This window comes from Sphaerothrix gracilis Ecp01, assembly GCF_030405905.1.
In the GTDB taxonomy this organism is placed as follows: domain Bacteria; phylum Cyanobacteriota; class Cyanobacteriia; order Phormidesmidales; family Phormidesmidaceae; genus Sphaerothrix; species Sphaerothrix gracilis.
Window position 1 is genome coordinate 99,606 of the sequence record NZ_JASATW010000004.1, and the last position, 56,790, is coordinate 156,395.

Annotated in this window: 53 protein-coding genes (2 of these 53 running past the window's edge); 20 read left to right on the plus strand and 33 right to left on the minus strand. The window is 52.1% G+C overall.

Going from position 1 to position 56,790, the window contains the following annotated elements; all coding sequences use genetic code 11:
- Positions 1-818, minus strand: the 5' portion of a protein-coding gene (locus tag QJQ48_RS05480) for an MOSC domain-containing protein (RefSeq protein WP_346290199.1). The gene continues 61 nt to the left of window position 1, outside the view; 818 of the gene's 879 nt are visible here — the first part of the coding sequence; it begins with the start codon at positions 816-818; its stop codon lies off the left edge, out of view.
- A gap of 47 nt (positions 819-865) precedes the next feature.
- Here QJQ48_RS05480 and tftA point away from each other — a divergent pair, with 47 nt between their 5' ends.
- Entirely contained in the window at positions 866-2,227 is a 1,362-nt protein-coding gene (gene tftA / locus QJQ48_RS05485) for a hormogonium tapered terminus morphoprotein TftA (protein ID WP_346290200.1), read from the plus strand.
- A gap of 276 nt (positions 2,228-2,503) precedes the next feature.
- On the plus strand, positions 2,504-3,658 hold the full coding sequence (locus QJQ48_RS05490) for a SpoIID/LytB domain-containing protein (protein ID WP_346290201.1): 1,155 nt from the start codon (positions 2,504-2,506) through the stop codon (positions 3,656-3,658).
- 2 nt (positions 3,659-3,660) lie between these two features.
- Here the strand turns inward: QJQ48_RS05490 and QJQ48_RS05495 are convergent, their stop codons facing one another.
- Both QJQ48_RS05495 and QJQ48_RS05500 read right to left on the minus strand, forming a co-directional pair.
- Positions 3,661-4,305, minus strand: a complete 645-nt coding sequence (locus QJQ48_RS05495; RefSeq protein ID WP_346290202.1) for a hypothetical protein — start codon at positions 4,303-4,305, stop codon at positions 3,661-3,663.
- A complete protein-coding gene (locus QJQ48_RS05500) occupies positions 4,302-4,958 on the minus strand; it encodes a ParA family protein (RefSeq protein WP_346290203.1) in 657 nt (218 codons plus the stop codon). The genes QJQ48_RS05495 and QJQ48_RS05500 overlap by 4 nt, the downstream gene beginning before the upstream one ends.
- Before the next feature lie 216 nt (positions 4,959-5,174).
- Here QJQ48_RS05500 and QJQ48_RS05505 point away from each other — a divergent pair, with 216 nt between their 5' ends.
- Entirely contained in the window at positions 5,175-6,674 is a 1,500-nt protein-coding gene (locus QJQ48_RS05505) for a slr1306 family protein (RefSeq protein ID WP_346290204.1), read from the plus strand.
- Positions 6,671-8,137 carry a DUF697 domain-containing protein gene (locus tag QJQ48_RS05510; protein ID WP_346290205.1) on the plus strand — a complete coding sequence of 489 codons (1,467 nt, stop codon included), beginning with the start codon at positions 6,671-6,673 and terminating at the stop codon, positions 8,135-8,137. Before QJQ48_RS05505 ends, QJQ48_RS05510 begins: the two co-directional genes overlap by 4 nt.
- A 230-nt stretch (positions 8,138-8,367) precedes the next feature.
- On the opposite strand, the gene QJQ48_RS05515 is transcribed toward QJQ48_RS05510, so the two are convergent.
- From QJQ48_RS05515 to arsS, 5 genes are all read right to left on the minus strand, one after another.
- Positions 8,368-9,216 (minus strand): Npun_R2479 family HD domain-containing metalloprotein, encoded by an 849-nt coding sequence (locus QJQ48_RS05515; protein ID WP_346290206.1) that lies wholly within the window; start codon positions 9,214-9,216, stop codon positions 8,368-8,370.
- A gap of 108 nt (positions 9,217-9,324) precedes the next feature.
- Complete coding sequence (locus tag QJQ48_RS05520) at positions 9,325-10,977, minus strand: mechanosensitive ion channel family protein (protein ID WP_346290207.1); 1,653 nt, start codon at positions 10,975-10,977, stop codon at positions 9,325-9,327.
- Between the two features lie 84 nt (positions 10,978-11,061).
- Positions 11,062-11,736: a TVP38/TMEM64 family protein gene (locus QJQ48_RS05525; RefSeq protein WP_346290208.1), complete on the minus strand. Its 675-nt coding sequence runs from the start codon at positions 11,734-11,736 to the stop codon at positions 11,062-11,064.
- Between the two features lie 23 nt (positions 11,737-11,759).
- Positions 11,760-12,524: a TVP38/TMEM64 family protein gene (locus tag QJQ48_RS05530; RefSeq protein ID WP_428843027.1), complete on the minus strand. Its 765-nt coding sequence runs from the start codon at positions 12,522-12,524 to the stop codon at positions 11,760-11,762.
- A gap of 85 nt (positions 12,525-12,609) precedes the next feature.
- On the minus strand, positions 12,610-13,620 hold the full coding sequence (gene arsS, locus QJQ48_RS05535) for an arsenosugar biosynthesis radical SAM (seleno)protein ArsS (RefSeq protein ID WP_346290209.1): 1,011 nt from the start codon (positions 13,618-13,620) through the stop codon (positions 12,610-12,612).
- Between the two features lie 279 nt (positions 13,621-13,899).
- On the opposite strand from arsS, the gene QJQ48_RS05540 reads away from it, so the two are divergent.
- Positions 13,900-15,345 (plus strand): sensor histidine kinase, encoded by a 1,446-nt coding sequence (locus QJQ48_RS05540; protein ID WP_346290210.1) that lies wholly within the window; start codon positions 13,900-13,902, stop codon positions 15,343-15,345.
- Positions 15,346-15,372: 27 nt separating this feature from the next.
- Here QJQ48_RS05540 and QJQ48_RS05545 read toward each other — a convergent pair whose 3' ends face one another.
- Both QJQ48_RS05545 and QJQ48_RS05550 read right to left on the minus strand, forming a co-directional pair.
- Positions 15,373-15,849 carry a cupin domain-containing protein gene (locus QJQ48_RS05545; protein WP_346290211.1) on the minus strand — a complete coding sequence of 159 codons (477 nt, stop codon included), beginning with the start codon at positions 15,847-15,849 and terminating at the stop codon, positions 15,373-15,375.
- 247 nt (positions 15,850-16,096) lie between these two features.
- On the minus strand, positions 16,097-16,681 hold the full coding sequence (locus QJQ48_RS05550) for a DUF3611 family protein (RefSeq protein WP_346290212.1): 585 nt from the start codon (positions 16,679-16,681) through the stop codon (positions 16,097-16,099).
- 130 nt (positions 16,682-16,811) lie between these two features.
- Between QJQ48_RS05550 and QJQ48_RS05555 the strand changes: the two genes are divergently transcribed.
- Genes QJQ48_RS05555 through QJQ48_RS05565 form a run of 3 tightly spaced genes read left to right on the plus strand, consistent with a single transcriptional unit; the run spans position 16,812 to position 20,137 of the window.
- Positions 16,812-18,215, plus strand: a complete 1,404-nt coding sequence (locus QJQ48_RS05555; RefSeq protein ID WP_346290213.1) for an amidohydrolase — start codon at positions 16,812-16,814, stop codon at positions 18,213-18,215.
- A gap of 4 nt (positions 18,216-18,219) precedes the next feature.
- On the plus strand, positions 18,220-18,975 hold the full coding sequence (locus tag QJQ48_RS05560; RefSeq protein ID WP_346290214.1) for a hypothetical protein: 756 nt from the start codon (positions 18,220-18,222) through the stop codon (positions 18,973-18,975).
- A gap of 25 nt (positions 18,976-19,000) precedes the next feature.
- Positions 19,001-20,137, plus strand: coding sequence for a PP2C family protein-serine/threonine phosphatase (locus tag QJQ48_RS05565; protein WP_346290215.1), 1,137 nt, complete (start codon positions 19,001-19,003; stop codon positions 20,135-20,137).
- Here QJQ48_RS05565 and QJQ48_RS05570 read toward each other — a convergent pair.
- The 6 genes from QJQ48_RS05570 to QJQ48_RS05595 all read right to left on the minus strand — a co-directional run bounded on the left by QJQ48_RS05570 (position 20,124) and on the right by QJQ48_RS05595 (position 26,268).
- Complete coding sequence (locus QJQ48_RS05570) at positions 20,124-20,474, minus strand: STAS domain-containing protein (RefSeq protein ID WP_346290372.1); 351 nt, start codon at positions 20,472-20,474, stop codon at positions 20,124-20,126. The genes QJQ48_RS05565 and QJQ48_RS05570 overlap by 14 nt on opposite strands.
- Before the next feature lie 78 nt (positions 20,475-20,552).
- A complete protein-coding gene (locus QJQ48_RS05575) occupies positions 20,553-21,602 on the minus strand; it encodes a glycerate kinase (RefSeq protein WP_346290216.1) in 1,050 nt (349 codons plus the stop codon).
- Positions 21,603-21,616: 14 nt separating this feature from the next.
- On the minus strand, positions 21,617-23,335 hold the full coding sequence (locus QJQ48_RS05580) for a DUF3352 domain-containing protein (protein ID WP_346290217.1): 1,719 nt from the start codon (positions 23,333-23,335) through the stop codon (positions 21,617-21,619).
- Positions 23,336-23,507: 172 nt separating this feature from the next.
- Positions 23,508-24,122, minus strand: a complete 615-nt coding sequence (gene lexA / locus QJQ48_RS05585) for a transcriptional repressor LexA (protein ID WP_346290218.1) — start codon at positions 24,120-24,122, stop codon at positions 23,508-23,510.
- A gap of 196 nt (positions 24,123-24,318) precedes the next feature.
- A complete protein-coding gene (gene rpoD / locus QJQ48_RS05590; RefSeq protein ID WP_346290219.1) occupies positions 24,319-25,434 on the minus strand; it encodes an RNA polymerase sigma factor RpoD in 1,116 nt (371 codons plus the stop codon).
- A 444-nt stretch (positions 25,435-25,878) separates the two neighbouring features.
- Positions 25,879-26,268: a response regulator gene (locus tag QJQ48_RS05595; RefSeq protein WP_346290220.1), complete on the minus strand. Its 390-nt coding sequence runs from the start codon at positions 26,266-26,268 to the stop codon at positions 25,879-25,881.
- 573 nt (positions 26,269-26,841) lie between these two features.
- Between QJQ48_RS05595 and QJQ48_RS05600 the strand changes: the two genes are divergently transcribed.
- Entirely contained in the window at positions 26,842-27,378 is a 537-nt protein-coding gene (locus QJQ48_RS05600; protein ID WP_346290221.1) for a hypothetical protein, read from the plus strand.
- An 82-nt stretch (positions 27,379-27,460) separates the two neighbouring features.
- Here QJQ48_RS05600 and QJQ48_RS05605 read toward each other — a convergent pair whose 3' ends face one another.
- The 4 genes from QJQ48_RS05605 to QJQ48_RS05620 all read right to left on the minus strand — a co-directional run bounded on the left by QJQ48_RS05605 (position 27,461) and on the right by QJQ48_RS05620 (position 31,533).
- The gene (locus QJQ48_RS05605; protein ID WP_346290373.1) at positions 27,461-29,668 is read right to left on the minus strand and encodes a phosphoketolase family protein; all 2,208 of its coding nucleotides are present in this window, start codon (positions 29,666-29,668) and stop codon (positions 27,461-27,463) included.
- 152 nt (positions 29,669-29,820) lie between these two features.
- Entirely contained in the window at positions 29,821-30,372 is a 552-nt protein-coding gene (locus QJQ48_RS05610) for a GAF domain-containing protein (protein WP_346290222.1), read from the minus strand.
- Positions 30,373-30,374: 2 nt separating this feature from the next.
- Complete coding sequence (locus QJQ48_RS05615; protein ID WP_346290223.1) at positions 30,375-31,100, minus strand: DUF3891 family protein; 726 nt, start codon at positions 31,098-31,100, stop codon at positions 30,375-30,377.
- 10 nt (positions 31,101-31,110) lie between these two features.
- Positions 31,111-31,533: a DoxX family protein gene (locus QJQ48_RS05620; protein WP_346290224.1), complete on the minus strand. Its 423-nt coding sequence runs from the start codon at positions 31,531-31,533 to the stop codon at positions 31,111-31,113.
- Positions 31,534-31,891: 358 nt separating this feature from the next.
- On the opposite strand from QJQ48_RS05620, the gene QJQ48_RS05625 reads away from it, so the two are divergent.
- Positions 31,892-32,653 (plus strand): hypothetical protein, encoded by a 762-nt coding sequence (locus tag QJQ48_RS05625; RefSeq protein WP_346290225.1) that lies wholly within the window; start codon positions 31,892-31,894, stop codon positions 32,651-32,653.
- A gap of 63 nt (positions 32,654-32,716) precedes the next feature.
- Positions 32,717-33,742, plus strand: coding sequence for a sodium:calcium antiporter (locus QJQ48_RS05630; RefSeq protein ID WP_346290226.1), 1,026 nt, complete (start codon positions 32,717-32,719; stop codon positions 33,740-33,742).
- Between the two features lie 5 nt (positions 33,743-33,747).
- Here the strand turns inward: QJQ48_RS05630 and QJQ48_RS05635 are convergent, their stop codons facing one another.
- The 5 genes from QJQ48_RS05635 to QJQ48_RS05655 form a co-directional block, all read right to left on the minus strand.
- On the minus strand, positions 33,748-34,332 hold the full coding sequence (locus QJQ48_RS05635; protein ID WP_346290227.1) for a rhomboid family intramembrane serine protease: 585 nt from the start codon (positions 34,330-34,332) through the stop codon (positions 33,748-33,750).
- 224 nt (positions 34,333-34,556) lie between these two features.
- Positions 34,557-35,297 carry a PEP-CTERM sorting domain-containing protein gene (locus QJQ48_RS05640; protein ID WP_346290228.1) on the minus strand — a complete coding sequence of 247 codons (741 nt, stop codon included), beginning with the start codon at positions 35,295-35,297 and terminating at the stop codon, positions 34,557-34,559.
- 462 nt (positions 35,298-35,759) lie between these two features.
- Positions 35,760-36,818 (minus strand): PstS family phosphate ABC transporter substrate-binding protein, encoded by a 1,059-nt coding sequence (locus QJQ48_RS05645; protein ID WP_346290229.1) that lies wholly within the window; start codon positions 36,816-36,818, stop codon positions 35,760-35,762.
- Between the two features lie 21 nt (positions 36,819-36,839).
- Complete coding sequence (locus tag QJQ48_RS05650; protein ID WP_346290230.1) at positions 36,840-38,252, minus strand: protein kinase domain-containing protein; 1,413 nt, start codon at positions 38,250-38,252, stop codon at positions 36,840-36,842.
- A 27-nt stretch (positions 38,253-38,279) separates the two neighbouring features.
- Positions 38,280-39,341, minus strand: coding sequence for a LysR family transcriptional regulator (locus QJQ48_RS05655; RefSeq protein WP_346290231.1), 1,062 nt, complete (start codon positions 39,339-39,341; stop codon positions 38,280-38,282).
- 584 nt (positions 39,342-39,925) lie between these two features.
- Between QJQ48_RS05655 and hrcA the strand changes: the two genes are divergently transcribed.
- Positions 39,926-41,014, plus strand: a complete 1,089-nt coding sequence (gene hrcA / locus QJQ48_RS05660; RefSeq protein ID WP_346290232.1) for a heat-inducible transcriptional repressor HrcA — start codon at positions 39,926-39,928, stop codon at positions 41,012-41,014.
- A gap of 22 nt (positions 41,015-41,036) precedes the next feature.
- Here the strand turns inward: hrcA and QJQ48_RS05665 are convergent, their stop codons facing one another.
- Positions 41,037-41,285, minus strand: coding sequence for a DUF7219 family protein (locus tag QJQ48_RS05665; protein WP_346290233.1), 249 nt, complete (start codon positions 41,283-41,285; stop codon positions 41,037-41,039).
- A gap of 172 nt (positions 41,286-41,457) precedes the next feature.
- On the opposite strand from QJQ48_RS05665, the gene QJQ48_RS05670 reads away from it, so the two are divergent.
- Positions 41,458-41,877 carry a PH domain-containing protein gene (locus tag QJQ48_RS05670; protein ID WP_346290374.1) on the plus strand — a complete coding sequence of 140 codons (420 nt, stop codon included), beginning with the start codon at positions 41,458-41,460 and terminating at the stop codon, positions 41,875-41,877.
- 492 nt (positions 41,878-42,369) lie between these two features.
- Positions 42,370-44,835 carry an EAL domain-containing protein gene (locus QJQ48_RS05675; protein WP_346290234.1) on the plus strand — a complete coding sequence of 822 codons (2,466 nt, stop codon included), beginning with the start codon at positions 42,370-42,372 and terminating at the stop codon, positions 44,833-44,835.
- A gap of 14 nt (positions 44,836-44,849) precedes the next feature.
- Here QJQ48_RS05675 and QJQ48_RS05680 read toward each other — a convergent pair whose 3' ends face one another.
- Entirely contained in the window at positions 44,850-46,304 is a 1,455-nt protein-coding gene (locus QJQ48_RS05680; RefSeq protein ID WP_346290235.1) for a DASH family cryptochrome, read from the minus strand.
- 340 nt (positions 46,305-46,644) lie between these two features.
- Between QJQ48_RS05680 and QJQ48_RS05685 the strand changes: the two genes are divergently transcribed.
- Together QJQ48_RS05685 and QJQ48_RS05690 are read left to right on the plus strand one after the other, a co-directional pair.
- On the plus strand, positions 46,645-47,268 hold the full coding sequence (locus QJQ48_RS05685) for an esterase/lipase family protein (protein WP_346290236.1): 624 nt from the start codon (positions 46,645-46,647) through the stop codon (positions 47,266-47,268).
- A 143-nt stretch (positions 47,269-47,411) separates the two neighbouring features.
- A complete protein-coding gene (locus QJQ48_RS05690; RefSeq protein ID WP_346290237.1) occupies positions 47,412-47,807 on the plus strand; it encodes an ATP-binding protein in 396 nt (131 codons plus the stop codon).
- A 55-nt stretch (positions 47,808-47,862) separates the two neighbouring features.
- On the opposite strand, the gene QJQ48_RS05695 is transcribed toward QJQ48_RS05690, so the two are convergent.
- Positions 47,863-48,291, minus strand: coding sequence for a VOC family protein (locus QJQ48_RS05695; protein ID WP_346290238.1), 429 nt, complete (start codon positions 48,289-48,291; stop codon positions 47,863-47,865).
- 86 nt (positions 48,292-48,377) lie between these two features.
- Between QJQ48_RS05695 and QJQ48_RS05700 the strand changes: the two genes are divergently transcribed.
- From QJQ48_RS05700 to QJQ48_RS05710, 3 genes are all read left to right on the plus strand, one after another.
- The gene (locus QJQ48_RS05700) at positions 48,378-49,157 is read left to right on the plus strand and encodes a TIGR00297 family protein (RefSeq protein ID WP_346290239.1); all 780 of its coding nucleotides are present in this window, start codon (positions 48,378-48,380) and stop codon (positions 49,155-49,157) included.
- Positions 49,158-49,223: 66 nt separating this feature from the next.
- Complete coding sequence (locus QJQ48_RS05705) at positions 49,224-49,940, plus strand: NnrU family protein (protein ID WP_346290240.1); 717 nt, start codon at positions 49,224-49,226, stop codon at positions 49,938-49,940.
- A 164-nt stretch (positions 49,941-50,104) separates the two neighbouring features.
- A complete protein-coding gene (locus QJQ48_RS05710) occupies positions 50,105-50,500 on the plus strand; it encodes a thioredoxin family protein (protein WP_346290241.1) in 396 nt (131 codons plus the stop codon).
- On the opposite strand, the gene ribD is transcribed toward QJQ48_RS05710, so the two are convergent.
- Both ribD and QJQ48_RS05720 read right to left on the minus strand, forming a co-directional pair.
- Positions 50,497-51,555 carry a bifunctional diaminohydroxyphosphoribosylaminopyrimidine deaminase/5-amino-6-(5-phosphoribosylamino)uracil reductase RibD gene (gene ribD / locus QJQ48_RS05715; protein ID WP_346290375.1) on the minus strand — a complete coding sequence of 353 codons (1,059 nt, stop codon included), beginning with the start codon at positions 51,553-51,555 and terminating at the stop codon, positions 50,497-50,499. The genes QJQ48_RS05710 and ribD overlap by 4 nt on opposite strands.
- A gap of 494 nt (positions 51,556-52,049) precedes the next feature.
- On the minus strand, positions 52,050-52,262 hold the full coding sequence (locus QJQ48_RS05720) for a hypothetical protein (protein WP_346290242.1): 213 nt from the start codon (positions 52,260-52,262) through the stop codon (positions 52,050-52,052).
- 390 nt (positions 52,263-52,652) lie between these two features.
- Here QJQ48_RS05720 and QJQ48_RS05725 point away from each other — a divergent pair, with 390 nt between their 5' ends.
- A complete protein-coding gene (locus tag QJQ48_RS05725; protein WP_346290243.1) occupies positions 52,653-54,455 on the plus strand; it encodes a mechanosensitive ion channel family protein in 1,803 nt (600 codons plus the stop codon).
- Positions 54,456-54,496: 41 nt separating this feature from the next.
- On the opposite strand, the gene QJQ48_RS05730 is transcribed toward QJQ48_RS05725, so the two are convergent.
- The 3 genes from QJQ48_RS05730 to QJQ48_RS05740 form a co-directional block, all read right to left on the minus strand.
- Entirely contained in the window at positions 54,497-55,156 is a 660-nt protein-coding gene (locus QJQ48_RS05730) for a phosphoribosyltransferase (RefSeq protein ID WP_346290376.1), read from the minus strand.
- A 76-nt stretch (positions 55,157-55,232) separates the two neighbouring features.
- Positions 55,233-56,150, minus strand: coding sequence for an alpha/beta fold hydrolase (locus tag QJQ48_RS05735; protein ID WP_346290244.1), 918 nt, complete (start codon positions 56,148-56,150; stop codon positions 55,233-55,235).
- On the minus strand, positions 56,150-56,790 hold the 3' portion of the coding sequence (locus QJQ48_RS05740) for a coiled-coil domain-containing protein (RefSeq protein ID WP_346290245.1). 148 nt of this gene lie beyond the right edge of the window; 641 of the gene's 789 nt are visible here — the last part of the coding sequence; its start codon lies beyond the right edge, outside the window; its stop codon occupies positions 56,150-56,152. Before QJQ48_RS05740 ends, QJQ48_RS05735 begins: the two co-directional genes overlap by 1 nt.

The following is a 56,790-nucleotide window of genomic DNA, read 5'->3' on the forward strand; positions in this document are numbered from 1 at the left end:
GGGGCTAGCCGCGTGTTGATCGCCACCCGGTAAAAATGGTTAAAGCGCGATCGCGCTGCCCAGTTGGGTAAGTTCTGCGATCGCTGGTGGGCAAAGATTTTTTGAAACTGAGGTATGGCTTCGCCGGTCTGAGGATCTCGCGTCGGCACTACGCAGCGCTGGCAGGGATTAATTCCCTCTAACCTGACATTGCCAATCTGAAAGCCAACAGGTACTCCTGACGCGCTAAAAAGCCGATCTTCCCAAAAAGCAGGCACCCCCTCAATTTCTAAATTGGTGCGTAGTCGCTGGCGGATATCGGCTGCAGTTAGGGGCGGATACCAGGCGGCGATCGCGGCTAGAGTAGCGGTGCTGATCACGGTGGGGCCAGGGGAAGCGGTGTCGTCAGGGAAGCCCATGTCTCGGTTTTCCCGTAGATAGACAGGCTGGTCAAAGTATTGGCTAAACCAGTCCTCTAGGGCAGCTTTGCCCTGGGGAAGATGAAAGCTAACCGGCGACTGCTGATTGCTCTGCAGGGTAACGACGGCGAGGTCGGGGGTGAAGTGGGTCCGAATTTGATGGATTTTGGCTGTCCGCTTGCCGTTGATCAAGCGATCTTGAGCATCGAACAGGGCAAAGCGGCGATCGCCCATAATTGCCCCGCTGGGTAAGAGAGAGGTCTGCTGAACTGAGACCCCGTCAAGGGACTTGATCGGGTAGAGATCGATGCGGGCGAGGTGGGGAGTAGACATGAAGCAGCTATATTTGATCGTTTTAATAGCAGACGACCGGGTAGACTGACCGCTGTTGCGGTATCCTTGCCAGTCAGAGTACCGCATCAACTATGCTGGTTGGCGGCGGCAGTATCTGCAGTAGGAAAACTCAGATGGGAAAAATTTTTGTTTCAGCAGGTCATGGTGGTTTAGAAGGAGGCGTTTTTGATCCAGGTATTATCTTGGGGGCAACCAATGAAGCCAAAGAGATGATCCAAATTCGGGACCTGGTGGTGCCAGAACTGAGATCGCGCGGCTTTACCACCCTATCTGTCCCCGATGATCTCAGCGCCGCTCAAAGTATTGCCTGGATCAATGCTCGCTATGCGCCTGAAGATGTAGCCTTAGAGCTGCACGCCAGCAACTCACCCGATGCAGTCGCTCGTGGAGCCACCGTTTTTTATATTGCCAATAACGAAGTCCGGCGTAATCAGGCCGAGCTGCTGCTGCTAGCGCTGCTGCGGCGGGTACCCCAACTGCCTAGCCGGGGGGCTAAACCCGATACGGCTTCCGCATTAGGCGCTTTGGCCTTTTGCCGTCAGGTAGCGGGGCCCTCTCTGCTGATGGAAATTGCCTTCCTCACTAACTCTGAAGACCTCAATCTGTTGCAAAATCGCCGCCGCGAAATTGCTCTGGGCATTGCCGACGGTCTAGCAGCTTGGAGCCGAGCCGTTTCTAATAACGCTCCGCCGGTTGAAGGTCCGACTGTCTATCCGGAAGTTAACATCAGCATTAACGGCGGCCTTTATGGCGAGAAAGGCATCATCATCAACAACAATGCCTATATTCCCATTGATGTGGTCGATCAGCTCGGCGTTGACTTGGCTAGCGACCCCAATGTGCGACGCATCCGCTACGGCAATGTGGTCTATGTCAAAGCGGTTGATTTACGTGACTTCAATATTTCTGTAGGCTGGGATGCGGCGACGCGCACGGTGCTGCTGCGATCGCTGGTCACTTTAAAAATTTGCCCTGGCCTGATTGACAGCATCATGGGGCACGGCAATACCTCCGAAGTCCAGCTCATTGTCTTTCTCAAAGCCAACAATGAAAAAGGGTTGGACAACTTCCCAGATTTGCCCAAGCTTTACCGAGAAGAAGCCACCATTGAAGGGGTCAATTACGACATTGCCTTTTGCCAGATGTGTGTCGAAACCGAGTTTCTGCGATTTACGGGCAATCTAACGGCACTCAACTACAACTTTGGCGGCATTGGGGCCGCAGGGGGGCAGCCCGATGGGGCCAGCTTTATCAGCGCTCGCATCGGTGTCCGAGCCCAGATTCAGCACCTCAAAGCCTACGCCAGCATTGAGCCTCTAGTGCAGGAACGGGTAGATCCGCGTTTTCGCTTCGTGCCGAGAGGCATTGCTCCCTTGGTGCAGCAGCTCAGCGGTCGCTGGGACGCCGACCCAAACTATGGGGCTAAAATTTTGGCCCTGTTAAGACGCCTTTATGAAACGGCGGGCTTCTTCTAAAACAAGTTTTGAGGCCGGGTAGATTCGCGCAGCAAAACGCTTCACAGAGCGGCTGCTTTGGGTAGACCTGCTAAATTTTCCTGATAACTGTGATAGACACGCGCTTAAAGTAAGGCGACAATACGCTCAGGTAGTCAACTCAACTTTCAGATTCCGAGAAATTGCGGAACTTTGAAGTTAGCTTGTCCTTCATAATCCATCTAGGGCAGGATGATCCCCTGAGATTACACCCGTTTGTCCTCCAGCAAACCTTGCAGCAAGAGACAGATTGTCCCTATGGCTGATCAGCGCTTATCTAAGTTTTTGACTTTTCAGTTCAAGTCACTCCTGCAAAAAAGTTCTCCCTGGTGGGGAGCTTTCTTTGTGTGGCTTCTGGTTGTTCTGCCCGCCCGGGCCCAGCTAGAGCTGCGCGTTGCTATTCGCAATGGTGCCGATCAGGTGACGCTAGGTAGCTCTACCAATGCCGTTATTCGTGACGCCTCTGGTCAGGCCCTCTGGCAGCTTCCCGGCCAGCAGGCCATGCAGGCCGACTACGCCAACGGTCAGGTTACCTTTGGCGACTGGCAGGGCGATATGTTTTGGGTAGAGCCAGATGAAGGAGGCTATGTCTACATCGGCGATCGCTGGTATCGGGGTCGCGTTTTGGTGATGCCGTCTAGCTCCGGCCTCTTGGCCATCAACTACGTCGATATAGAAGCTTACCTCTACAGCGTTCTCGGCGGGGAGATGCCGACTAACTGGCCGCTGCAGGCATTGCAGGCCCAGGCGGTGGCTGCCCGTTCCTATGCCCTGTATAAGCGTCAAAACGCCAGCAATACCCTCTATGACGTAGGCGGTACTACAACCTGGCAGGTCTACCGGGGCGTTGTGGATGAAACTGCTACGACCCATGCCGCTGTAGATGCCACCACCGGCCAAGTTCTTACCTATGGCGGTCAGATCATTGAGGCAGTCTTTCACTCCTCTTCTGGCGGCTATACCGAAAATGTTGAGGATGTCTGGACGCAGCCGCTGCCCTATCTGCGCGGCGTTAAGGATTTTGACGAGGGTGCGCCAGTCTATCAGTGGGTTGAAAGCTTTAGCGCCGATCAGTTCCGGCAGCGCATCCCCGGCGTGGGTAATCTGATCGCGGCGGTCCCGGAGCGCACTACACCGCGCGGACGGGTTGTCACCATGCGCTTACAGGGGAACCTGGGCACTAGAGTGCTGAGCGGCGATGAACTGCGCCGCGCTTTGGGCTTACGCAGCACCCTGTTCTCCCTCAACATTGTGGAAGGGGGTGGTGTGGAAGTCTACGGGCGCGGGTTTGGTCACGGCATTGGCCTCAGCCAGTGGGGAGCCTATAACTTAGCAGCTCAGGGGGCTGATTATCGTCAGATCCTGGCCCACTACTACCGCGACACCGCTTTGGCCCGGATTCAGGTGCAATAGGCTTAGTCCACCCAGCCGATTTCATCATCGGTAAGCATCTTCGGCTGAGCAGCAGGGGCCACGTAGCGAGGCAGGGCTGCCGGAGGCCGGGGAGTCGAGGTGCGATCGCGGCTGGGAGGGCGAGAGCTAAGCGCTAGCTGCTGACGCTGCTTGGGCGCAGTGGACTGCAGTTCCGGAGCAGCGGCGGGGGTTTCTACCTGGGTGGCAGGGGCTTTGGAAGCTTCGCTGAGGTGCAAGATGGTCTTTTTAGCTTCCTCTAGCTCAGTTGTGACCTGCTCTAGCTGTTGGGCATTTTTTTGGGCGGCGGTCTCGCTCTCCTCTAGCTGTTCTTTGAGCTGGAAAATGAGTTCCTGCTGCTTGCTGAGATCAGCCTTCAGTCCTTCACTGCGCTTGGCTGTTTCTGCTTCGCGCTCCGCTGCTTCTGTCAAAGACGTTTCTAGCTCAGATACGCGCTTTTCCAAATCGGCCTTGGTCGGCCCTCGGCTACGGGTACTACGACTGGCCGCTTTGGGCGACTTACTAGGCTGCGATTCAGACTCTGCTGCCGTCGGTTCAGTTTTTGCCGTCTTAGCCGACTGATCTGCAGCAGCGGCTTCTGGTTTATCTGCTTCTTCGCGCAGCAGGTCAGATAGGCGTTTTTTAGTCATGATTCTCTCCAGTCTTGCTGTATTTCGTTGGCAACGCCGCAGTAGTCAGTTTGGGCAGATCGGGCTTGCCGACCCCGCCACTGGGTAATAGCTCGTCCTTCCAGAGCCGCCCGTTCGTGAGCTTTATAGGCTCTGATAACGGTTTGGCAGGCTGGAATATTCAGCTCCATCAGCGTGTTCTGCGCTTCTTGCGCTTCGCCTAGGCTGCGGGTATCTACCTTAGTGAGCAGTACCCGGTGGCTAATGCCGGTGGGCATCACGGCTTCCTTCACCGTTGTAATTAAAGCGGTGAGATCCATAGGGGCTGGGGGAGTCGGCAAAAGTAAGTAGTCTGCCGTTGGGATAACCGCCTGTAGCGCTTCTGAACTGAGCGCTGGCGGCGTATCAACCACAATTAGCTCATAATCTGGCACCTCTCGAAGCTGAGAGAGCAGCGCCGGACTAATTTCTTGGGTGCAGTCGAATCCTAGCTGTGTTTCGCCCCGCTCAAACCACCAGGTAGCTGACCCCTGCGGATCGGCATCGACTAGCAGCACCGACATGCGTTCTGCAAAAATAGCCGCTAGGTTGACCGCCGTTGTCGTTTTGCCGACTCCGCCTTTGCCATTAATAATCGCCAGCACTTTGGCAGATTTGGGCGAGGATTGCGCCACCGTTGACCTACAGAACTTCAGATTGACTATACCCTGTCATCTTAGCGGGAAGCACTTTTGCATAAAGAAACTCTAAATATTTGTATCTCTAGGTATATAGATCGGCTTGCCCGACTTCAGGATCATACGGTCGCCTCTGTAGAATAGAAGCAGTTACAGGGCTGGAGTAGGCTGTCGCGAGCTGCTATCAGGCTGTTATTTAATAGGGCAACAGGTATGAAAATTAAACGTCCTCTTTTAGTCGGTGGCTTAGGGCTGACAGCCAGTGCCTGGATACTCGACGTGATGCAGCATTCTGTCTTTAATCAGACAACGCTACTAAGCGCTATGGCCCTGGGATCGGGGCTGTGGTGGTGGCAGCGGCAGCAGCAACCTCAACAGCTAGACCTAGCCCCGGCTGAGGTGGATGAGTCGGCAGTCAATGCCGCGATCGCCCAGATTGCGACCGCCATTGATACCCTCGCCAGCGAGATCGAAACAGCTCCTGACGCCAGCGCCTCAGCCACGGCAGCCGCGCAGCTTAACTCTCTGCGATCGCAGCATCAGGCTCTCAGCCAAATGCTCAGCCGCCAAACACTGCGCCTCGGCCTTCTGGGCAGTCAGGGAACTGGCAAAACCGCGATCGCCGACGCTCTAAAAGCCCAGTGGCAGTCTTCACAGACGGTTGAGATTAGCGAAGTGGCTGGACTGATGCCTGAAGCAGGCTGGCCGCTGGCAACCCAAATCCAGCTTCAAGCGCAAGACCTGCTGCTGTTTGTCACCGCCCATGATCTGACGGAATCAGAATTGAAGACGCTTCAGCCGCTAGCTCAGAACCAGCGACTGCTGCTGATTTTCAACAAGCAAGATCAGTATCCGCCGATGGAGCGGGCTGTGGTGCGACAGCGATTGGAAACGCGGCTGCAGGCGATCGCTCCAGCAGCTCAGCTGGCCGCGATCGCCACCCGGCCTCAGCCCATCAAGGTGCGACAACACCAGGCCGACGGTGGGGCTGAGGAACGCTGGGAAGTAGTTGAGCCTGATATCACAGCTCTGACCATCCAGCTCGACGCCTGTTTAACCGAGCAGGGACGGCAGCTCATTTTAGAAACGACTATGCGGCAGGCTCAGGCGCTGCGGCAGTCTGTGCAAACGCTGCTCAATCAAATTCGCCGCGATCGCGCTCAGCCTCTGATTGAACAGATGCAGTGGATTGCAGCGGCAGCAGCCTTTGCAAATCCGTTGCCCACCTTAGATCTGTTAGCCACCGGCGCAATCAACGCTCAGCTTGTGGTTGATCTAGGTGCCCTCTACGGCCAGAAGTTTTCGCTGGAGCAGGGCAAAGCGGCGGCAGGAACGCTGGCAGGAGTGATGGTCAAGCTAGGGCTGGTAGAGCTGTCTACTCAGGCGCTGAGCGCTTTGCTTAAGAGCAGCACCGTCACCTATGTCGCAGGTGGTTTCTTGCAGGGGGTGAGCGCAGCCTATCTGACCCGCCTCGCCGGACTGAGCCTGATTGAATTTTTCGAGGCCCACAGCCTGCAGCCTGGAACGGAAACGCCTGCTTGGGAAAAAATTGGCGATACCCTCAAGGCTGTCTTCCAGCGCACAGGCCAGCCCGCTGTGCTGCGGGGACTGGTGCAGCAGGCGATCGCTCGCCTACAGCCCAACTCAGGCTCTCTGACGACAGACAGCTCGACTGATTCTCTTGCCGCTACCGTTAAGCTTTCGGTCTCTTGAGTACCGCCTCTTCCCGGCCCTCAGCTGTAAAAGCCGACTCGCGCCTTAGCGTGGTCGCCACCAGTCGTTCGGCCCAGCTATTCAAGCAGGCTCGCACCAGCCTGCGCCGCACGGTTGAGCGCTATCAGACCCAGCTCCATTTACCCCTGGGCGGTCAGGCAGATTTGCAGCGTCAGGCCGCAATTAAGACAGGGGTGGATCAGCTCACGGCCCTCACCTACCGGCTAGAGACGGCGGTGCTACGGGTAGCGGTATTTGGCTTAGTCAGCCGGGGCAAATCAGCGGTTCTCAATGCCCTGCTGGGCGAAAAAATTCTGCAGACGGGGCCGCTTAACGGTGTTACCCAGTGGCCGCGCTCTGTTTACTGGAAACCCGCTATTGAAGATATTCATGACAGCAGCCTGCCGCTACAGCTAGAGCTAATTGACACCCCCGGACTTGATGAAGTGGAGGGTCAGGTGCGGGGGGAGATGGCCCAGACGATTGCCCAATCAGCCGATTTGATCTTGTTTGTGGTAGCGGGTGACATTACGCAGACTGAGTATACGGCTCTGGTGGAGCTGCGAAAACTGCAGAAGCCCCTGCTGCTGGTGTTCAACAAAATTGATCTCTATCCCGACTGCGATCGCGATACGCTCTACCGCAGCCTCCAGACTTTTTGGCGGCAGGCCGAGGCAGACGAACCCCTGGAAAAACTGCTGCCGGATGAAATTGTGCGCGTAGCCGCCGATCCAGCACCGCTGCAGGTGAGAGTCGAATGGCCCGATGGCCGCGTGACCCAGGAATGGGAAACGCCACCGCCGCAAATCGAGGCGCTGAAACAAGCGCTGCTGGGGGTGGCTCAGCAGCAGGGGCGATCGCTAATGACCCTCAATGCACTGGCTCAGGCCCGCCAGATTGAGTCAACTTTAGCTCAGACCGTCCTCGATCTCCACACCGAATCTGCCGACCAGCTTATTCTGCGCTTTGCTCAGTACAAAGCGCTCACAGTAGCTCTCAACCCTTTCGCCGTCCTAGATTTGCTGGGCGGCGTGGCGGCTGATTTGCTGATGATTCGTTCTCTGGCTCGCCTGTACAATCTGCCTATGAGTGGTCATGAAGCCAATCGGCTTTGGCGGGCAATTGTGCGCAGTTCTGGCGCCTTGCTGCTGAGCGAATTTGGCAGCGGTCTGTTGCTGGGATTGGGCAAAAGCGCGGCGGCAGCTTTTAGCGTGTTTGACAGTCCTTCTAGCCTCATTGCTTATACGGGGGCGATGACGGCCCAGGCTGGGGCTGCGGGCTACGGCACTTACGCGGTCGGTCAGGCCACTAAGCGCTACCTGGCCCAGGGCTGTAGCTGGGGGCCGCAAGGCATTAATACGGTGATGCAGGAGATTTTGCAGCAGCTAGAAACCGAAACCCACTGGTCGCTGCTGCAAACCGAGCTGAGCAGTTTTTGGCAAAATAGCGCCGGAAACCGCTAGTTTACGACAAAGTACTGGCGCAGCACAGCTAAATTTGGAGCTTTTGTAGGTGGGCGTTGAGCATTGCGAAACCCAACATTGATGAGGCTTCTGTTGAGTTTTCTGTTGTTGGCCCAGCCTACATTTGAAGGCCGGTCATTCCAGTACAGTAAAGCCCAAAATTTCAATTTAAGGTGAGCTCTCGCCTAGACGATGTGTGCTGAACTGCGTATTCTGGGCGATCGCTGCTGTCAGAGCGGCTGTCGGTGATTTTCATGTTCCACCTCAAACACATGGGCATAGAGATTGGCTAAAATCTGCTTGCCTTCCTGGGTGAGCTGCAGATAGGCGATCGCGTCGATGATGTAAGGATAGACCGTCTTCCAGTAAAAGCGGGGATAGTTAAGCCGCAGATCTTCCGGCGTTTTGTAGCCGAGCTGCTGGTTGACGCCGGTTTCTTCAAACTCGTAGAACAGGGCCGGAATTTTTTGTAGATAGCGCGGATCGGAAAGCTGACCGATTAAATCCGCTGCCCTGACTAAGCCCGGATAGTCCACCGTGTCCTGATGGTCAGAGTCAAGCGGGACAGGAAAGCGGGTCAGCTCGATATTGGCCTGAATCGTGGCTGTTCTAATGAGCTGATGGCCGCCGAAGCGCTCTTGAATGAACAGCTTGCCGCGATCGACGTGATAAGGGGTGAGGCTGGCATCTGTAGATCCGGGCGGCAGCGTAACCGTTTCGTCTCCTTTCCCCGTGGCGTAAATCCGCTTATTGACAAAATCCTGGCGGCATACCCCTTTGACATAGCCAATATCGTGGCAGATTAGAGAAATGAGAAAATGCAGCCAGTCTGAGCAAGAAACGCCCCCCTCGCGAATGTGCTTGCCCCGCAGAATCTCTTGTCCTACCAAGGTGACTAAAACCGTATGCTCTGGGTTGTGATAGAGGGCGTTGCTATTGGCAATATTTTCCACACCCATGTTGCCGACCCAGGCAATAATATCGGCATAGCTGGCGTTTAACCCGCCGTAAGTGGCAGAATAGCCCGCCCTAATTTTTTCAACGAAGGCGTCAATCAGCAGTTGGTTGGGATTCAGCATTGACTATGACTTTAGGGGAGAGCCAGACAGAGAGGACTGACGATACAGCGACATTCCACTTTTCAAGAATATCTGCTGTCGGGCTTGGCAACACTCAGCCTCTTTAATTTAACGACCATTTTTAGAACGTTGGGTGAACTGGGCTAAAAACTGCTGCATTTCTGCCGAGAAGTCAATTGGCAGATTGCCCGTACGCAGGTGCAGATCGCGCTGCGGAAAGGGAATTTCAATCTCCTGCTGGCGCAGCCGCGTCTCGATCGCAAAGTAAAGATCGCTTTTGATCAAAAGCTGTTTACTGGGTTCGGCGATCCAAACCAGCAGCTCAAACTCTAAGGCGCTGTCGCCAAAGCCGGTAAAGAAGACCTGGGGCACTGGCGTAGACAAGACGCTGGCATGTTCACGGCTGGCCTCCAGCAAAACCTGCTTCACCGTTTTGGGATCAGACTTATAGGCTACGCCCACGGGCAAGCGAATCCGAGAAATGGGATTACGGTGGCTCCAGTTGATCACCTCCTGCTCTAGAAAACGGGAGTTAGGCACGATAATCGAAATCTGATCGAGGGTTTTGATCTCCGTGCTGCGAGCGCCAATCCGCTCAACCGTGCCCATAAACTCGCCAAACTCAACAAAGTCTCCTACCTGGATAGGGCGCTCGAAGACCAGCACGAGGCCGCTGCCAAAATCCTTAGCGATGTTTTGCAGACCTAAGCCAATCCCCACACCCAGAGCGCTAGCCAGAATGGCTAGAGAACTTAAATCTAAGCCCCACACCTGAAGAATCACAATCGTGCCGATTGAGATCAGGGTGTATTTAGCTAAGATCGCGACTGCTTCCTGCGCCCCTCGCGTAATGCCGGTGATGCGCAAGATGCGCGATCGCAGAATATTTGTGATTGTGCTGGAGATGATGATTAGCCCCAGCAGCAGCCCTAGCAGGAAGAGTAGATCAAGAATGGAAAACGAGCGCGACCCCAGCACAAAGCTGCGCAGAGTAAAGGTATTGGTGAGGGCATCGACGAAGCGATAGCTCCACTGCCGGGTAAAGGGAAATAGATTAGTGACATAGAGCAGCGTGCCGCCCCAAATGCAGAGGCGCACCAGAAATAAGGAGCCATTCAGCAGCAGATTAGAGGCGGAAGGTGCCCGGTGACTGCTCGATTCAGCCGGATCGCTAAAGGTGAGATTCTGGAGCCATTGGCGGAAGTAGCCGTGCCAAAGTCGGCCCGTTAGCCAGTGGGCGATCGCCGCCATCAGCAAAAAGCCGAGAGAATACAGCCCAGCCTGCTGCAAAAACTCCTGACTGCGTTCTTCCTGAGCCTGAGAAATGGCGGCTCTAATCTGTTTAGTCCAGCCTTTGGCTTGCGCTTCTGGGCTGGAGTAGGTGCTAATTTGCCGGTCGGTATCGGTAATAGTCAGCAGATGCTCACCATTGAGCAAAACGGTGGGCAAGCCGTTGCGCGAGAGCTGCTGCAGTTGGGGCCGCTGGGCCATCTCAGCGGCGGCGGCGAGCTGCTCGCTGATGCGGCTGGCTCGCTCCTGGGCTGAAAACTGCTCTGTGGCCGCCACTTCAAACACCGAGCGGCCATCTAAAACGACGGTGGCAATATTGGGCTCTTCCTGGGCCGCTCCCGGCAGTGCCAGGGTCAGTGCCAGGGCGATCGCTAAACAGAGGGCAGCGAGGCGATATCGAAACTGGTGCCCAAACGGTCGCCAATGCCTTATCTGCAGCCTAACAGCCTGTTTTCGGCGACTTCTCTTCATGCAGTCATACCCCATGCGCCATCACTTGCCTAAAGTCTGAGGTTAATCTAACTCAACTCTAGATATCTGAGGCCAGAAGGAGATCTAAGTTCCAGGCTTGCAGCCAGTTTTCCATCTGACTAGAGCTGGCAGCAGCGATAGCAGCACCAACAAGCTGAGCGCGAAGATAAAGGGCACCTGTTGCTGACCGTCAAGTGCCTGTTTGCCCGTAACGCCTAGCCAGGTATAGGCTAGCGTACCGGGAATGATGCCTAAAAACGTACCTAAAGCGTAGTGTTGCAGGGGCACAGCCGTGAGGCCAAAAAGAAAGTTGATCACGTTAAACGGCGAAATCGGCGCGAAGCGGACGGTAAGCACGCAGCGGAAAGCCCGCTGACGCACAATCTCATTTAGCTTTACCAAAAGCCGCCGCTGCCCAAAGCGTTGCTTAAACCAGTCCTGCAGCAGATACCGGGCTAGGCCAAAAGCCGCGATCGCCCCCAGCGTTGCCCCAATCACTGACCACACCGTACCCCAGAACAAGCCAAAAACGGCTCCCCCAGCAATCACCAAAATTGTCCCCGGTACGCCCACCGCCGTTGCAATTACGTGGGCGGCGATAAAGGCCAGCGATCGCCAGTGCCCGGCGCAGCTCAAAAACTGAACTAAACGCTCCTGATGCAGCAGCAGCGACAACCCGTCCCGGCAGCAAATCGCCGCGATCGCCGCCAAGCCTGCTAGGAGCCAGAAACGCTTATTTTGGAAAATGGCCCGTTTCATTCCTGCTCTCACTCACCCCTCTTCTACCCCTCAACGACGACCTCTTCATTGTTCTCCGGCACTGCGTTCTTCAGCGCTTTGCGAGCGACGCGGGTGACGTAGATGGTGACGGCAACGGTGGCAATGAAGCCGACGATGCGGATTGTCCAAATGATGCCGGGGTTAGAAGGCGCTTCTCCGGTGCCAATCATGGCCAGGTTGCCGGCCAGGGAGCCGAGATAGACGTACATGATGGTACCAGGGATAATGCCTGTGGTGCCCAGCACATAGTCCGGCAGAGAAACTTTAGTCAGTCCTAGGGCATAGTTGAGCAGATTGAACGGGAAGGCGGGGGAAAGGCGAATCAGGAAAATGATTTTGCGGCCTTCGCGGCCAATGGCGTCGTCGATGGCTTGAAAGCGCTCACTATTAGCAATTTTTTTAGAAATCCAGCCCCTCGCTACGTAGCGGCCAATTAAAAAGGCGGCGGTTGCCCCTAGCATGGCCCCAATGAACACGTAGATAGATCCCTGGACAACGCCAAAGACGACGCCAGCGCCTAGCGTAATAATCGAGGCGGGCAAAAAGGCAACGGTCACGACGATATAGAGAGCGATAAAGACCAGGGGAGCCACAATGCCCAGACTGTTAATCCAGTCTAAAACTTCCACCAGCCGCGCCTGGGGCGCAAAGCCGCTAGCGGCTTCCTGGGCGAGGGCCGGGGCCGTTGAAAAGGCGATCGCGGCAGCAGTCATCAGTAAAGTCATGCGTAAAAGCTTCAAAGAGCGAGGCCGAGTCAGATAGTACATGGGTTTAAGTTGATGAAACAGTAAAAATCAAGGCGGTCGAATCACAATCGGACACACAACAGACATCTATCTCTTTTAGGTCACCTCAGGTGAGCGCCCCACCGCAGCTAGAGCCACTACCCGCCGTACAGCCATAGCAATAAGACGCCGTGCGCACCTGCTCAATCAGATCTAGGCTGTTCGCGGCCAGTAACCGAGCGACCGTGATGGGCTGACCGTCAGGCGATCGCGCCGGTAAGCCTTCCATCTGGTTGAAGTCGCAGTCGTAGACATTGCCCAGGTAGTCAATTGACAGCTCATTGCGGCACATAAGGTAGTCAACCGTGCTGGGATTGTAGTGCTGCTCCAAAAACTCCAGGTAAGGCTGATGCAGTTGACGGTGCTGCAGATGAAACTTGGTACGACCAATCGGTAAATTGGTAATGGTCAATAGCTGGTTGAAGACAATGCCGAAGTTCTCCTGGAGAAAGCTTTTGTAGGCTCGTTCTAGATTCTGCTGGTTGGGCGTCAGAGAAAAATCATCTGAAGTAGGAACAGGCGGGTTGTAGACCAGATCTAGGCTTAGGGCCGGATCTTGCCCGTAGCCCAGGGCATTGAGCTGCTGCAGCGCTTTAATCGAAGCCTCAAAAACGCCCTGACCGCGCATCTTATCCACGTTTTCTGCTAGGTAGCAGGGCAGCGAGGCCACAACCCGGAGTCGATGCTGCGCAAAGTAGGCAGGCAAATCCGTATACTCTGGCTCCAAGAAGATAGTCAGGTTAGAGCGCACAATCACCGTTTTGCCCGCTGCGCCAGCAGCTTCTACCAGGGGCCGAAAGCCATAGTTCATTTCGGGGGCACCCCCGGTCAAGTCGATAGCTTCAATTTGCGGAAACTGTTGAATCAGCTCAATCAGCTGCTCACAAACTTCTGGCGACAGTTCCTCTGTTCGATGCGGGCCTGCTTCCACATGGCAGTGGCTACAGCTCAGATTACAGCGACGCCCTAAATTGATTTGCAAAACCCGAATGGGCTGCTTCGTCAAAGGAGCGGCTAGCTTCTGGCTAAAAGGGGTGAGCCGACTTGCTGACGCAGAGGATGAATGTGCTTTAACCATGTTGATAGATAGATTCGTGCAAGAGATGGTTTAGGGTGTTTGGGTAATGTTTCTAGTCAACGTCACGCTTTATTAAAAGCGCTGCGACTGAAATTTCCCTGAGAAACGACTGGTGATTTGATTAGTCAGACTACTAGCCAGCTTAGGAACTTTTCTAAGCTGTTTGGGGTAAAAAAATCAGGTTGCTCTCAGTTTTAGCTGATAGGGTTTTGAGTAAGGCTCAGGAACCTTACAGCAGATTTTGTCAGTTCCGCCTCATCTGTTGTTGGCTTTTCGCCCATGACCTTCTTTTATCGGCTGCTAAAGCCGCTTCACCGAGCCATAAGCAGGATTGATTGCAATTCAATTCAGTTTCGCCTAACGGCTGGGATTCTGCTGGCTTCGGCATTGGGAATCGGCAGTATCACAGCCTGGACGACCTGGCGTATGCAGCAGATTTTGCTGGAGGGTCAGAAGCAATCGGCAATTGAAATCGCTGAGCGATTTGGCGAAGATGTTGCGCTGTATCAGGAAATGATGCCGCTAGAGGCCGCTATACAGCAGGTCATTGACTATCGGACAACGGGAGATTTGGCGATTTGGCTTAAGTCTGCTGATAATCAGGTGTTAGCGCGATCGCAAACCCTAGCCCTGCCTTCCTGGCAGGCTGCAGGGGTCACCGAGCAGCTTTTAGCCCTAGAAAGGAGCAATTTTATCGATGTCTATGCCATTGAAAATCACTACTGGGTTATCTGTGCTGGCCCGCTAGAAATTGCCGATAACCCCGTCGGTATCCTCTATGTAGCCAATGACATTACTCAGGCGCAGCGCAGCTTTTTGACTGTCGTTCGCAGCTTGAGTATAGCGGGCAGCGGCGTATTGCTGGCAATCGCCCTGGTAATTGCCCTTGCAGTACGGCGATCGCTGCGCCCAATTCGGCAGCTCAATCAGCTCGCGGCCAACGTGTCTATCAGCAACTTGAACGATACCCAGCTCCAGCTAGACCAAGCGCCCACGGAAGTGCAGCAGCTCGCTCAAACCTGCAATATGATGCTGTCTCGCCTGTCAGATGCCTGGATGCAGCAGCGCCGCTTTGTTAGCGATGTTTCCCATGAGCTGCGCACGCCCCTGACGCTAATTAACGGCTATTTGCAGAGTACGCTGCGCCGCTGCCAGACCCTAACCGAACCGCAAAGAGAAGGGCTAGAAATTGCCACTGCCGAGACTGAGCGTACCATCCGCCTGCTGCAAGATCTGCTAGATTTGGCCCGCACCGAGAGCGGTAGTCTCCGCTTCGCCCTGGAGGTGTTGGATCTGCAAGAGGTGGTGAGGGAAGTGGTTGAAATGGCCGACTATGGCAATCAGCAGGTGCAAGTCAAAGCTGAAACCCTCTCTTTACTGGCCCGCGTTGATCGCAGTCGGCTCAAGCAGATCTTGATCAACCTTATAGACAATGCGGTCAAGTATTCCAGCCCTGGTGAAATCGTGGTGGTAAAGCTGATTAGAAGCGATAAACAGGCGCAAATTCAGGTAATTGATCGCGGCCGCGGTATTCCCCTCTGCGATCAGACCGCCATTTTTGAGCCTTTCTACCGAGTTGACGAAGATCGATCGCGGGCCACAGGCGGGACGGGGCTAGGGCTTTCCATTGTCAAAAGGCTGGCAGAAGGGATGGGCGGTCAGGTCAAAGTCTACTCTAAGCTGGGTGAAGGCAGTCGGTTTACGGTCTGCTTCCCCATTGCCTAGGGATGGGGGGAATCCTCAGGGCAGCCTCTATGAACACGCGATCAACGCATCCGATCGCTGCAAGACTGCTAAGTCTTCGGCGTCTAGTTCTACAGGCGTACCGCTGCGAATCAGCTCGGCAAAATCTTCGTTTGGCACCATAATGCACAGGGCATAGAGCCGGGTAGAGCCGGTATTTTCAATGATGTGGATGCCGTTAGGCGGCACTAGGATGCTGTCGCCGGTTTGAATCGGAATCGACTTGCCGTCGCAGTAAGCTTGCCCTTCTCCCTTCAGTACAAAAAACATCTCGACCGCAAACTGGTGCCGATTGGGGGGCGTTTTACCGCCAATATCAAAAATTTCCACGCAGCAGGTCAGAGACATGTTGGCGATCGCCGGGTCAAATATGATAGCTAAGCGATTTGTATCTGCGGGGCTGATGCGATAAGCCTGATAGTCGCGCGGTGACTTGAAGACTGGCAAAACGCAGCTTTCAGGACGAGTAGGGCGCTCAGTCATCATTAGGATCGCTCCGTAAGTCCTTTGCAGTTGATTTCGTAAGCAGGTCACATGGCGCTAGCGTAGCGTATCGGCCCCTTGGAAAAGGTACATCAGGCTACGCTCTGGCAGATGGGCGGCGGCCCTAGTGACCTTAGTCCCAGAGTCTAGACTAACGCCTCAGTTTTGCCGCGAGATTTTTCTATTGTCAAAACTTCACAGCTGCGACGCTGCAGCCCCTGAGAGGCCGCTAGAGCTGCCCCCATCCGCTCTAGCGAATCCGGCGAACTAGCCAGATAGCAGCGCCTACCCCCACGGTATGAGCGACGACCAAATTGGTATTGGCAATGACGACTAAAATATCCAGCACGCGAATGACTTTGTCTGGCGTGTAAATAGCTGCTCCTTGAGGCTGAGAAATGGCCTTGGCTAGCAGCACACCCGTACTCACTTCTGAACCAATCGTGGCTAAGCTGAGGCCAACTAAATTGGCTATCAGGAAGACTTCAGTTAGTTTCACCGTCTCAGACTTGCTAGGATGCAGGTCTGCTTCGGGTCGCCGTAGCCGTCGTCCGTAACGTACCTGCCGCAAAGCCAGGAAAATGCTAAAAGCCAGAGCGACAATGCTACAGCCTGCGAAAAAGATACCAACCCCCAAAAAAGCGCTGTTACTTTCTTCGTTGATGTTGCGCCCGAACAGCGCTAGCAGCAGAATGGTAAGGGAAATAACCGCGATCGCCAACTGCAGCCAAAAGCTTGACCAGCCAGTTAGGCGCAGCGTATCGACAGCTTGCTTCACTTCTGGTGGTACGCCTGATTCAGGGGGAATAGCTGGCTGAGGTGAGGAAGAATTCATGAAAGGATAACAGCCCTTTTGGCAAACTGCTTTGATAGCGCCCTTTAATTCTGCTTGAGTTAGATATCCTGTTCCATCCCACAGGAGAATGAGATTGAAGTCCTTAGCCACCTAGCCCTACTCGATTCCTGTGAACTTCACGATTCAAAACGCCCTAGTTCCCACCGCAGATAGCTATCGCACCTGTGATATTCAGGTGGCTAATGGCAAAATTACTGCGATCGCCGAGACTTTAAAGCCTGAGGGAGAAACGGTTGACGCGACAGACAAACTGCTGCTGCCAGGCTTCTTTAACGCCCATACTCACTCCTCAGAGATGTGGCAGCGAGGGGCGATCGCACCATTACCTTTAGAGCTGTGGCTTTCAGAGCTGTATCAGTCTCCCCCCCTCACCCCAGAAAAAATTTACCTCAGCGCCATCGGCACCGCCGTGGAAACGCTGCTGTCTGGTGGTACGAGCGTCATCGACCACCTAGTCCTGGAGCCGGGGCAGGAACTAGACTCAGTTGCGGCAGCCGTTCGGGGCTATCAGGAAGTGGGCATCCGGGCTTTTATCGCTCCCCTCATTCAAGATTTGGCCGAAGACGCAGGTTTACCCAGCGGCGCTGAAAATCAGCCTCCTCATCCGGGACGCCAAAGCGCCGCCGAAGTCCTGGCCTGGTTGGAAACAGCTATTAAGCGGTTTCACCGCCCTGAAGCCGGGATTAATCTCATGGTGGGGCCAACGGGGATTCAGCTCTGCACAGATGAGCTATTTCAGGGCTGCCTAGAACTGAGCGATCGCTATGGTCTGTGCCGCCATACCCACCTGCTAGAAACCAAAGCTCAGAAAATGCTGGCTCAGGAAAAATATGGCTGCAGCGCCGTTGAACATCTCAGCCAGCTTGGTTTTTTGGGGCCGAGGACTTCCTTAGCCCACTGCATCTGGCTAGAGGCCGCCGATATTCCTATCTTGGCGGCAACCGGAGCCAGCGTGGTTCATAACCCCTTGAGCAATCTGCGGTTAGGCAGCGGCATTGCCCCGATTTTGCAATATCTGCAGGCTGGCATCAATGTTACCTTTGGCTGCGATGGCACTGCGAGCAATGACAGTCAGGATATTTTAGAGGCGATCAAGGTAGGGACGCTGCTGCATAACACTACCGAACCGGATTATCACCGCTGGATTAGTCCGGCTCAGGCGATCGCGATGGCAACTCAGGGGGGCGCTAGAGCTGTCAATCAGGCAGATCAGCTTGGCAAACTAGCGGTCGGTCAGCTAGCTGATCTTGTGCTTTACGATCTCACCAGCCTGGCGCTGCTGCCGCCCACCGATCCGATTGGGTTGTTGGTTATGGGCCGTCCGGTCAATGCCGTTGACAGCGCTTGGGTGGGCGGTCGGCGGCTAGTGGCTGCGGGGCAGATAGTGACAACGGATGTAGCCCAGCTTCGTCAACAGCTACTGGCTCAGGGGCAGTGGGGGCGGCGCAGCTTGGCTGCCGCTACGACCCAGCTAGAGCCGCGCTATCGCTCCATTATTGGTCTTTCTGATTAAATTCATGACCAGCCTAGTGCTTTTAAGTAACCTCATTCTGGTTGGTCTGACCGGATTTTATGCCTGGTTTGTCATGCGCTTGCTGCAGCAGATCCAGCAGGAACAGGCTCAAGATCGCACAGCCCTAACCCAGCAGCTTCAGCTCACAACGCTGCCCTATCTGTATGCCGATTTACGTTCTCAAACGGAGCCGCAGTCGCTGGTTATAGACCTCTTTAATATGGGTAATGTCCCAACCTACGATGTTCTAATCAGCGCGATCGCGGCTTACAACGAGGAAACCTTGGATATTCCGACTTTCATGCGCACCTGCATCCAACCGCGCCATCGTAAATATCCGCTACAGGCCGATAAAGTAGGTTACTATGGCATCCGCACTAGCCTACGGCTTTCTTTGCTACCGGCTCAAAAACAGATTGCTTTACCCTTCCAGGTACAGCTTCGCCCAACCGATGTTTATGTTCTGATTCAGTACCGCGAGCTATTAAGTAATAACTATTATCAGCTTTACTGTTTTTCAGACATCGATGAAGCTGGGCGCTATCGCGCTAATCTTTTAGAACCCGGTAGACCGATTGTGCTGCCGCGCATTCATTTCCATGAGTCACAGGCGGTTGACAAGTCAGAGTCATCTATTGAAGCAGAATCCTATTTTCTACAGGATTTCAGTGAACTTTGGAATCACTCCCTCTCAAGTCGTTTAACGCTAACCATAGATGAGCCTGCTAATGCTCAAAATTCCGTGCCGTATGATCTTTGAAATCGATTACCGAGTTATTTAGCTTATGGCTCATATTCTGGTAATTGACGATGACCCAATGACCCAACGCTTGCTCCAGCGGCTCCTGCAGGGGCAGGGATATGCCGTCACGATTGCGCAGAACGGCCGGGAGGGTCTGACCCTAGCTGAGCGCATTAATCCAGCGCTGATTGTCTGCGATTGGGTCCTGCCAGGAGATATTAATGGCCTGGATATTTGCCAACAGGTGAAGCAAAATCCAGATTTAACCACGACTTTTTTCTTGTTGCTGACGGCTCGTGATAGCTCTGCCGATCGCATTAAAGGATTAGACGCGGGAGCCGATGATTTGCTGACCAAGCCAGTAGACATCAACGAGTTGAAGGCCCGCGTTCGCGCCGGACTCCGCTTTCATCAGCTCACCCGCGATCTGAAGACACAGAAACAGCTGCTAGAAGCAGAACTTGCCGAGGCCGCCGACTACGTGCGATCGCTGCTGCCCACGAACCTAGAAGGTAAAGTTCCCATTGAGGCCCGGTTCATTCCGTCTAGTCAGCTAGGGGGCGACTGTTTTGACTATTACTGGCTAGATCCTGACTATCTGGCGATTTATCTGCTGGATGTTTCTGGGCACGGGTTGGGATCGGCCCTGCTCTCAACATCAGTGCTCAATGTTCTGCGATCGCAGTCGTTGCCCAACGTCAATTTTTATCGGCCTGAGAAAGTTCTGCAAGCTTTGAATGAAACTTTTCAGATGGACGACCAGCACGACAAATATTTCACCATCTGGTATGGCGTTTACAACTGCGCCACCCGACAGCTCTCTTACGCTAGTGCTGGACACCCCCCGGCTGTTTTGGTTTCTCAAACCGACAGTGGCAAAGCCGACATAGACTGTCTCAAAACGCCGGGAATGCCCATCGGTATGCTGCCGGATACTCGTTTTATCTGGCAGCGCACTCAGGTGCCACCCCACAGCAATCTTTACGTATTCAGCGACGGCATTTATGAAGTGCAGGAACCGGGAGAGTCAGCTCCTTTAGATCTCTATTCCTTTATTGCGCTGCTAGGAGAGAAGGGCCTAGGGCAAACCATCGACAGCGTGCTTGACTATGTCAGAACCCTACGAGCCGAAGACACGTTTCCTGACGATCTATCTCTGCTTAAAATCAGTCTTCATTAGCGGTGTCAGTTGCCGCAGCGTTTAAGACTTTTTGCTCAAACTCCTGGCGATCGCTGAAAACCTCAAATACTCGATCCATGCTGGTTAGCTCAAACAGCATACGCACCTGTTCGTTGATCGAACAGACATACATGCGACGTTCATGGGCCTTAGCTTTTTTCATCGCTACTACAAGCGCACCTAAGCCAGAACTGTCCACAAATGAAATATCTTTTAAGTTGATCAAAAGAATGTCATTGCCCTCGTCAAGAGCGTGATCAACTTGCTGACGAAACTCTTCTGCCTTGTTGCTGTCTAAAATGCCGGCAGGTTCTAAGATTTTCACCGATGCGCTCATGATGTTCATGCTAGAAAGAGTCAGACAGGGGTTGCGTGAATAGAGTTTGTGGCCTCGCCATCAGCATAGTACCCGTTTCTAAGGCGAGTAGATCGCTGTAGGGGTGTGATCGGCGCGAATTTCGATAACCAGATCGGCCAGCCCAGTTTCTTCAACCAGCGGTTTGATAAACAACTCAGGATGTAGCGCACACCAAAAATATGTCACAAATTGACTAATTTTTTCAGCCGACATGCCGGTTCTTCCTGTCGCCTTCATATCTTGCTCAGCCTGTTGCCGCCATTGCTGGCAGAGGCGATAGTCTTCTGGATACAGCACAATCAGTCGGTCTAGCAAATCCCACAGCGGTAAATAAGCTCTGAGCGCCTGATTCATGTCCTTAGCAAAAGCTTTATCTGCCTCAGAAATAATCGGGGGCGGCGGCGCTAAAAAACAGTCTGGAGAAACTGGCCGCACGCCGACAAACCAGCCTTCAAACAGCACAATGTCAATATCTGAAACCTGCTTAGGAGCTACGCGATCGCCTTCGCCGCCCTGGGCAGATTTGTCAAAACGAGGAATGTCAACTGACTGACCCGGCTGAGCTTGTCGTAGCTGCTGCAGGGTTTGCAGTCCAAGTTCAATGTCATGGGTTCCGGGTGGCCCGCGCCAAACCAACCGTGAATCTTGCTGGCGTAGCTGCTGGCGTTCGTCATAGGTCTTATAGAGATCGTCAATGGAAAGACAGACCGCTCGATAGCCCAACTGCTGCAAAATCAGGCGCAAGATCTCCGTTAGGGTGGTTTTGCCCGTTCCCTGACCGCCTAAGATCCCCTGCATCAGCGGTCGCCCCAGCGCCTTACGGGTCGCAGCCAATCGCAGCCCCAAGGGCAACCACAGAGACCATAAGAGCGGAATCAAATCAGTCCACTGCTGGTAGGGGAGGGGAAACCGGACGTCGGAACTAATTAGCGCCTGCAAAAGCTGCGCTCGCTGGTTGAGCTGCGTTTCCGCGGTGGCAGCGGTGATCCCCCAAGCCTGGGCGCGACCAGGATCAGCCAGTTCATGCGCTATCAGCTGCTGCATCTGGGATGGCTGCGGTAGCCGCTTAGCCGCCCAATCGGCCACGATCATCTCAATTTCTGTCACGCTACTAGCTCCGGTTATTGAGCCTCTACTAGACGGATGAATATACCACCCCGCTTGAAGTTGGCGTCGCTATCGTAGCTACTAATCGTCACAGATTTTAAGTATTTGAGAAAGGGGTCTAGAGCGGTAGATAGCCAGCGCAGCTGTGGGCTGCGCTGAATGATGGCGTCACCGACCTGAGGCCAGTCAAAGTACAGATAGCCGTTGTTGTCAGCATCTAGAGCCGCGATCGCCTGGCGAAAATCAGCAGACTTGAGAATAGAGCGATTCCCTGCCGCCAAAGCCTGCCCCAAACTTTCAGCCGAAGTAGACAAAATAACCTGATCGTTGGCTACAGCCTTAAGTCCAATCACGTCGGCTTTTAGCGCTAAAGCGTCGGGATCGGCTGTTTGCGTCCCGGCTGACAGCCGCGCCCAGGCCGTAACAGGTTGCTCATCAACGGCTAGAGTGCCAACGCTGAGTCCTTGCTGCCGGGCCTGCTCGTCAAGCGTCGCCAGATAGTCAGCCGTTTTAGCATCATTCTGAATCGTAAATAGCCAATCTGAGCGCGGCTGTTCTGCTCTCGGCAGCCAGGCTAGGGCATAGTCTCCTTCGCCGAAGTGGGCTAACACACTGGGTAAATCAATATTCCACTGGTTGCGAAGCTGGTCAAGCAGAGGTTCAACGAGCTGCTGAATGACCGGATAGCCCCTAAAGCCGCTATTAATTTCCTCAACGAGAGGACTCAGGCGATTTCCTGCCGCTACGAAAGGCGCGATCGCTGGCACAGACTGCAGCCCAACCGGGGGCTGAGAAAGCTGGGGCCGCATGGGCTCAAAAGCTTCCCCCGCTGCTGCCGTCAGCAACGTATCGGCTAGAACTCCCTGCCCGGTTAGCTGCAAGTTGACCAGCAGGTTGTCAATCTTTTGCTCGGAGCGATCGACGGCCGCTGCTTCAGGTAACCCCACGAGCCAGCTAGAGAGCTGAGAAAAGTCGCAGTAAATCAGGCCTAGACGACGTTCTGGAAGATTTCGTAACGCCTGACGGTAGTGGGGTGTCTGCTGCAGGTTGAGATTGCTAGCCTGAGCCGCATTAACCGCCTGCCGCAAGACTGTAGGAGAATTGGCCAGCAAAACAAAGCGATCGCCCACAACTGCACTGGCTAGGGGATAGGAACCGGGTAATGATGCCCGCGAATCACGCGGCTGTTCGGCGGTAGCCGCATAAATTAGCTTGACGCCAGCGTACTGCTCAAAAGTTAGGTTTTCGCCCGCGATCGCCCGCTTTTGCCAAAACAACTGCATGAACTGCCGGGCCTGCTCGCCGTCTCGACTGGCTAGCGCCATCAAATAGCCAGGCTGGGCTCCATTTTGCGGATCGCGATCGAGGTCTGGGCTAGTGACAGCAAAGGTAACCTCGTTACCGAGCCAGGGCCGGATATCGCGTTCATAATCTAACCGGGTCTGAGCTAGCAAACCTGCCTGCAGGCGCTGGATATCCTGAGCGGCTTGTCGGCGCTGGCTGGGGGCTGCAAAGACCTGACGCAGTTCCAACAGGCGATCGGGAGAGACCGTTAAAGAAACAACAACAGGCGATCGCTTATCTACAAACAGCGTGGCCTCTGGGACAGCCTCTACGCCTGGTAAAACTGTCAGCGGCGTTCGCGCCATCAGACTCAACCAGCCACCTAGACCTAAAACAAAAAGCACGATGGTTACGGCAACCAGCGCTGAAATGAAGGAACGAAACTTCATCGAATATAGTATTGCTGCTCAAACTGGCTGAACCTAGCCGCCCGAAGCGGCCAAGCCTGCCAGTTCATAGTGTATTACTGCGGTGGCTGTTTCAGGTCAGAGGGCTGCTGATTTGTCCGTAAAACTTTAGGATAGCCGGGTAGATCCAGCTATCCCGACAAGTCTCTTCAGCCTAGCCCACAAGAGAGGTATCGTAACCTCGCCAAACGGCAACCAGACGCCCCTGAACGTAGACATCATCGGCAGATAGATGCATAGGTTCGTAGCGCGAATTGGCAGGTCTCAGCGTTACCGTGTGAGCCTCTCGGTGAAAATACTTGAGGGTTGTCGTGCTTTCAACTCTCGCCGCTACAATAGTGCCGTCTTTAATAGCAGTCGGATCTTCCACGGGGCGCATGATGACAATATCGCCCTCATCGATTAAGGCATCAATCATGCTGTCTCCCCGGACTCGGAGGGCAAAATCCTGTGGTTTCAGCGGCAGCATCGCTAAATCTAGACGTTCTACCGTATCTGTAAAGGTTTCTACCAAAGAACCGGCGGCAATAGCTCCTAAAATGGGAACGCCTTTAGCCTCGTCTACAATTCTGATGGTGCGGGCTTTTCCTTCAGTCCAGTCGATGTAGCCTTTGGTTTTGAGATGGTCGAGGCGGCTTTGAATGGGAGCAGGCGATCGCAGTCCCATCGCTTTCATCATCTGGCGAATTGAAGGGGAATGCTGATTGCGGCGAATGTAGTCTACTAGCCACTCGTAGAGTTCTTGTTGAGCTTCAGTTAGGGCTTCCATATAACTCACCGCCTAAAGTGTAGGGACATTAATAAGAACAAGCGTACCAACAAAATTGATGGATGTCCATGACAAAGCATTAAATTTTCACAGACTTAGCTGGAACCTTTCCCCGGTTTACTCCATCTCTTTTAAAGAATCAGGGCGCAATCTGCTCGATCGCGCCCTGACAAACTCTCAATTTTGGGTCAAACCTCTAGCGGATATACTCCTTCAAAACGCTGTTGCGGTTAGGGTGGCGCAGCTTCCGTAGCGCTTTGGCCTCTATTTGGCGGATGCGCTCGCGGGTGACATTGAAAATTTGACCAATTTCTTCTAAAGTCTTCATGCGGCCATCATCTAGGCCATAGCGTAGCCGCAAAACGTCGCGCTCACGCGGGCTGAGAGTGCCTAGCACGCCCTCTAAATCTTCTCGCAGCAGGCTCTTGGAAACCTGGTCTTCCGGGGTTTCACCATCTGACTCAATAAAGTCGCCTAGACGAGAATCTTCTTCTTTGCCAATGGGCGTTTCTAAAGAGATCGGTAGCTGGGCTGATTTAGCAATAAAGCGCAGCTTCTCGATCGTCATCTCCATCCGCGTCGCAATCTCTTCCTCAGTAGGCTTACGGCCTAACTCTTGAGACAGCAGCTTGGTGGTTTTCTTGATTCGAGAAATCGTTTCGTATAGGTGAACCGGCAGGCGGATGGTGCGAGACTGGTCGGCGATCGCCCGGGTAATGGCCTGACGAATCCACCAGGTAGCATAGGTTGAGAATTTGTAGCCTTTCTCGTGATCGAACTTTTCAGCCGCCCGGATTAGGCCCAGGCTGCCTTCCTGAATCAAATCTTGGAAAGACAGTCCTCGGTTCATGTACTTTTTAGCGATCGAAACCACTAGCCGCAGGTTAGACTGCACCATCTTGTCTTTGGCCCGGCGACCAATATGCAACCGCCGCCGGAAAGCAGGTAGAGGCATCTCAACGGCCTGCGCCCATTCTGAATCGTTGGGTTCACGCTCCAGGGCATCCATCAGTTCGTCTCGAATCCGCTCTAAAGCCAGCAGATCGGCAATTTTACGAGCGAGTTCAATTTCCTCTTCAGCTCGCAGCAGACGGATTCGGCCAATTTCTTGTAAGTACAGGCGAATCGAATCTTCGGTGTAGTGCTTTTTCTTCGCCTGACTGCGACGGCGCGTTGTTTTAGCTTTAGTCGCTTTTGCAGTTGGCTCTGATTCGGCTTGAGGATCAAAACCCTCGTCCCCATCGTTATCAAGCAAGAGTTCAAGTTCGTTCCCAGGCTTGATGGTTCCGAGTACGTTGTTCGCTTGGGTCATGCCGCGTTCCTCATGCTCCTTATCGTTCAAAAGTGCAAAATCAATGCAAAGTCAAGGTGTTGATGCTCACTAACCTAGGCTTCGTCGGCTGACGGCGTCAGGTAGACAAAGAGATTCAGCATCTCTCCGAAGGTAGAAGATCTTCGCTCCAGAGAACTTATATGTCTAACTCAGCTTAGCAAACCCTTCAGAGAACGTCCCACAAATCGCAGCTTGAAAGCGCTGCAGCGGACAAAAAGCCCTGAAAAGAACCAAGATTTTTTTAGTGTAGCGGTTATGACAAAAAATGCATCAGGCTCTTTGGCAATGATGCTTAGCTAAATTGGCGTTTAAGCAGATCGAAGTCAAGGAAGCATAACCTAGGGCAAATATTGGCGCTATGCTACAAACCCAACTCAGCTTAGAGAAATTCTTGCGATGGAGTATCCGCAAAGCTTTTGGAGCTTACCTGCAAGCCTGTTTAGCCCAGGCTGACTGAACTAGCGAGGCTAAAACATCGCCACTTAGGGGCTTGACTAGGAATCCGTCTAAACCAGGATTGTCTTCTCGGTGCAGCCAGCTTGGATCGCTAGAGTCAGTCAAGGCCACAATAGTGACGTCAAAGTGATTGTTGGCTTTTTGGCGTAGCTCATCAATAAGCGCCTGCGACCAAGTCTGCTGATCGCCGCCCAAAATGATCAGGTAGGGCACAGACTGATTAACCTGAGCCAGCGCTTGATCCGCCGTATCTGCTACACAGACTGAACAACTCAGGTCTTCTAACGTCGTCTGAACTAGCTGTAAGTCTGTACAGGGCTGCTCTAAAAGAAGAATATATCCTTGGGTGAACTTCATTTTGGATTTAGATCGTTAAGCACAGCAAGAAGTTGAAGCATCAGGTCGATTCGGATCGGTTAAAAGTCTTTAGCAATTATTTGTTTTCAGAAATTAGCTCAAATGTTTGAAATTAGTGGACATTGGTCTTCTTTAGCTATCGTAAAACTGTAAAACCTTAAGAGCTGTATAACAGCCATGTTTCCCTTAAATTAACAGTGTCTGACGAACAGGCTGAGAATTTAATATTTTCCTCTTCTTTGCCGAAGTTTGAAACGTTATTTTTCGGCCTGAAGTAAAGACAATTAAAATCTCTTAAATCTTTGTTTAACTAAGAGCAACAAGCTAATCTCCGTTTGACGAGATTGAGACTACAGCGACGGCACGCCTTAAAAATTAAGGAATATCTTTCTTGAGGGAGATTTTTACAGATGCCTAAAGATAAGCAGCTAGATTGCCGCAAAAATCAGTAGCAGTTGCCGTGAAGATTTTAATAGCTCGACTGTGCCAAAGTCTTTTTTAAACTTGAAGATTTATAATGCTGGCTGCTCAAATAAGTCATACCATTACTATTCTTAGTTCCATTAAGATCAAATGATTAAAAAACATCGATTTCTTTTATGTTTTGCCGGATTAGCGCTGTCATCAGTCCTGATAGGCTGCGATCGCGTAGCTGAAGATTTTCAGGTAACAACAGATCGCTACGAAGCTAGAGCTATCACAACCTACACCTGGCAGGTGAGCTATCAAGGGCAGGCTGATATTCCCAAAGCTCTGAGACAGGAAATCTTTGAATCCACCTCATTAGTCAATCGCAACGGCATCGAGCCTGAAGCGGCTGTTTCAGGCCCAGATGATAAAGGGCTGTGGTGGCCCGAATTGCCGCCCCGACCTACCGTGGATGTCTTAGAAGCAAGCGAGCGGCAGGGGGAACAGCGATCGGCTCCGGAACTGCTGAAAAAGGCCAGCTATGAAATTGATTTTCAGGTGGATGACACCCCGCAAACCCTACCGACGAGCTATCCCGTTTACAGACAGGCCGTCAAAGCGGCAGCCGCCGAGCAGCCTTTGGTGCTGACCCTAGGCCCCGGCCAAGCCTCAGTTATCAAAGCTGAGCCAATCAGCGAGTAATCACCGGACGCCGACGCCAAAAAGGACGCTCCCAGGAACGCCCTTTCAGCTCAAAGAACTCAGCTCTCTGCCGTTAAGACCGCTACGCCAGCAGTTCTTGCGCCCTCTGGGCGAATTGCTCTGCTGTTAGGCTGTTTAGAGCCATCACAGCCGCCGCGCTGGCCGCCGTCTCACCCCGCTTCCAGGCAAAGACATCTCTAGGCGCAGTGCTACGCAGCATCACGGGTTCTAACATGGCGCTAGAACCCCCTGTGACGCCAATCAAGGCATCCCCGCCAAAGAGCTGCTCAAATCCGGTATTGTCTAAAAACTGGCCGTCTGCTTCGGCGCAGGTGTCCCAAGCGGTATCGCTGGGGCGATAGAGCCGTCGCGGACTGATAATGGCCACAATTCGAGAGCCAATTCCCTGCTGGGCTAGGGCTGCCGCCGCCGCATAAACCGGCAGCAGCGTCATATCGCCAATCACCGCAAAGACGACTGTTTTACTACCTGCCAAAGTTTGCAGCGCGATCGCTCCCTGCTCTAGAGCCTGACGGGTTTGATCAAACGTAGTGCGAACTGGCAGCGGTGACTTGCTAGCGGTAATTGTCACACCTTTATTGCGCGTGGCGATCGCCCATTCATAGCAAACCTGAATGCTATTGGCATCCACTGGAAACAGCGGAAACACGTTGCCGTTGCGCATCATGGCCGCAAAATAGTTCTCAATTTCCGGGCGCTGATGGGTCCAGCCATTACGGCCCTGCTCTAGGGCGCCAGCCGTAAACAGAGTCACGGTTGAAGGGGTGGGGCGGCGTAGCTCAGCCATTGCCTGAGTCACCGTCTGCCAAATCGGCAAGCCATTGATGGCAAAAGACTCGTAAGAACACCACAGGGTACGGGCACCAAACAGGGCCAAACCGGCTGCTAGACCAGAACAGGCGTCTTCACTGAGCGGTTCATAAACCTGCCCCTGAGGCCCCTGATAGTAGGTGTCGTCGGTTGTGGGGTGAACGATTTTAAGCGCCTGGTTGATGTTATTGATACCCGAAGCCGCGTTGCCGTCAGCGTTGGTGACAACAAAGTTAGGATCCTGCTGGCCGACATAAGCGGCCAGAGCGCCCATTGCCGTTGTTGCGACCTGTTTGTCCCCATCTACCGCAAACGCTTGCAGGGGCAAATTGCCGAGATTGGGCAGCGGCAATTCCTTTTCGGTAACGGCTGTTTGGGCCGCAGGGCCGCCACCAGCGCGGGCAAAGTTCGTCCGCACTAAATGCCAGGCTTCGGCAGGCAGCGCCCGCTCCTGTAGGGCCGCGGCAATATAGTCTTTTTCTAAAGTATCGCCAGCATAGAGGTTGTGAGCCTGAGCGCCTCGCTTGTGTACCCCTGCCCCTTTGAGTTGTTTAATGATCAGGACGGTGAGCGTACCGCTGAGGGCAGACTGGGCTGCGCGATCGACGGCAGTGAGTACGGCCTGGGTGAAGGCCAAGCGCTGCTGGAAAGAAAAAGCGGTGCTGTCAACATAAGCCCCTACCTGATTGGCGTCGTCATAGTCCTTGGCGTTGACTAGAATCACTTCTTGGAAGCCGTGGCTGCGCCAGTAAGCCAGCATGTGCTCATTACTTTGGGTAGAAACCATGCTGTGGTGTTCTTGGGAAAACCCGTTCCAAACTAGCACCGGCAAAAAGTTGGTCACGCCCGGATAGGCCGTATTAAAGTGACCGAAGCTGCTCATGACGTATGGCTCACCTATGCCACCATCGCCAATCGTGACGGGGAAGAGAACTTCTGGGTGCAGCTTAGCCCCGGCCATAGCAAAGTGTTGCCCTTGACCTAAAGGGCCTGCCGGGCTGAGTAGACCTGGAATTTGCCCGGAGAGATGCCCTAGCAGTCCGTGAGTTTCCCGAAACCGCTCACCTAGCTGCTGTACCGTTTCAATCCCCATAGCCTCTAAAGAGCGATCGAGAAAGACGGTGCTATAGAAGCCGGGAGCGTGATGCCCCACTTCGGTAATGATATTTTTGTAGCCCAGCATGACCAGGGCGGCGATACCCTCAGCGACGCTAGCAAACCCCCCTGGATGTCCAGACGCTTTGGTGGCCGTAGTTTGCAGCGTCAAGTAGCGCAGAGCGTCAGCCGCGAGCAGGGTTTGATAGACAGCGGCGGCATCTGTAGCCTGGGCAATGGCGGTTTGGCCCTCAGCGATCGCAGGCGCTTTGCCATAGGTTTCAAAGTCAGGCCAAGCGTCTCCGAAGTACCGAATTCCCTGGCAAAAGGCTGGCATGGTAGGGGGGGTGCTGGCGGCTGTCATACTTGCGGTGTCCAACTTCATCAAGAGTGCAATCTTCAACGGTAAGTAAGCGCTGGCGGCACTTACTTAATAATTGCTTAACACTCATACTACAGGGGAATGCCAGAGAGCCGACAGCGCCAACATAGAAAATTGTCCGCCAATGCCATTGGCTAGCGGGATTGAGTTGAGGGACAGTAGGTTTGCACGTATTTAACTGCCAAGGGCGTAATTTTTTGCACCGTACGCACGATCACGGCCTTATCAAGCTCCTGCCAGGGGCGCGGTCGCTCAAAGTTGCAGGGCTGTAGGATGCCCCAAAGCTGATTGTCGGCAGTGAGGTGGGCGTGAACTAAGGCACGGTGACCGAAATGCTGCCGCTCAAACTCTAGATTCAAAACTGAGGGATCAGCGGTTTCAACATCTGCAACAAAGATAGAGGTATCGCCTTGCAAAGCCGCCGCAAACAGCGGATCTTGCTGTTCTAGCTGAGCTGGATCTTCGGCTTTCCATTCATTATCAGTGACATCGGGAATGTCTGCGCTGCGCCGCCAGCAAAAAGGAACTTGTCCTAAACGGCTTACCGGATGGCGTAGGTAAAGAAAGCAGCGATCGCAGGCCAGCAAATTTCCTAAAACTGGCAGCAACTCAGGAAACAGCTCTTTTGGCTCCTGCTGGGAGTCGAGCAAAGATTCGAGCTGAGGCGGATAGGCGGGATTTTCCATGACTATTTTTCAAACTGCCAAACAATTAGTTGCACCGCAGCCGTCTGTAGCTGCTCAATAAATTCTTGATTATCTTCAAAGGCCATCTGATTGACATAAGTGGCATCGACATGAACCGAAAACTTTTTGGGCTTGAACGGCCAGGGTTCGACCGTAATCGTATCATCGGCTCGCTGCCGGACGGTGTAGCCTTTTTCATCGGGACCGGGGGTAATTTCTAGCGATCGCTGGGCGTCTGGCAAATTTCGCTGACAGAGGATCAACGAGAGGCGATCGCACCAGCGCATGAGGGCGTAAGCTCGATCTGCCTGTACGGGTTTTACCTCCATATCTTTTAGCCACTGCTGCTGCTGCTGCTCTAGCTCATCTAAAAAGCGATCGAGATCTTTGGACTCTTGCCGTCTGCCCTGATTGAGATAGCTCACATGCATAGCAGTCAGTAAAGCGACCCAGCGGCTGCGATAGCGAGCATTATTGATGTGCTGCCGCAGTTCTTCCACGCAAAGTTGACCATCGAGTGTGAAATCTAGCGGCGCTCCGGCCTCACTGAGGTGGTCGCCTTCCCACTCTCGCTCTAAGTCGTCGTGATGTGAGATAGCAGAGACGATTTCGACAGTATGAGAAATATCGGCTGACGAATTCCAGTAGCCTGCCAGCTGGGCTGCCAGCAGTGCATGGGCGCGGTGATAGATAATCTCCCACCCCGTATTTACCAAGTTAATTATCATTGTTCAAAATCTAGAATTTAGGCACAATCGACGCCTGAATGTTGGAATCGCTGGGACGGGTATACCAGTAAGCCCAAGCAATCAGCACAAACTGAAACGGGAGGCGAATTGCATGAAACCAATTGCCGTCAGGCACACCGTCTAAGTGAATATGGTTAACTGCCATGTTGATATTGGCTGGGTAAACCGCAATAAACAGGGCAATCAGTCCCCACGCTGCCAGTTGGCTTAGACTAGGCACTAGCAGCCCTATGGCTAAGGCAATCTCAATGACACCGCTGAGGTAAACCAGCGCTAGGGGATAGGGCAAAAGATCAGGAACAATTTTGACAAACGGCTCAGAAGCTAAAAAATGGAGCGTTCCGGCCACCAGCATACAGACGGCTAGCACTACCCGTAGAATTTCACGATTGCGCTTGAGAGAAAGGGTCATTGAGTAAAAACTGAGCTATGGATAGTGGGAAGTAGTCAGGAAAAGCGATCGCCCCGGATAGGTCGAATCAGTCTCCAGCATAGAGGCTGAGCCGCCTATGGAGCTTCTTTCCACAGACTAGGATCCCTGGCGAGGTTAGCTAGCTTGAAATCAATATTTTGATAGAGGTCAAAAACGGCCTAAACTCTCTAGGCTCAGTCAGGACAACCGGAGTCTTGCAATCTTTGCCTCAAGGCGTCTCAGTGTGAATTCGGTCTTAGGTTTCAAAGTCTTATTTCAGAGTCTTTAAGATCTGCAAGCCTAGTCTATTGCCTAAGTCTAATCGACTTATGATTTCAATTATTTAGCGTTGACCCCTATGAAATTAGCTTCATTTGCCCTTTTAGTATTGATTCCAGCTCTAGCTCTGCTACCGGCCTGCGCTGGTAACGACGGGGAAGAGACGGCTGCCGACGGCAATGTCACCCTAGAAGAAGTGGCTGAAACCGATCCGGCGCTGGTGGGCGAAACCGTCGTTATTAAGGGCGAGTTTGTCGAAAAAAAAAGTGACGTTCTGTTTTCAATTCAGGATGAAAGCTTTTTAGCAGGCGAAGCGGTTTTGATCCTCAACGCGGCGGATTCTGGCTTCACCGTTCCAGAAGATGAAGAGAGTGCAATTTGGGTAACGGGCGAAGTCCGGCAGTTTTCTGAGGCCGAACTGGTTGACTACGATATTGAAATAGATCCAGTCCTCTATGCTGAGAATGAAGGCCGCCCCGTTGTTGTGGCTAAAACGGTGGTGCTAGCCCCCAGTCCAGAAGATGTGGCTGACAATCCAGATGTATTCTATGGTCAGCCCATTATTGTCTATGGAGAAGTAGAGTCTGTCATCAGCGCTGGCGTATTTACGATTGAAGCCGCAGAGCTGTTTGATACCAGCCGCTTGCTGGTTGTCGGTGAGTATCCTGACCCGGTACAGGCAGGCGATCGCATCGCTATCCGGGGCCAGCTCCAGCCTTTTGTAACCGCGACTTTTGAACAAGAATACGATTTGACCTTTGATCAGGCGGTTCAGGCCGAGCTAGAGGCTGAATTTACCGATAAGCCAGTTCTGCTGGCTGAAGATATCGCTGAGGAGTAGTAGGCCAGGGCGTTCTAATGGATAACTCCCTCGACCTGGGCGATCGCGCAGTGACTTGGCAATATGACATCTGGAATTTTAATTAACCTAGGCATTTTCCTAGTCGCTGCCGTCGTGATTGGAATCGTTGGCACTCGGCTGACCCGGCTGGCCGATCGCTTAGCGGATAAGACCGGGCTAGGTGAAGCCATCGTAGGCGCTGTTCTGCTGGGCGGCAGTACTTCTCTGCCGGGGATTGTAGCCTCTGTCAGCGCGGCTTGGGGCGGCCACGCAGAGCTGGCCGTCAGCAACGCCCTGGGCGGAATTGCGGCTCAGACCGCTTTTCTGGCGATCGCCGATGCGGTTTATCGCCGCGCCAATTTAGAACACGCCGCCGCCTCAGTGCCCAATCTAATGCAGTCCGCTTTGCTGGTCGTTATGCTGGCCCAGCCTATTTTGGCCTCTAGCGCTCCGGCCTTCACGCTGCTGCAAATACATCCCATTTCTATTTTGATGCTGGCAACCTACAGCTATGGCCTACGGCTCATTGCCCAAGCAAAAGAAAAGCCCATGTGGGGACCACGCCGCACCAACGAAACACAGATGGATGATGACGAAGAAGAGCTAAGTGGCAGCAGCAGCTTGACATCCCTATGGACGCGATTTGCTCTCTATGCGCTCATCCTAGGGGTAGCGGGTTATGGTGTGGCCCAGTCCGGCATCAACCTGGCCACCCTTACAGGCATTTCTGAGTCTGCTGTCGGTGCGCTGTTCACGGCGATTTCTACTTCCCTGCCAGAGCTGGTCACGGCGATCGCAGCGGTACGGCAAGGCGCACTCACCTTAGCGATGGGAGACATTATCGGCGGCAACTCATTTGATGTCCTGTTTTTGGCTTTCTCAGACATGGCTTACCGGCAAGGATCGGTGTACCACGCCATTACCCAGCGCGAAACCTTTTTAATCGCCCTCACAATTTTAATGACAACAATTCTGCTGCTAGGACTCCTACGGCGCGAAAAATACGGTATTGCCAACATCGGCTTAGAAAGCTTTTTAATTATTGTGCTCTACCTAGGTGGAGCGCTGTTCTTAGTGACTGTCCGCTGAGTCGCTCATCTTTTAGTGCGGCTGAGCAGGCGGGCTGCCAAAACGCCGCCGACAAAGCCGAACAAGTGGCCTTCCCAGGAAATACCGGGCTGATTAGGTAGAACGCCCCATACCAGGCTGCCGTACAGCATAAACGACAGTAACGATAGGGCAATACTGACAACGCTGCGCTCAAAATAACCGCGCAACAGCAAAAATCCCAAATAGCCAAAGATGAGGCCACTCGCGCCAATATGCACCGAGTTGGGAGCGCCCGTCAGCCAAGTGCCTAAGCCGCCAACTAAACCCGCGATCGCCGTTACCCAGATAAAGTCACTGGTTTCGCGCAGCATGACAAACCAGCCCAGCGTTATCAGCGGAATTGTGTTGGCAATCAAATGTTCAAAGTTGCCGTGCAGCAGAGGCGCAAATAAAATTCCGCGTAGCCCAATCAGGCTGCGCGGCCAGATGCCATAGGTCGTATCTAGATAGCCGCGCAGAAAAAAGGTGTCTAGTAGTTCCACTGCCCACATCAAGGCAACAAAACCGCCCAGGATAAAGGCTTGAGAGCGAATCTCTTGAGCAATAGTACGGGAACGATTCTGGCTCATGAGGCAATAGGTGAGTGCTTTTTCTCTATCTATAGCTTGTCAAATAGGCAATGGCGACGCTGCAAGCTTAATTTTTTCGGAAAGATTGAAATCAGCAGAGAAAAAAGGATTCAAGTTTGACTAACCTGAATCCTTAAAACCCTTTGAGGGCCATATTCACTTCTGGGGGCAATCTAAAATAAAAAGTCGTTCAACGGTGGGGGGACTCCACCCTTATCTAGCCGTTAGCGAACGCGACGACGTAGCAAAGTACCGGCACCAGCCACTAAGCCTAATCCAATAAAGGCGGTTGGCTCAGGAATGTCCTCCGCAGTAGCCACTGCGCTGAGGGCAAAATCGGAATCGCGGTGATCGCTGAACCTAGGGCTGTCCACAGCGGTCAGCTCGAAGAAAGAAATCTTGGTGTCACCAAACGGATTCAGAATCTTCCAGGCTGCACCGCCATCAAAGGTCGGTGGAGACAGATTGACAACAGATCCTGTCGATAGGCTCCAGATAGCATCAAAGCTGTCTTCATCGCCAGTGACTGAGAGGGTACCCACAGTGCCATTGCTAGCGGTTACCTGAGCGACCTCATTAAGACCATCAAAACGACCGCCGTTTGCCTTGCTCAAGTACAGAAAGCTGAGATCGATATACTCAACTACGCTCTCAGCAAAGCTGACCTTGAGGATATCGCCCGGATCGATTTCGCCCTGAGAAGGATCGCTGGCGCTCTTACCGCTGACGCCGTCCTCAGAAATGCCGATGCCGGTAACGCCAGCAACAGTTTTCTCAGTCATCAAGAAGCCGTCTGGCTGGACAACATCCAAGGTAAAACCGTTAACCGTACAGGTGGCAGCGCTAGGACAGCCTGCTCCTACAGCATCACTCGCCGTAAAGCTGGCTGCCTGTGCGGGCAGCGTAACCGCTCCGGCTAGCACAGCCGCCGCAGAGGCCATTAAATAACTTCGATTCAAACTCATGATTGCTCCCTTAAAAGTGTCATCTAGATAGAAATCTAGCAAAATTACCCAGAATTATGTTGTAGACGCCCTGCAGGCGTTTTCATTTAAACTATCCGAGAAAATCGAGATCTGCTAAGCAATATGGTTGAACTTCACACAACCTTAATTTTACTCGCTTCATTGGCTGGGATCAGGATAATAAACCACTTTTTTTCTCGGTGAAAACACCCAATTAGCAACCCCTCTAAACCGGCAGTCTAGAAGTCACAACTGCAATCTTACTCAACCTAGCAGCCAATTGCTATAAGACCTGTCTTTAGATAGAGCAGGAAAGTTCCTGTCCCTCAGGAGGGCGCGATCCCTGATGATTAGATCAAACTCTACGAGGATACTACACGTGGGCTGAAGGTCAATTCCGCAAAAATCAGCCCTCCCTCTAACCGGGGGGTAACCCTCTCGGTTATCTGTATACCAGCCTATTTAGCGAATGGGGACAAATCCGGCCTGATTGAGCAGCGTTTGCCCCTGATTGCTCAACAGCAGTTTGGCATAGGCTTCACCGGCTAGCTGGTCGTTCTGGCCATTCTGCTTGACGATGACAAACAAGCGCCGGGTGAGTGGATATTGCCCGTTACGGAAAGCCTCAACGTTGGACTGATTGCGCTGACTGGGGCAGCTTTCTGGTGGTACGTAAGGCTCTCTGTAAGGGGTTATCAGCTCGTTTGATCTCTGACCTACGGGTAGAGGTCGAACCGTACACTGACCGACGACTTCTGGCGCAGACGCATAGTAGATAGAGCCGGGATTATTAGAAATCTCTCGCAGCGCCGCTGTCGTGTTATCGACAAACTGCACGCTAGGACTAAACTCTGAACCGCCTAAAACAGCGTCTATAAAGAACTCCACCGTTCCGCCATCAGGAGTTCGTGAATAGGGCTGAATCGGCAGATTGGGGCCACCAACCTGCTGCCAGTTGGTGATCTCTCCGGTGTAGATACCTCTGATTTGATCTAAGGTCAGACCAGGTAGCTGAAGCTCAGGATGCACCGCGATCGCCAGCCCTTCTAGCGCTACCGGAATTTCCTGTAGGCCAAAGCCGCGCTGCTGAGCCTGATCGTATTCTTCTCCCTTGAGTGAACGGGAAGACTGGGCGAAGGAAAGCTGATTGTTGATCAGCATCTCGATACCGACCCCTGAACTGGGGGGCCGCCCCGTCGGATTGACATAGCGCAGCTCAAAATTAGGCCAAACGGTTTGAATTTGAGAATCCACGCTGCTGCGCATAGGGGCCCAGGTAGTGCTTCCGCCATAGTTAAATAAGCCTTGGGGAACGTTACTGACCTCTGCAAAGCTAGCCACAGATGCTGGCAAAGTTTCGTCTGAAGAGGTTCCAGGCTGTCCCGTCTGCGGAGACTGTCCCGTTAGTCCGCCCAGGCTTAAAGTCCCGCTGCGGTTTAACCACCACAGACCACCACCGACTAGAGCAACTGTGACCAGGAGGGCCGCAATGAGGGCTGGCGTTTCATTCTTAGTCGCCATAAATTTTACGAGTAGAAAAGACTAGAAAAACCTAGCAGTGATTTGGTAAATCAGTCGAAATACAATGGCGATCGCGACTGCCACCAACGCCGCTATTAAAGCAATGATCAAGAGATTTTGCCAAGGATAGAGTCGCAGCAGTAAGGCGATACCAAAGCTGACAGCGGCAATAATCATTAGATCAACCCGCTCAATAATGCGTCGCCACTGCAAAAATACTAAAGCCGCCATGAACAGCAGCCAAACACCGCCGCCGATCAGCGTCGTGCCTAAAAAGCTGATTAAGGCAATTGCCGCTATGCTGCCTTCAAAGCCGGTAAAAGCAGCGCCTGATAGGGTTTCGATTAGAGAAAACTGAGGTTGGGATGCCGCTGCTGGTGGTGATGGGGGCGGGGGCGAGAGCGGAGCAGCAGGCTGGGACTGGATAGAAGTTGGCGGATTGGGCGGGGGTGCTGTGGGCGGAGAAACTGGTGGGCGGGGGGAAGTGGGCTGCTGCAAGGCTCGCAGCGCCACTTGGGCCGAGGGAAAGCGCTGATTGGGGGCAACTTTCAGCATCCGGTTGAGTACCCCAGCCAAGCGGGAACTCACTTGAACACCTTGCTCCCAGTTCCACGTATTGCTGTAGGAATCAAACAGGTCGCTAGCAGGCTTGCCCGTCAGCAGCGTCACGCAGGTAACGGCTAAGGCATATAAATCTGTGGAAGGATACACCGCCCCGCCAGACATCTGCTCGGGTGGGGCAAAGCCCATAGAGTAAATCCCCGTAGACTTGGCCGCGCCTCTCTGACCCTGCGTTACCTGCTTGACCGCGCCAAAATCGAGCAGATAAAGCTTGCCATTGCGATGCCGCATGATATTAGACGGTTTAATATCGCGGTGGATGGTGTGGTTGTCGTGAACAAAGGCCAGCACTTTGAGAATAGAGGTCAAGATCTCTAGAATGTCGGCTTCTGAAAATGGCCCCTGCTGCTCTAGCGCCTGTTCTAAGTCTTGACCGTCAATAAACTCCTGGACTAGATAAAAGAATTCTTCCGGTTGCGAGGTGCCCAAACCAGGAACAACCAGCGGAAAAAAAGCATAGAGATCTGGAATCTGAGGATGGCGATCGCCAAGCGCTTCTAGTACCTGCGCTTCTCGCTCAAAGAGATCTTGAGCTATCTGAAGCTGATCGGGGCTTAGATCGCCTGCAGGCTGAAACTGCTTGACGACGCACTGTCGCATTGTGGGCGTGTAGCGATCGCAGGCCAGATAGGCCGTACCGAAGCCCCCTTGGCCCAGCAGCTTGACCGTTAAATAGCGGCTACCCAATATCAGAGGCATACCGCAGCTAACGCAGAACTTTTGCTGCACCGTCTTCAGGACAGCAGAATTATCAATGTCAGCAAAAGAGTTAATCGGTTTTGGGCAGTTGGGGCGCGTGCAGTGCAGCTCCATGAGGATTTCTTCGTTGAGGAAGATTGGTTAGCTAGAGGAAGATTGAGAATTTGACTGGGATAGCCCAGGATTGGCGACGGTGGCCGTCATCTCAACGGTTTCTTCGGTCTTGGAGGCAGTTTTAGTGCCATTTGCTTTGCTCTTGCTATTCTTACTGAAGTCTAAGACGCGATTGGTAAACTGCGGCAAAATCTCTTTGGTAAAGGCTTCAGCCGCTTTAGAGCGATATCGGCTGGGATTGAAAATGGCCGATAGGGTGCGGTTGACCACGACAGACTCAATCTTGGCCCGGTGTAAAACCCCCATCTGCAGCTCTTTTTCAATCGCAGAGATCGACACAAAAGCCACTCCCAGTCCTGACTGCACCGCGTTCTTGATTGCTTCGATAGAGTTGAGTTCCATCTCAATTTTCAAGCGCCGGGTCTCAATGCCTGAACGCGACAACACCTGATCAATCACTTTGCGAATTGTAGACTGAGAATCTAAAGCAATAAACTTGAGCTTATACAGATCTTCTCGCTGAATCACCTCTTGCCCCGCCAAGGGATGAAAGACCGGCATAATCAGCGCCAGTTCATCCTCAGCGTAGGGAATGATTTCCAGGACGTCCTGTAGCTCAGGCAAAACTTCTCCACCAATAATAGCGAGATCTACCTGACCGTTCGCCACGCTCCAGGACGTCCGGCGAGTTGAGTGTACGTGTAGCTGTACCGCCACATCGGGATACCGCTGACGGAAAAGCCCAATCATGCGGGGCAACAGGTAAGTCCCGGTGGTCTGGCTGGCCCCCACAATCAAAGTCCCGCCTTGTAAGCTTTGCAGATCTTCGATAGCGCGGCAGGTTTCCTGGCACAGGCTCAAAATGCGATCGCCATAGCTCAGCAGCAAATGTCCGGCTTCCGTGAGCTGCGCCCGTCGCCCTCCCCGATCGAACAAAGGTACGTCTAGCTGACGTTCTAGATTTTGAACCTGCAGGCTCACGGCTGGCTGCGATACGTACAGGCTATCTGCGGCCCGCTTGAAACTCCCTTCAGCAGCAATTGCCTTGAGAATACGGAGTTGATCGAGGGTAAAGGGAAGGTCAGACATAATTGCTTAACCTGAAGTTAAAAAAGCTCGAAGGTGAGTAAAAGCGTAAGCTGTAGCGAAACAAGTAAACTGCGCAGCCCCTGAACGTTGCAGATAGGCAATCGAAAACCAATAGAAAATACTGAGGGATCCAGTGATAACTCTGTAGTCCTTAGATTACTTGTTATCCGGGCTGGCTGAAACCAACCAGGATCAAAACCTGTAGGTTCTAAGCAACATCAGAATGTTTGGGACTTTCTGAATTTACCAGGAATTGTGAGTGTTGCCCTAATAGACGCGATCGCGTGCTTGCCTGACTGACGTTGCTCAAACGCCAAACCATCGGCCATTGCCTACTCGCTCATGAGCCGTTAGCCCATCTAGGTCATCGAGGGCCGCTAGCTTTGGCATGAGGCAAAACTTTATCAGCTCATCGGCTATAGTTTTAAGCCTGACCCTGGTTAAATCAACATTTTTGCCGAATCTGATGCCTGCATTGTTTAAGTGTTACGAACTGTACGGCAAAGCTGTGCTGCGAACAGATAGATTTTGGGCATCTGATAAAGTAGTCAGAATAGAAAAAGGGCTTGCTTTAGTATGTTCCTATGCCAATTAAGCTAAAACTCAATACTCGGCAGCAGCAGATATTGTGGGCAACCATTCGTCGTTACGTAGAAACGGCAGAGCCAGTCGGTTCTAAGTCGCTAGCCAAAGAATATGACCTCAAGGTCAGCTCGGCTACGATCCGTAACGCGATGGGTTTTTTGGAAAAGTCAGGTTTGCTTTATCAGCCCCACACTTCAGCAGGGCGCATTCCTTCTGACTCTGGCTATCGCATTTACGTAGATGAGCTAATTCAGCCCTCTGGAAAAATTGGCCGACAGGTAGACCGGCTACTGCGCAGTCAGCTTGACTGGGAAGGCTGGAGCCTTGAGGCTCTCCTACACGGCGCCGCGCAGATTTTATCAACTCTGAGCGGCTATGTCACCTTAATCACGCTGCCCAACACCCATCAGGCCGTCCTCCGTCACCTACAGCTCGTGCAGGTGAGTCCTGGGCAAGGACTACTCATAGTCATGCTAGATTGCTATGGCCCCCAGTCTATCTTGATCCAGCTCCCCCATAGACTGGACGAAGCGGCTGCCCAATCGGAGCAGCTAGACCGGGAACTACAGCTTTTATCTAATTTTCTCAATACTCATCTCAAAGGGCGGACTCTAAGCGAAGTGACGCTACTGGACTGGAGCGAGCTAGACCAGAAATTTCAGCGCTATGCTAAAACGCTGAGACAGGCGGTCACTAATCTTTCTCGCCGGAGTCAAGCCCCTGCTTCCACCCAAATGATGGTCAGCGGCCTGGCTGAAGTACTGCGACAGCCAGAGTTCTCTGAGTCTCATCAGGTACAGGCAATCGTGCAGCTGCTAGAGGAAGAGCAAAAGCAGATTTGGCCGCTCATCTTCGAGGCAGAAGATACGCTGGGCACAGACTCTGGCGTCCGCATTTGGATTGGTTCCGAGAATCCTATTGAACCAATGCAAAGCTGTGCCTTAGTCACCGCTATGTATCGCCGTGACTCAGTTCCCGTAGGCAGCGTCGGCATTTTGGGTCCTACGCGAATGCTGTATGAAAATGCGATCGCGGTTGTAGAAGCGGCAGCGGATTATCTCTCTAAAGCTATCAGCCAGCCAGCTTGAGAACTCCATCTCAGGCATAGATTCAGGAGTTTTCAGAGTGAAAGGGATGCTCCCCCAGCTTTAAGCCTTGCTTAGAAGCCTCTAAAGTTTGCCAGAGTTCATAGATAGCCTCGTAGGCTGCCTGGGACTTAAGTTTGCCGCTGGTTTCTAAATTGCAAATATGGTTTACGCGCTGGGCAAATTCTTGCAAATTGGCGTTGAAGGCTAGATTCTCTGGCTGCACGTCACCCCGGTAGGCGGAGCGAGGATTGATAAAGTCGTCAGCACTCATCTGACAAAGTCTCCATAGTTTAGACTGCCTTAACCATAGCGGAATGGCCTATAGCCGACGCTTCCATCTGTCTATGGGTTCTTGAGAAAGTTTAAGAACTTGATGAAATCTCTGAAATGGTCAGTGGGCAAGTCGTAGGAGTTGCTATGAGATTTATAGTGGGTATTTGGTGATGACTTATCTCCGCGAAATTCATCCTTCCCCTTTGAGAAGCTATCCTATTTTCTACGGCGCTCTGATTTTTCTGATGCTTATCGGGTTTAATCAAAAGCTGCCATTTCCGCTAGCAAAGATGAGCGCAGCAGCTCTAGTAAGCTGGCATTTATACTGCTCTACTACCACCTTAGTTCTAAATGATGACCATCTAATCTACAAAAGAGGCGTTTTCTCTCATAAAGAGACAACCGTTGACTATTTAGACATTATGGACATTGATGTTGAGCAGAACTTAGTTCAGCGTTTTTTAGATACGGGAACGCTTAAAGTTGCCAACTCGGGCACAGGCAGCTTTGAGATCAAGATAAAAAATGTGCCAAGACCTTATTTGATTTGTGATGAAATTCATCAGCTAAAGCAGCACCCTGCTTACTAAAAACTAGACAGTTGCAAGAGCTAAAAACTCCGAAAAAGCTACTTGCGCTCCTAACAATAAGCTTCAGACTTTGCCTTTATCTACGCTTGGATGTCAGCTAGAATTTAGCACTTGCCAAGCTGAGTTTTCTCGGTAGATCTGCAACCGTGGCACTCGTCACCGCAATGAGGTAGGCTGCGTGAGCCGTTGAGTTCAGTCTTGCCTGTATTGTTCAAGAACTTCCTACGCGTTATGGCGTAGGAAGTTTGCGTCTTAGCAGAAATTTGAGAGATTCTCTGCCCCTGGCAAATCTAAAAAAGTTCTTTAGTTCCCCGAAAAAACACGGTTTTATATTCCGTAACATCAAGGTAAAAATAAGATTTTTCTGTCTGGCAATAGTTTATATGGCTCTATTGTCGGCGGCGGTATTATAGCGAATAGATATTAGAAGCAGATTGATTCTAGCTGCGAGTGGCGGCGCGAACTCCTTTTATTTATGCATCTCCAACGGATATGAAAGACGAAAATAAGTCCTTCCACTTTCTCATCGTGACGGAGCAAAAAGCTCAAAGAGTGCTCTATCTTGAAAAGTGTGTTTATTCAATTGGCCGTAGCTCAAAAAACTCAATTGTATTAAGTTCAAAGGGCGTTTCCCGATGCCATGCCCATCTCTATCAAATTAGAAACTCTGAAGATAACGGCTTTCACTTTCGCATTGTAGACGGTAACTTGAAAGGCGATCGCAGCACCAACGGATTGACAGTCAACGGCCAACCGCATTTCTCTAAAAATTTAGAACATGGTGATAAAATTCAGCTATGTCGAGGCACCTGTATCCGATATTACAAGCTTAATAATCTGCGCGAGCTAAATTCAATTCGAGTGCATCGTGATAGTCAAAAAGAGCAGGCACGTTCAATCACTCGTCAGACAGTTGTCACTACAAGCGTAATTGATAGTAGGCTGGAAAGCTTTCCTAAAGCAGAACTATTTCATATTGCTTCCTTCTTAGAATTAATTCCTACTCCTATTATTGAAATCTCTTTATCTGGAACTATTTCTTACTGTAACTTAGCCTCTAGAAAAGTATTCTCTAATCTATTAAGTCAAAAAAATCAGCATCCTGTTCTAGCCGGCTTAACACCTGCCTTTCAACAAAATACCCAGGCCAAAAGTCTATTTAGAGAAGTGAAAGTCGGCGATCGCATCTTCGAGCAGTTTGCCTGCTTAATTTGTGAGATGAATGTAATTCGCAGCTACATCTTCGACGTTACTAAAAAAAATCAGACAAAGGTTCAGCTTTGCGAAAGTCAGGGCAAAGAACAAGCACTTTTAGAGGCGATTCCAGATTTAATTGTTGATCTCAATTCACAGGGCAATATTTTACGGGTCAAGCCCTCCAAGGATCCCCATTTGACGCTGTTGACCGAGCAGCATGTAGGACGCAACATTGCCGAAGCGCTGCCGACCCCCATTGCGCAGCAGTTGTTCACGGGCATTCGGGCAACGCTGAATTCGCAAGAAACCTATACGTTTGACTGCAAGTTCCTTTCCCAAACGGAGCAGCCCCTTTATTGCGAAGTTCGCATCGTTTGGAACAGTAATCAAGAGCTTTTAGCTATTATTCGCAATATTACTAAACGCAAAACGTTTGAGCAGCGCCTTCGACATGAGGCCCTCCACGATCACTTGACGGGATTGCTGAATCGGCAGTCTTTCTTAGAGCGGGTAGACCATGTGATCAAGCTGTCTAAAAGGCGTAAAAGCTATTTATTTGCCGTTTTGTTTATCGATCTCGATCGGTTCAAAATGGTGAACGATAGTCTAGGTCATTTAGTGGGCGATCAGCTTTTAGTCGCGATCGCCCAAAAATTAACAACCTGCTTGCGTGCTGGCGATACGGTTGCTCGACTCGGCGGAGATGAGTTCACGGTGCTGCTAGAAGATCTCAGCAGCATTCAAGAAGCTAACGAAATTGCTGAGCGGATTATTCAGGCCCTGTCTGCCCCCACCGTCATAGACCAGCATGAAATATTTGTCAGTGCTAGCGTAGGCATCGCCTTTAGTGAGCCCAGCTACGATCAAGCCGACCAGCTTCTCAGAGATGCCGATACCGCTATGTATCAGGCTAAAGCTCGTGGTCGCTCTCGCTATGAACAGTTTAGTCAAGATATGCACAAGCATATGGTGGGCTTGCTGCAGTTAGACAATGATTTGCGCCGAGCTATCGAGCGGCAAGAGTTTCAGCTTTACTATCAGCCAATAGTCGCTTTAGACAAAGGTTCGATTGTTGGCTTTGAAGCTTTAATTCGCTGGCAGCATCCACAGCAGGGACTTGTTTTACCAGACAAGTTTATTAAAATCGCTGAAGAAACAGGGCTAATTTTACCCATTGGGGAGTGGATAATCTTTGAAGCCTGTCGGCAACTCTATGAATGGCAGCAGGTACTGCCGCAGGCAGAAGCCTTAACTATGAACGTCAACCTGTCTAGCAAGCAGTTTAATAGCCCCCATTTGGCAAAGCAAATAGAGCGAGCCTTGCACCAAACCTGCCTCAAGCCTGAGCGCCTCAAGTTAGAGATTACTGAAGGCGTGCTCATGGAGAATACCCAGCTTTCCAAAAGCACATTGTTTCAGCTCAGGGATTTAGGTCTACAGATTTGTATTGATGACTTTGGCACCGGCTATTCCTCTCTGAGCTATTTGCATCGGTTTCCCATAAACGCGCTCAAGGTCGATCGCTCCTTCATCGGCGTCATGGATACAAATGACGAGAACTCAGGCATAGTCATTACGCAAACCATCACCACACTGGCTCACCACCTGGGCGTCGACGTAGTTGCAGAGGGCATTGAGACAGCTAAGCAGCTTGACTTAGCGAGAACCTTTCGCTGTCAGTATGGTCAGGGCTACTTCTTTTCAAAACCAGTCGATCAGCAGCAGGCTCAAGCCCTGATTGCTCGCAATCCCAGGTGGTAAAAGACAGCTTAATATTAAGCCTTAGCTTGGTTGTAAATTGCCTCGTTGGCCTTGACCGACTTTCCTAAATCCACTACCGGGTTGGGATAGTCAACCCCAAGCTGCAGGTGGAAGCGCTTTTGCTCTGCTGGTTTTAGCTGATAAGGTTCATGCACTTTTGGGGCGGGAACATCACTGAGTTCAGGTAGCCAGTGCTTCACATATTGGCCTTCTGGATCGTAATCTTTAGCCTGCTTAGGAATATTAAAATAGCGGAATCCTCTGGCATCGTTACCGACTCCTGCCGTATAGTTCCAGTTACCGTAGTTGCTGCAAACGTCGTAATCAATTAGCTTTGACTCGAACCACTCAGCCCCCATACGCCAATCAATGCCCAAGTTTTTGGTCAGAAAGCTGGCAACGTTTTGACGGCCTCGATTTGACATGAAGCCCGTTCGGTTCAGTTCTTGCATGTTGGCATCAACTAAAGGAAATCCGGTCTGTCCCTGCCGCCAGCGTTCAAATCGCTCACCATCCTGCTTCCACTCAATTTCAAGACCGCGAATGCCAGAGGCCCGAAAAATGCGATCGCCATATTTGACGCAAACAAAGCGAAAATAATCGCGCCAAAGCAGCTCAAAAATCAGCCAGTAAGTAGAATTATTCTTAACCCGCTCCGCTTCATATTGCTGCACCGCCTCATAGATGCGCCGGGGCGAGAGGCAGCCCATCGCTAGCCAAGGTGAAAATTTAGAGGAGTAGTCAGCTCCCAACATGCCGTTGCGGGTTTGCTTATAGTCTTTGAGACAGTCAGCCTGCCAAAAATAATGCTGCAATCTTTCCAAGCCTGCCGTTTCGCCCCCCTTAAATTCGATTACCGCCCGCGAATCAGCCTGAGGCGGCTCTAGGGCGAATGATGCCAAAGTTGGCAGCTTACCCGGATCTAGCTCTCTCGGCAGTTTGGGCACGGCTTCGGGCGTCGCGAAAGTTGGATAGACGGCCCAGCTTTTCTCGACCTGTTTGCGAAACGTGGTGAAAACATCCGGCAGCTGCTCTGGATCGAACGGCAAATCATCAATGTGAACCAGGGTAGATCCCCAAAACACTTCTGATTCTACGCCTAGCTGGTCTAAAGCTGTCTCCAGCGCCGTTTCGACTGCGACCTCTTCCGCGGTCACTTCTTCGTGCCAGTAGACTGCGTCAACGCTCAGCTCTTTGACTAGCTGCGGAATCACTCGCTCAGGATGACCTTGGCGGATGACCAAGTTGCTGCCGATCGCCTTTAGCGATCGCCTGAGAGCAGCGACGCTTTCTAACAAGAATTGGAGCCGGAAGGCTCCTGTTTTGGGAAAGCCAAAAGAAGTTTCAGCAAACTGCCTCGGATCAAAGCAGTAAAGCGGGATGACTTGAGCCTGCTTTTGGAGTGCTTGATTGATTGGTTCGTGATCGTGAATACGCAGATCGTTGCGATACCAGACAAGAATACGCATTGAGCGAGGTTAGCAAGGCTTTGTGAATCAGCCTTAGCATTTTAAAGAAAAGCTAACGAAACTGACTAGGTGACGCCCGATGGATTTTAAAACCGTCAGCCAGACGCTGCCTCAATACTTTTGTCCCCCTTCGTGGCTTCAAGTCTTGACCGCTAGAAGGGCTATTCATGAAAATCTTAGCGCTGTTGCGAAAGCTAGAGCTTTAGGTCAATAGTTTTCAAGCCTTTAGCTGAGGGCTGCTGGAGGTATCCACTGCCTGTCCTAAAACTGTCCTCAGCTTCGGCTAGGATAGATGTGGTTTGCTTACAGTAATAGAGGTAAGCCCTTTTCCCAAAGCATTATGTCATCCATCCGCCGCAATCCACTGGTTCTGATTCACGGTATTGATGATACAGTCACTGTTTTTGATCCGGCTATTGCTTATTTACGACAGCAGGGGTGGTCTTCCTTTCATCCGCTCAACTTAACACCCAACAACGGAAATGCCGGCTTAGACGTATTAGCGATTCAGGTTGCAGACTACATCGAGCAACATTTCGCTGCTGAACAACCAGTAGATTTACTGGGATTTAGTATGGGAGGCTTAGTCAGCCGGTACTATATTCAGCGATTAGGAGGGGCTAAGCGAGTCGCTCGATTTGTAACGGTTTCCGCGCCTCACCAAGGCTCCTGGTTGGCCTATGGACGCTGGAATCCGGGCTGTCAGCAGATGCGACCCAACAGCCCATTCATTCAAAATCTCAATCAAGATCTCAGGGTGCTATCGCAGATTGAATTTACCTCTATCTGGACTCCCTATGATCTGATGATCGTGCCTGCAGAAAGTTCTCGACTGCCTGTAGGGCAAGAAATTAAAGTGCCGGTTCTGACCCATTCGGGTATGCTAACTAGCAAAAACAGCCTAGTGGCTATTCGTTCTGCCCTAATGTCTTCTAAAGTATCGGATATTGCTTTGTCTGCTTGAATTACGGCAACAGAACTGCGCGAACAGTTAATATCATTTTGAGCCTCAGGGCATCTAACAGCTCGCCGTACGCGTCAAGGATTTTTTCAGCGTTGAAACTCATTCAGAAGCGCCGTTTCCAGACGAGGACGGATCTAAAAGATTTGGATAAAGTTCTGGCGTGGTTTGATCACTTCCAGAACTTAGCCCAATATCCAATTCCAGAGAACGTCTGGCTGCAGTGTCAGTTAGCTCTGGTAGAAGGATTTACTAATGCGGTTCGCCACGCCCACCAAAGCTTAGCGGCAGAAACGCCGATTGAAATTGAAGTCGTCATCTTTTCAGAGGCCCTGGAAATTTATATTTGGGATCGGGGGCCGGGCTTTGATGTTCAGAACTGGCTGCGTAAGACGCCCCAGGTGATCGACAAAGATTCTGAAGGTGGACGGGGACTACGGCTGATGGAGCGAATTGCCGATCGCTTTACCTATACGCCTGAAACCAACGGCCGCAACTGTCTATACATCCGGAAAAGCTATCGGCCTATCGAGACTGACTAGTGGCCCAGCTAGCGGCCATGCAAGATAAGCCGGGAAAAGAGCAAAGCTAAAAAGCCTATATATCCCCCACGCGGGCGTACTCAGTTTCGCCAAAGATAGCGCTTTCGTGGCAGTAGAACTTAAACTCCAAAAGATTGTGGAAAGGATCTTCTAGGAAAAATGTGCGATGCTCCAGCGGCGTCTCGACAAAGCGGCGCTTGGGCGACTGATGAAAAGTTAAATTTTGAGACTGCGCTCTAGCGAGGAGCGCTTCCCAATCAGCTTCTTGTCGAAAAACTAGGCCAAAGTGGCGAGGATAGATCCCCCGCTGAGGCTCTAGCGACTCGTGGGTGAGATGGGCAACGAGCTGATGACCCGCCAAGTTTAAGATAACTGAACCCGGTGTTTCTCGGCCCACGTCACAGCCTAGCCCCTCGGCATAGAATTCTTTAGCTTTAGCAATTTCAGATACCGGAAAAGCCAAATGGAAAAGAATAGAGGACATAGCGCCAGTCGATTACATACTCTAGACTCATCTTAGATCGCTCTCCAGGCTTTAGACTGCTGTTGTAGGTTTGCGCGTTCAGCTTTATGCCAGTTTTGTCAGCTATTAGCCCTTGGTGGATTGCGATCGCCCTCAATAGCTTGCTGCTGGCGATTGCTTTTCTGGTTCCCAAAAAGCTGCTGACACCAGCGGGCTATTTCCACGCTTGGCTGCTCGGTGTTTTGGTGTGGAGCTGTTTAGGCTGGCGGGGTTACAGCGTTGTCATGTTTTACTTTCTGATGGGGTCTGCTGTCACCCGGATCGGCATGGTCAAAAAAGAAGCTGCGGGCATCGCTGAAAAGCGATCGGGGGCACGCGGGCCAGAGAATGTTTGGGGATCGGCGCTGACGGCAACTCTCTGTGCGTTAGGGATTTGGCTATTGACCTACTGGAGCACCGATCCAAGTCGGTCTGTTTGGATAGCCTCGTTGTCCCTAGGCTATGTAGCTAGCTTCAGCACCAAGCTGTCGGACACCTGTGCCAGTGAAGTGGGTAAAGCCTACGGTAAGCGCACCTTTCTAATTACAACGCTGCAGCCAGTTCCTGCTGGCACCGAGGGCGCCGTTAGCTTGGAAGGCACTTTGGCCGGGGCAGTGGCTTCTGGAGCGATCGCGCTTCTGGGCTGGCTGGTAGGACTGATAAGTCCCCTCGATATTGGCATTTGCATCGTGGCTGCTTTTATCGCCACTAATTTAGAGAGCCTAATTGGGGCAACGCTGCAGGAACGCTTTAACTGGCTGACAAATGAGGTGGTCAATATCATCAACACGCTGCTGGGAGCAGCAACCGCAATTATTTTGGGTTGGCTGCTAGTCGCTATTGGTTAACCCCTAAAATTAACTATAGAGACATTTTGCCTAAAACAAGCGCCGAGACATTTTGGCCACTCCTCTATGACTGATTTTGCCTGGTTGACGACTAGCCACTTCATAATGCTGGGGCTGCTGCTGTTGTTTGCGATCGCCCATAGCGGGCTAGCAGCGCTAAGACCTAAAGGAGAGACTTTGATAGGAGCACGGGCCTATCGGGTCTTGTTTGCTCTAGTCAGTTTGCCCCTGGCCTCAGGACTAATTATCTACTTTATCAATCACCGCTACGACGGTTTGCGACTGTGGAATCTACAGGGCACGCCGGGCATGCAAACGACAGTGTGGGTGCTATCGGCCATTTCTTTTCTCTTTTTATATCCGGCTACTTTTAATCTGCTGGAGGTAGCCGCCATCAGTAAACCCCAGGTGCATCTCTACGAGACTGGCATCATTCGCATCACCCGTCACCCCCAAATGGTAGGACAGGTAATTTGGTGTATAGCCCATGCTCTCTGGCTCGGCACCTCGTTTATGATAGTCACCTGTGCGGGGTTGATTCTGCATCATCTGTTTGCGGTGTGGCATGGTGATCGCCGCTGGAGCGATCGCTATGGCGAAGCGTTTGCAGCCGTGAAGCAGCGGACTTCCGTGATCCCGTTTTTAGCGATCGCCCAGGGCAAACAGTCTCTGAAACTGCAAGAATTTCTCCGCCCTGCTTACTTAGGCGTCAGCGCCTTTGTGTTGTTGTTTTGGTGGCTGCACCCAGCCCTGATTCAGGCTACTCGCGCGACAGGCTGGTAGCAGCTAAGCAACTTTGGGCTTTAGGGACTTACTACAGTTTCAGCTTCATGTTATAGGAAAACAACAAATCTCAAATCCTAGGTATTTTTTTATGGTCTGCCCACTTTATAATGATCCCAAGCCTTAAAACAGTATTTATTCATCCACCTGATTTAACTGAACAAATGTCTTCATCCGTCAATGACACCACATTTAAAAACCAAGTTTTGCAGTCTTCTATTCCGGTTCTAGTGCATTTTTGGGCACCTTGGTGCGGGTTGTGTCGTATGATCAAACCTCTGCTGAATAACTTTCAGACAGAGTGGGAAGGTCAGGTCAGAGTCGTTAATGTTAATGCTGATGAAAATTTGAAGCTAGCTAATTTTTATCGCCTCACGACGCTACCCACCCTGCTTTTTGTTGAAAATGGAGAGGTGTGTGAACGCTTAGATAGCTTTCGCGGACGCGAAGACCTACGGCAGGCGCTAGATGCAATTATGCGGAGTCGAGCCGTTACCAGCTATCTCACTTCCAGCAGCTTGAGCATTCCCGTCCCGTCAGAAGTTCCCCTACGAGACTAAGCTAGATAGCCCTCTACCAGCAGGTCGCTGCCAATCATTTGCCAGTGTAGGCGCTCTAGCGGTCGGGCCTGTGTCATCGCCGTTAAACCCAAGTCTCCTACCGGGGATGGTGCACCTTGACCACCAATAATCTTGGGTGCGACAAAGGCCAAAACTTTTTGTACGGCTGCAGCGGCGATCGCCGCTGCGGCCAGTCGTCCGCCACACTCCCACAGTACAGATAGTAGTTGGCGCTGATATAGATATTCCATCGCAGTTGCCGGCGTCAGGGAATCTAACGCTACCACCTCTACCCCTTTTTGCCTAAGCTGATCTTGCAGTTGGGGATTAGCGCCGGTTTGGGTAAGCACCAGAGTTTTAGCAACTTCAACCTGCCAGAGATTAGCCGTGAGCGGCAAGTTGAGCTGCTGGCTCATCACGACCCGCAGCGGATTGCGATCGCTTTGGCCGTGGCTGGTGAGATGGGGGTTATCCCGCCGCAGCGTATTGCCGCCGATGATGACGGCGTCACAGACAGCCCGTAGCTGATGCACCCTCGTTCGAGCCGCCGGGCCGGTCACCCAGGCGCTGTGTCCAGACGTTGCCGCAATCTTGCCGTCCAAAGTCATGGCGTATTTGAGAATGCCGAAGGGGCGATGGTGCTGAATTCGATGGACGAAAGCCTCATTAAGCTGTAGGCAGGCCGCTTCTTCTAAACCGACTATCACCTCAAGACCGGCTTCTCGCAGGCGGGCAACGCCCTGACCCGAAACGCGCTCATCGGGATCAATCATGCCGACATAAACCCGGCGAATACCAGCCTGAATCACGGCTTCGGTGCAGGGGGGGGTGCGCCCATAGTGATTGCAGGGTTCCAAATTAACATAGAGGGTGCCCCCAACGGCGCGATCGCCTGCGGCTCTGAGCGCAAAGACCTCTGCGTGAGGCTGCCCGGCCTGAGGATGATATCCCTCTCCCACCACCTCAGTCTCCTGAGTGATGACTGCACCTACCAGCGGATTGGGAGCCGTATAACCTGCTGCCTGCTGCGCTAGGGATAAACAGCGCTGCATCATGGCGCGATTGAAATCGGTAAACAAAGCGGTACTCACTCTTGCGGCTGCGAAGCTTCTGTCTCAGCCTATCGCAGATGCACGGCCCCTTTGCGCTCTAGCGACTGTACGTTTAGACCCCAGGAACCTAAATGGGCGGTTTGGGGTCATGTGTCATACAGCCAACTGTCGTTGCTACAGTTATTGAGGTTGGTCAGTCAGCTTTTAGCAGGCTGCTGCTGGCAGGAAGCGATCGCCGCCAATGGGCTAGGTTGCTATCATTGCAGTCTCTTGACTACGGAGCGAACGCCAAAGAAAGCGTTGGTAGAAACCCTTAGAATTTTTGAAAAAACAGTCTGGATTTAATCCCCTATCCAGTCAATCTATTTAGCGAAATTTTCCAGCTTCAAGTATTAGAAATCTCGCTTTGATAAACCAAGTTAACTGTTAGGCTATGGCTGTATACAAGCCTGCTACAGCGTTTTTTTGTCTTTTTTGCCAACAGGATAGAAAAAAGTTTAGGCAGAAGCCCACTCTGTATCTTTTTCCTGATGAGTTCTTTGAAAAACTTTCTTGTACAGAATAGACGGCAGCGTTATCGGCCAGAGAACAGTCGCTAGAAAGATTACCAGCCATAGGCCCATATCGGCCTTATCAGCGGCTTCGTCCTTCACCAGGCCACGTAGCAAAACTGAAAAAACAAAGGAAGCAGGTAAAAAATAAAACATCATCTTTAGTAAAGCTGAGAAGGTCTTCTGTTATGAATTAGTCTCCCTTTTTTCTGCCAGAAAGGCTTGGGAAAGATTACTGATTTTTGAGTCAGTGTATATGCGGAAACTGAGTGCCTACAGGCTCCGTAGATCCCACAAATTTTCTCAAGCTAATTACTTAGAAGCGGCGCAACCAGTGTTATTCTTACTTTTCAGTCAGCTAATTTAATTCAAACAAGCGCGTACTCTGAATAAATTTTCCAGTTTGCCTCTAAAGACAGATATCAGAGCAAATTTATTTGAATAGCATCTGTTACAGCTTGTTAAGCCAAAAGTATCCTTGAATTAGCTTAGATGCTTGACTACGGGTTTAGCGACTTGCCTATTTTAGTTATCAGGTGATAGATCGACATGGCTTTTTTCCACTTCATCTATCCAGCAAGTGGTAGCAGCTTTCGCCGCAAGCGACGATGGCTGGCTGCTTTAGTTGGCGTCTTGGTCAGCATGACCTTAGTTCTGCTGCCTGTGACGTCTACAGCCCAGACGGAATCCCCAATCACAAATGCAATTCCGCAGGCTGTGGAGAATTTAGTCCCGCCTAGTCTGCAGGATCTAGCGGTTTTCAACAGCGATCTCAATTCAGCTCCGGTCGATCTAGATGGTCGCACTATTTTCTACGTAGCGGCCCCGATAGAAGGAGAAACCGACAATGAGGTGATTTCAGCCGCGAGGCGTTCTTGGGAGATTGAACAGCGGCTGCGAGAGTTTGCCCAGCAGGACTACAGCGCCGAGAGCCTACAGGTAACTTGGGAAGTAGAAGAGGCCAGCAACCAGCCCATTATTTATATCAACGGCAATTTTCTGATGACGGTGACGGCGGCTGACGCTCAGCTCAGAGGTTTGCAAGATCTAACTATTCGCGCCCAGGAGCTAACTCGCTTAATCCGCACGGCTCTTATTCGCTTTAAGCAAGAGCGTCAGCCAGCTTACCTGCGACGACAGCTTTACATTGTTGGCGGTGGACTGATTTTGGCTGTGCTCCTCAGCTTGGCGATCGCCAGCCTACAGCATCTCTTAGGGCGGCGGCGGCGTAGGTGCAATCAGGCTCTCAGTCAGTTTGAGACTGCGCTCGCCTCCGATCCCTCTGCTGACAACTCAACAGCTTTGAGAGAGCAACTGCACCACCGACAGCAGTTCAACATTCTAGATGTCCAGCGACGACTGCTGATCTTAGGACAGATTGTGCTGTGGGTTAGCGCTGTTATCTTAGTCATTGGCCTGTTTCCCTACACGCGCTGGATACAGCCTATTCTGCTAGATATTTTGAAGCTGCCCGTCAAGCTAGTGCTGCTGGTTGTGGCGCTTTACAGTCTGATTCGGCTGGGCAATGTGCTCATTGATCGCTTCTGTATTGCCCTGCAGGATCGAGCCAACTGGGTGCCAGAGCGATCGCAGCGGCTTTCGCTACGCCTGTTTACTTTTTCACAAATTGCTAAAAGCATCATGGCTTCGGCCCTGATTGCCATAGGGTTTTTAGTGGCGCTGTCTATGGTGGGGGTCAGAATTGCGCCGCTGCTGGCAGGTGCTGGAATTTTAGGTTTAGCGATTTCATTTGCCTCCCAAAGTTTGATCAAGGACATCATTAACGGCTTCTTGATCGTTTTAGAGGATCAGTACGGCGTCGGTGACGTAGTGGTGATTGGTGAAGTGGCGGGCTTTGTGGAAACGATGAATTTGCGGATTACGCAGCTCCGCAATGAAGAAGGCCGTTTGATTACAATTCCAAACGGACAAATTGCGGTGGTGCAGAACCTTTCTAAGGAATGGTCGCGAGTCGATGTCACTATAGCGGTAGATCCCAAAGCTGATTTAGATCGGGCGATTGCCGTCATTGATCGCGTTGCCCATGAAATGAGCCAGGATAGCCGCTGGCAGCCCCTGATTCTGGAGCCGCCGCTGATGTTAGGGGTAGATCGTCTAGATCACTTTGGCGCAGCTATTCGAGTCTGGATCAAGACGCTGCCGCTAAAGCAGTGGGACGTGGCCCGCGAATACCGCAGACGGCTGAAGCTTGCCTTTGATGTTGCTCACATTCCCATTGGGGTGCCCCACCAGTTTGTGCAAATCAATGCGCCCGCAGCTGGCAGCGGTCAGAGCGAACAGGTGGGTAACAGCCACGTCAATGGCTCATCCTATTCAATGACGCATCAGTAGCTCTGCGCGCCGGGGGACCTTGGGTTTTAGGAGGCCAGCTTTTAGGAGGCCAGCGTCGAAGTCATTGCTTGCGACAATAGCTGTTGCACTTCCTGATCGCTGGTCTGCGAAAAGTCTTCGTACCACAGGCTAATGGAGTAAAGGCTGTCGGGAAGCTTCAGGCAGACAAGATTATCGACCTGCGGCTTTAAGACGGCCGCAGTCGAGCTAGGCGCAACGGGGACTGCAACAATGATTTGAGCCGGGGACTGATACTTAATCGCCGCGATCGCTGCTCTTATGGTAGAGCCGGTAGCAATGCCGTCGTCTACTACGATCACGGAGCGATCGCGTAGATGGGGAAAAGGCCGACTGCCGCGATAGCAGCGATCGCGACGGGCCAATTCTTGCTGTTCGTGGCGAGTCACCTGCTCTACTGCCTGCGGGGACAGATCGAGGCTGGCGAGAATTTCCTGATTGAGAATGCGGATATTAGGGCTAGCGATCGCCCCCATTGCCAGTTCTGGGCGATCGGGCACGCCCAGCTTGCGCACAAGGCAAAGATCTAGCGGCACCTGTAAAGCTGTGGCTATCTCGTAGGCTACAGGCACGCCCCCCCTGGGTAAAGCCAGGACAATCACGTCTGGGCGCTGAGCGTACTGAGATAGTTTTTGGGCTAGCTGTCGGCCTGCGTCAGTCCGGTTATGAAACCGTTCTTTCATGGCGATCGCCCCCTTTACTATTAGCTTATCGTTTTCCTGGGTCTGTGCTGTGACAGGTAACAAAACGCCAAAGGGTTCATGCAGCAATTACCGGAGACTCTACCTGCTCTAGCTCACCCATAAAGCGGCGCAGCAGGCCCGCTGTCACAGCCGGCAGCTCTAGCTGGGGCGTAAAGCCCACGTCGTCCCACTGATAAAAGATGCGTACGGCCTGCGGATTCATTTTGGCTAAGCGACTGCCTACCTCCGGCCCAGTGTACTCAGTCGATCGCCCCCAAATCATGGCGGTGGGAATAACTAGCTGTTCAATATACTCTGTCAGATCAAAGCAAAGGTCGCCCCGAACGAAGGCTAGGGCCGCATACTCGGCGTTAGGCTGCTGGGCTGACTGCAGGTAAGCTTCGACCATTTCGGTATAGACCCGATCGCCTTGGGCAAACTGTCGCTGTTCTAAGAAACTGCGAATACCGAAACTGGTCGCTACGCCTGTCTTATAGAGAAACTGGTCGATGATGGGGGTGCCGGCGAGCTGGGTAAAAAAGTTGTCGCGGTAGTTGTTGTTAAACTCCAACAGGCCCGCCGCTGTAGTCAAAATCAGCCAACGAAACAGTTCTGGCCGGGCGATCGCGGCGCGAATCATAAACGCGGCTGTCAGCGCCGAAGCAATAACCCGCGTCGGTCCCTGGCTCACCTGGGGCAAAAACTCCAAAATTGCGGTGATGAAGTCTTCAGGAATGTACTTGCGTTCTGGGTGAGCCGAGCGGCCCCAGCCAATCAGGTCAGGGGCAATGATGCGAAACTCGGAGGCAAACGCCGGATAGACCTTTGACCATTCGTAGGCGGAAGAGCCACCGCCAAAACCGTGAAAGAAGACCAGCGTTTCAGCGGCGTCTGACAGGGTACTTTGCCAGGGTTCCGCTTTGTTGGTGTAGTACACCATTTCCCCCAGCGTCGTCGGTACCGCTTCTTGGACAAAGCCTTTAGGAATAAACATTACTTCAGAGAAGAGTTGGAAGAGTCGCTATCGGTCAAAACGCTGGAAGACGTCTGCCAGAGTTCGCGCAGTTTACGCTTGATATCTTGCTCTTTGCGGGCTAGCGCCTGACCCGCCTCAGCCAGCTTTTGCTGAAACTCAGAATGCTTAGCCTGGACGTTGCTGCTGAGTTCTTCACCCTGAGGTCGAATGCCTTCGTACCAGCTATTGGCCTTGTCGAGGTGCTGCTGAATATCGTCGTAGCGCTCGCCGTAGCGGGCTGCTAGATTGGCCTGCAAAATTGAGAGCTGGGTTTGTAGCTGGGCGTAGCGCTTTTGCAGTAGGCTAGCCTCTTCGCTGTTCTTGACGGCGGCGATAGCTGAGGCAATGGTGTCTTTCAGCTCGCTAGAATTTTCCTGCGTGGTGAGCTGCACATCATCTAAAATCTCTTCCGCCTCAACTTCAATCGCTTTTTCTTCTTCAGCAATCTTGGTCTGTAACTGCTCAATTTCAGCTTGGGTTTGAGCAATAAACTGGCGGCGTCTTTGACTGATGGCTTCTAAACCCCCTTCTAAAGAAGCTTCAATGTCAGACCTTAAATCACTGCCGCGATCGCGGAAAGAATCTACTACAGCAGCGATCGCATCTTTGAAAATAATCC

Bases quoted from the DNA above. Each gene is read 5' to 3' on its own strand.
- QJQ48_RS05635 (WP_346290227.1), bottom strand. From the start codon at position 34,332: ATGAGCCAGAATCGTTCCCGTACTATTGCTCAAGAGATTCGCTCTCAA.
- QJQ48_RS05705 (WP_346290240.1), top strand. From the start codon at position 49,224: ATGACTGATTTTGCCTGGTTGACGACTAGCCACTTCATAATGCTGGGG.
- QJQ48_RS05670 (WP_346290374.1), top strand. From the start codon at position 41,458: ATGACTTATCTCCGCGAAATTCATCCTTCCCCTTTGAGAAGCTATCCT.
- QJQ48_RS05710 (WP_346290241.1), top strand. From the start codon at position 50,105: ATGTCTTCATCCGTCAATGACACCACATTTAAAAACCAAGTTTTGCAG.
- QJQ48_RS05525 (WP_346290208.1), bottom strand. From the start codon at position 11,736: ATGAAACGGGCCATTTTCCAAAATAAGCGTTTCTGGCTCCTAGCAGGC.
- QJQ48_RS05625 (WP_346290225.1), top strand. From the start codon at position 31,892: ATGAAATTAGCTTCATTTGCCCTTTTAGTATTGATTCCAGCTCTAGCT.
- QJQ48_RS05605 (WP_346290373.1), bottom strand. From the start codon at position 29,668: ATGACAGCCGCCAGCACCCCCCCTACCATGCCAGCCTTTTGCCAGGGA.
- rpoD (WP_346290219.1), bottom strand. From the start codon at position 25,434: ATGACCCAAGCGAACAACGTACTCGGAACCATCAAGCCTGGGAACGAA.
- QJQ48_RS05515 (WP_346290206.1), bottom strand. From the start codon at position 9,216: ATGCTGAATCCCAACCAACTGCTGATTGACGCCTTCGTTGAAAAAATT.
- QJQ48_RS05615 (WP_346290223.1), bottom strand. From the start codon at position 31,100: ATGATAATTAACTTGGTAAATACGGGGTGGGAGATTATCTATCACCGC.
- QJQ48_RS05730 (WP_346290376.1), bottom strand. From the start codon at position 55,156: ATGAAAGAACGGTTTCATAACCGGACTGACGCAGGCCGACAGCTAGCC.
- arsS (WP_346290209.1), bottom strand. From the start codon at position 13,620: ATGGTTAAAGCACATTCATCCTCTGCGTCAGCAAGTCGGCTCACCCCT.
- QJQ48_RS05645 (WP_346290229.1), bottom strand. From the start codon at position 36,818: ATGGCGACTAAGAATGAAACGCCAGCCCTCATTGCGGCCCTCCTGGTC.
- QJQ48_RS05520 (WP_346290207.1), bottom strand. From the start codon at position 10,977: ATGAAGAGAAGTCGCCGAAAACAGGCTGTTAGGCTGCAGATAAGGCAT.
- QJQ48_RS05735 (WP_346290244.1), bottom strand. From the start codon at position 56,150: ATGTTTATTCCTAAAGGCTTTGTCCAAGAAGCGGTACCGACGACGCTG.
- QJQ48_RS05560 (WP_346290214.1), top strand. From the start codon at position 18,220: ATGACCAGCCTAGTGCTTTTAAGTAACCTCATTCTGGTTGGTCTGACC.
- QJQ48_RS05640 (WP_346290228.1), bottom strand. From the start codon at position 35,297: ATGAGTTTGAATCGAAGTTATTTAATGGCCTCTGCGGCGGCTGTGCTA.
- lexA (WP_346290218.1), bottom strand. From the start codon at position 24,122: ATGGAAGCCCTAACTGAAGCTCAACAAGAACTCTACGAGTGGCTAGTA.
- QJQ48_RS05600 (WP_346290221.1), top strand. From the start codon at position 26,842: ATGATTAAAAAACATCGATTTCTTTTATGTTTTGCCGGATTAGCGCTG.
- QJQ48_RS05700 (WP_346290239.1), top strand. From the start codon at position 48,378: ATGCCAGTTTTGTCAGCTATTAGCCCTTGGTGGATTGCGATCGCCCTC.
- QJQ48_RS05695 (WP_346290238.1), bottom strand. From the start codon at position 48,291: ATGTCCTCTATTCTTTTCCATTTGGCTTTTCCGGTATCTGAAATTGCT.
- QJQ48_RS05630 (WP_346290226.1), top strand. From the start codon at position 32,717: ATGACATCTGGAATTTTAATTAACCTAGGCATTTTCCTAGTCGCTGCC.
- QJQ48_RS05505 (WP_346290204.1), top strand. From the start codon at position 5,175: ATGAAAATTAAACGTCCTCTTTTAGTCGGTGGCTTAGGGCTGACAGCC.
- ribD (WP_346290375.1), bottom strand. From the start codon at position 51,555: ATGATGCAGCGCTGTTTATCCCTAGCGCAGCAGGCAGCAGGTTATACG.
- QJQ48_RS05595 (WP_346290220.1), bottom strand. From the start codon at position 26,268: ATGAAGTTCACCCAAGGATATATTCTTCTTTTAGAGCAGCCCTGTACA.
- QJQ48_RS05610 (WP_346290222.1), bottom strand. From the start codon at position 30,372: ATGGAAAATCCCGCCTATCCGCCTCAGCTCGAATCTTTGCTCGACTCC.
- QJQ48_RS05725 (WP_346290243.1), top strand. From the start codon at position 52,653: ATGGCTTTTTTCCACTTCATCTATCCAGCAAGTGGTAGCAGCTTTCGC.
- QJQ48_RS05650 (WP_346290230.1), bottom strand. From the start codon at position 38,252: ATGGAGCTGCACTGCACGCGCCCCAACTGCCCAAAACCGATTAACTCT.
- QJQ48_RS05495 (WP_346290202.1), bottom strand. From the start codon at position 4,305: ATGACTAAAAAACGCCTATCTGACCTGCTGCGCGAAGAAGCAGATAAA.
- QJQ48_RS05665 (WP_346290233.1), bottom strand. From the start codon at position 41,285: ATGAGTGCTGACGACTTTATCAATCCTCGCTCCGCCTACCGGGGTGAC.
- QJQ48_RS05565 (WP_346290215.1), top strand. From the start codon at position 19,001: ATGGCTCATATTCTGGTAATTGACGATGACCCAATGACCCAACGCTTG.
- QJQ48_RS05720 (WP_346290242.1), bottom strand. From the start codon at position 52,262: ATGATGTTTTATTTTTTACCTGCTTCCTTTGTTTTTTCAGTTTTGCTA.
- hrcA (WP_346290232.1), top strand. From the start codon at position 39,926: ATGCCAATTAAGCTAAAACTCAATACTCGGCAGCAGCAGATATTGTGG.
- QJQ48_RS05570 (WP_346290372.1), bottom strand. From the start codon at position 20,474: ATGAGCGCATCGGTGAAAATCTTAGAACCTGCCGGCATTTTAGACAGC.
- QJQ48_RS05540 (WP_346290210.1), top strand. From the start codon at position 13,900: ATGACCTTCTTTTATCGGCTGCTAAAGCCGCTTCACCGAGCCATAAGC.
- QJQ48_RS05685 (WP_346290236.1), top strand. From the start codon at position 46,645: ATGTCATCCATCCGCCGCAATCCACTGGTTCTGATTCACGGTATTGAT.
- QJQ48_RS05620 (WP_346290224.1), bottom strand. From the start codon at position 31,533: ATGACCCTTTCTCTCAAGCGCAATCGTGAAATTCTACGGGTAGTGCTA.
- QJQ48_RS05580 (WP_346290217.1), bottom strand. From the start codon at position 23,335: ATGAAGTTTCGTTCCTTCATTTCAGCGCTGGTTGCCGTAACCATCGTG.
- tftA (WP_346290200.1), top strand. From the start codon at position 866: ATGGGAAAAATTTTTGTTTCAGCAGGTCATGGTGGTTTAGAAGGAGGC.
- QJQ48_RS05490 (WP_346290201.1), top strand. From the start codon at position 2,504: ATGGCTGATCAGCGCTTATCTAAGTTTTTGACTTTTCAGTTCAAGTCA.
- QJQ48_RS05550 (WP_346290212.1), bottom strand. From the start codon at position 16,681: ATGAATTCTTCCTCACCTCAGCCAGCTATTCCCCCTGAATCAGGCGTA.
- QJQ48_RS05655 (WP_346290231.1), bottom strand. From the start codon at position 39,341: ATGTCTGACCTTCCCTTTACCCTCGATCAACTCCGTATTCTCAAGGCA.
- QJQ48_RS05675 (WP_346290234.1), top strand. From the start codon at position 42,370: ATGAAAGACGAAAATAAGTCCTTCCACTTTCTCATCGTGACGGAGCAA.
- QJQ48_RS05530 (WP_428843027.1), bottom strand. From the start codon at position 12,524: ATGTACTATCTGACTCGGCCTCGCTCTTTGAAGCTTTTACGCATGACT.
- QJQ48_RS05545 (WP_346290211.1), bottom strand. From the start codon at position 15,849: ATGATGACTGAGCGCCCTACTCGTCCTGAAAGCTGCGTTTTGCCAGTC.
- QJQ48_RS05680 (WP_346290235.1), bottom strand. From the start codon at position 46,304: ATGCGTATTCTTGTCTGGTATCGCAACGATCTGCGTATTCACGATCAC.